This is a genomic window from Mesorhizobium sp. LSHC420B00 (assembly GCF_000503055.1).
Taxonomy (GTDB): domain Bacteria; phylum Pseudomonadota; class Alphaproteobacteria; order Rhizobiales; family Rhizobiaceae; genus Mesorhizobium.
In genome coordinates, this window is record NZ_AYVY01000033.1 from 1 (window position 1) to 56,423 (window position 56,423).

Annotated in this window: 49 protein-coding genes and 11 pseudogenes (1 of these 60 running past the window's edge); 20 read left to right on the forward strand and 40 right to left on the reverse strand. The window is 61.1% G+C overall.

Annotated features, from left to right (window positions below; translation table 11 throughout):
- Window positions 1-197: 197 nt before the first annotated feature.
- From qatA to X760_RS68325, 3 genes are all read right to left on the reverse strand, one after another.
- Window positions 198-2,087, reverse strand: a complete 1,890-nt coding sequence (gene qatA, locus X760_RS68315; protein ID WP_023721994.1) for a Qat anti-phage system ATPase QatA — start codon at window positions 2,085-2,087, stop codon at window positions 198-200.
- A gap of 690 nt (window positions 2,088-2,777) precedes the next feature.
- Window positions 2,778-3,470 (reverse strand): SMC-Scp complex subunit ScpB, encoded by a 693-nt coding sequence (locus tag X760_RS68320; RefSeq protein WP_023721995.1) that lies wholly within the window; start codon window positions 3,468-3,470, stop codon window positions 2,778-2,780.
- Between the two features lie 5 nt (window positions 3,471-3,475).
- Complete coding sequence (locus tag X760_RS68325; protein WP_031194944.1) at window positions 3,476-4,492, reverse strand: DUF1403 family protein; 1,017 nt, start codon at window positions 4,490-4,492, stop codon at window positions 3,476-3,478.
- A 300-nt stretch (window positions 4,493-4,792) separates the two neighbouring features.
- Here X760_RS68325 and X760_RS68330 point away from each other — a divergent pair, with 300 nt between their 5' ends.
- From X760_RS68330 to X760_RS68350, 5 genes and pseudogenes are all read left to right on the forward strand, one after another.
- On the forward strand, window positions 4,793-5,842 hold the full coding sequence (locus X760_RS68330) for a site-specific integrase (protein WP_245278725.1): 1,050 nt from the start codon (window positions 4,793-4,795) through the stop codon (window positions 5,840-5,842).
- Window positions 5,843-5,923: 81 nt separating this feature from the next.
- Window positions 5,924-6,190, forward strand: coding sequence for a type II toxin-antitoxin system prevent-host-death family antitoxin (locus X760_RS68335; protein WP_031194946.1), 267 nt, complete (start codon window positions 5,924-5,926; stop codon window positions 6,188-6,190).
- Window positions 6,187-6,598, forward strand: a pseudogene (locus tag X760_RS68340) (type II toxin-antitoxin system VapC family toxin); the annotation flags it as partial. The gene X760_RS68335 and the pseudogene X760_RS68340, both read left to right, overlap by 4 nt.
- 1,045 nt (window positions 6,599-7,643) lie before the next feature.
- Window positions 7,644-9,911, forward strand: coding sequence for a carbamoyltransferase (locus X760_RS68345; protein WP_023722000.1), 2,268 nt, complete (start codon window positions 7,644-7,646; stop codon window positions 9,909-9,911).
- Window positions 9,912-9,994: 83 nt separating this feature from the next.
- Window positions 9,995-10,351, forward strand: coding sequence for a hypothetical protein (locus X760_RS68350; protein ID WP_023722001.1), 357 nt, complete (start codon window positions 9,995-9,997; stop codon window positions 10,349-10,351).
- Window positions 10,352-10,488: 137 nt separating this feature from the next.
- Here X760_RS68350 and X760_RS68355 read toward each other — a convergent pair whose 3' ends face one another.
- Together X760_RS68355 and X760_RS68360 are read right to left on the reverse strand one after the other, a co-directional pair.
- Entirely contained in the window at window positions 10,489-11,457 is a 969-nt protein-coding gene (locus X760_RS68355; protein WP_198030557.1) for a glycosyltransferase family 10, read from the reverse strand.
- Between the two features lie 278 nt (window positions 11,458-11,735).
- Window positions 11,736-11,973: pseudogene (locus tag X760_RS68360) on the reverse strand (transposase); the annotation flags it as partial.
- A 371-nt stretch (window positions 11,974-12,344) separates the two neighbouring features.
- Between X760_RS68360 and X760_RS68365 the strand changes: the two are divergent.
- Complete coding sequence (locus X760_RS68365) at window positions 12,345-12,713, forward strand: hypothetical protein (RefSeq protein WP_156948247.1); 369 nt, start codon at window positions 12,345-12,347, stop codon at window positions 12,711-12,713.
- 585 nt (window positions 12,714-13,298) lie between these two features.
- Here the strand turns inward: X760_RS68365 and X760_RS78315 are convergent.
- Both X760_RS78315 and X760_RS78320 read right to left on the reverse strand, forming a co-directional pair.
- Complete coding sequence (locus X760_RS78315; RefSeq protein ID WP_023722005.1) at window positions 13,299-13,484, reverse strand: hypothetical protein; 186 nt, start codon at window positions 13,482-13,484, stop codon at window positions 13,299-13,301.
- Window positions 13,481-13,600, reverse strand: coding sequence for a hypothetical protein (locus X760_RS78320; protein WP_245278726.1), 120 nt, complete (start codon window positions 13,598-13,600; stop codon window positions 13,481-13,483). Before X760_RS78320 ends, X760_RS78315 begins: the two co-directional genes overlap by 4 nt.
- 47 nt (window positions 13,601-13,647) lie before the next feature.
- Between X760_RS78320 and X760_RS78325 the strand changes: the two genes are divergently transcribed.
- On the forward strand, window positions 13,648-13,887 hold the full coding sequence (locus tag X760_RS78325; protein ID WP_245278723.1) for a hypothetical protein: 240 nt from the start codon (window positions 13,648-13,650) through the stop codon (window positions 13,885-13,887).
- An 82-nt stretch (window positions 13,888-13,969) separates the two neighbouring features.
- Here the strand turns inward: X760_RS78325 and X760_RS68375 are convergent, their stop codons facing one another.
- The gene (locus X760_RS68375) at window positions 13,970-14,632 is read right to left on the reverse strand and encodes a helix-turn-helix transcriptional regulator (protein WP_023722008.1); all 663 of its coding nucleotides are present in this window, start codon (window positions 14,630-14,632) and stop codon (window positions 13,970-13,972) included.
- 89 nt (window positions 14,633-14,721) lie between these two features.
- Between X760_RS68375 and X760_RS68380 the strand changes: the two genes are divergently transcribed.
- A complete protein-coding gene (locus tag X760_RS68380) occupies window positions 14,722-15,867 on the forward strand; it encodes a PLP-dependent aspartate aminotransferase family protein (protein WP_023722009.1) in 1,146 nt (381 codons plus the stop codon).
- A gap of 198 nt (window positions 15,868-16,065) precedes the next feature.
- Here X760_RS68380 and X760_RS68385 read toward each other — a convergent pair.
- Window positions 16,066-17,032 (reverse strand): annotated as a pseudogene (locus tag X760_RS68385) (class I tRNA ligase family protein); the annotation flags it as partial.
- Window positions 17,033-17,517: 485 nt separating this feature from the next.
- Here X760_RS68385 and X760_RS0139585 point away from each other — a divergent pair.
- Complete coding sequence (locus X760_RS0139585; protein ID WP_031194952.1) at window positions 17,518-19,164, forward strand: MFS transporter; 1,647 nt, start codon at window positions 17,518-17,520, stop codon at window positions 19,162-19,164.
- A 367-nt stretch (window positions 19,165-19,531) separates the two neighbouring features.
- Here the strand turns inward: X760_RS0139585 and X760_RS78945 are convergent, their stop codons facing one another.
- Window positions 19,532-19,666, reverse strand: coding sequence for a hypothetical protein (locus X760_RS78945; RefSeq protein WP_280940433.1), 135 nt, complete (start codon window positions 19,664-19,666; stop codon window positions 19,532-19,534).
- 52 nt (window positions 19,667-19,718) lie between these two features.
- Here X760_RS78945 and X760_RS78330 point away from each other — a divergent pair.
- Window positions 19,719-19,955 (forward strand): annotated as a pseudogene (locus X760_RS78330) (hypothetical protein); the annotation flags it as partial.
- Between the two features lie 9 nt (window positions 19,956-19,964).
- Here the strand turns inward: X760_RS78330 and nolL are convergent.
- The 9 genes and pseudogenes from nolL to X760_RS75455 all read right to left on the reverse strand — a co-directional run.
- Window positions 19,965-20,949: pseudogene (gene nolL, locus X760_RS68390) on the reverse strand (nodulation factor fucose acetyltransferase NolL); the annotation flags it as partial.
- Between the two features lie 138 nt (window positions 20,950-21,087).
- Window positions 21,088-21,210 (reverse strand): hypothetical protein, encoded by a 123-nt coding sequence (locus tag X760_RS78950; RefSeq protein ID WP_280940434.1) that lies wholly within the window; start codon window positions 21,208-21,210, stop codon window positions 21,088-21,090.
- Window positions 21,211-21,641: 431 nt separating this feature from the next.
- Window positions 21,642-21,755: pseudogene (locus X760_RS76705) on the reverse strand (SMC-Scp complex subunit ScpB); the annotation flags it as partial.
- Window positions 21,756-22,746: 991 nt separating this feature from the next.
- Window positions 22,747-24,717, reverse strand: coding sequence for a relaxase/mobilization nuclease RlxS (gene rlxS / locus X760_RS68400; protein WP_023722022.1), 1,971 nt, complete (start codon window positions 24,715-24,717; stop codon window positions 22,747-22,749).
- A 188-nt stretch (window positions 24,718-24,905) separates the two neighbouring features.
- Window positions 24,906-25,592 (reverse strand): lytic transglycosylase domain-containing protein, encoded by a 687-nt coding sequence (locus X760_RS68405; protein WP_031194955.1) that lies wholly within the window; start codon window positions 25,590-25,592, stop codon window positions 24,906-24,908.
- Window positions 25,580-26,128, reverse strand: coding sequence for a signal peptidase I (lepB, locus tag X760_RS68410; RefSeq protein WP_023722024.1), 549 nt, complete (start codon window positions 26,126-26,128; stop codon window positions 25,580-25,582). The genes X760_RS68405 and lepB overlap by 13 nt, the downstream gene beginning before the upstream one ends.
- Window positions 26,125-26,394, reverse strand: coding sequence for a helix-turn-helix domain-containing protein (locus tag X760_RS68415; protein ID WP_023722025.1), 270 nt, complete (start codon window positions 26,392-26,394; stop codon window positions 26,125-26,127). The genes lepB and X760_RS68415 overlap by 4 nt, the downstream gene beginning before the upstream one ends.
- Before the next feature lie 153 nt (window positions 26,395-26,547).
- The gene (locus tag X760_RS68420; protein ID WP_023672372.1) at window positions 26,548-26,871 is read right to left on the reverse strand and encodes a DUF736 domain-containing protein; all 324 of its coding nucleotides are present in this window, start codon (window positions 26,869-26,871) and stop codon (window positions 26,548-26,550) included.
- Between the two features lie 545 nt (window positions 26,872-27,416).
- A complete protein-coding gene (locus tag X760_RS75455; protein ID WP_023722026.1) occupies window positions 27,417-27,803 on the reverse strand; it encodes a hypothetical protein in 387 nt (128 codons plus the stop codon).
- A gap of 379 nt (window positions 27,804-28,182) precedes the next feature.
- On the opposite strand from X760_RS75455, the gene X760_RS77430 reads away from it, so the two are divergent.
- Both X760_RS77430 and X760_RS77435 read left to right on the forward strand, forming a co-directional pair.
- Window positions 28,183-28,362: a hypothetical protein gene (locus tag X760_RS77430; protein WP_023722028.1), complete on the forward strand. Its 180-nt coding sequence runs from the start codon at window positions 28,183-28,185 to the stop codon at window positions 28,360-28,362.
- A 411-nt stretch (window positions 28,363-28,773) separates the two neighbouring features.
- Window positions 28,774-29,211 (forward strand): hypothetical protein, encoded by a 438-nt coding sequence (locus tag X760_RS77435; RefSeq protein ID WP_198030559.1) that lies wholly within the window; start codon window positions 28,774-28,776, stop codon window positions 29,209-29,211.
- Window positions 29,212-29,344: 133 nt separating this feature from the next.
- On the opposite strand, the gene X760_RS68430 is transcribed toward X760_RS77435, so the two are convergent.
- The 5 genes from X760_RS68430 to X760_RS68450 all read right to left on the reverse strand — a co-directional run bounded on the left by X760_RS68430 (window position 29,345) and on the right by X760_RS68450 (window position 32,279).
- The gene (locus X760_RS68430; RefSeq protein WP_023722030.1) at window positions 29,345-29,764 is read right to left on the reverse strand and encodes a DUF2958 domain-containing protein; all 420 of its coding nucleotides are present in this window, start codon (window positions 29,762-29,764) and stop codon (window positions 29,345-29,347) included.
- 14 nt (window positions 29,765-29,778) lie between these two features.
- On the reverse strand, window positions 29,779-29,925 hold the full coding sequence (locus X760_RS76710; protein ID WP_023722031.1) for a hypothetical protein: 147 nt from the start codon (window positions 29,923-29,925) through the stop codon (window positions 29,779-29,781).
- A gap of 51 nt (window positions 29,926-29,976) precedes the next feature.
- Window positions 29,977-30,939: a zincin-like metallopeptidase domain-containing protein gene (locus tag X760_RS68435; RefSeq protein WP_023722032.1), complete on the reverse strand. Its 963-nt coding sequence runs from the start codon at window positions 30,937-30,939 to the stop codon at window positions 29,977-29,979.
- A 725-nt stretch (window positions 30,940-31,664) separates the two neighbouring features.
- Window positions 31,665-31,892, reverse strand: a complete 228-nt coding sequence (locus tag X760_RS68445) for a hypothetical protein (protein ID WP_023722034.1) — start codon at window positions 31,890-31,892, stop codon at window positions 31,665-31,667.
- Window positions 31,893-32,027: 135 nt separating this feature from the next.
- Window positions 32,028-32,279 carry a helix-turn-helix transcriptional regulator gene (locus X760_RS68450; RefSeq protein WP_023722035.1) on the reverse strand — a complete coding sequence of 84 codons (252 nt, stop codon included), beginning with the start codon at window positions 32,277-32,279 and terminating at the stop codon, window positions 32,028-32,030.
- Between the two features lie 117 nt (window positions 32,280-32,396).
- On the opposite strand from X760_RS68450, the gene X760_RS68455 reads away from it, so the two are divergent.
- Complete coding sequence (locus X760_RS68455) at window positions 32,397-32,666, forward strand: DUF2285 domain-containing protein (protein ID WP_023722036.1); 270 nt, start codon at window positions 32,397-32,399, stop codon at window positions 32,664-32,666.
- A gap of 95 nt (window positions 32,667-32,761) precedes the next feature.
- Here the strand turns inward: X760_RS68455 and X760_RS68460 are convergent, their stop codons facing one another.
- From X760_RS68460 to X760_RS68510, 11 genes and pseudogenes are all read right to left on the reverse strand, one after another.
- Window positions 32,762-34,669, reverse strand: a complete 1,908-nt coding sequence (locus tag X760_RS68460) for a bifunctional diguanylate cyclase/phosphodiesterase (RefSeq protein WP_023722037.1) — start codon at window positions 34,667-34,669, stop codon at window positions 32,762-32,764.
- Between the two features lie 302 nt (window positions 34,670-34,971).
- Window positions 34,972-36,153, reverse strand: coding sequence for a 5-demethoxyubiquinol-8 5-hydroxylase UbiM (gene ubiM, locus X760_RS68465; RefSeq protein WP_023722039.1), 1,182 nt, complete (start codon window positions 36,151-36,153; stop codon window positions 34,972-34,974).
- Window positions 36,154-36,588: 435 nt separating this feature from the next.
- A complete protein-coding gene (ccoS, locus tag X760_RS68470; protein WP_023722040.1) occupies window positions 36,589-36,741 on the reverse strand; it encodes a cbb3-type cytochrome oxidase assembly protein CcoS in 153 nt (50 codons plus the stop codon).
- Entirely contained in the window at window positions 36,738-39,026 is a 2,289-nt protein-coding gene (locus X760_RS68475; protein ID WP_023722041.1) for a cation-translocating P-type ATPase, read from the reverse strand. Before X760_RS68475 ends, ccoS begins: the two co-directional genes overlap by 4 nt.
- On the reverse strand, window positions 39,023-39,520 hold the full coding sequence (locus tag X760_RS68480) for a FixH family protein (RefSeq protein ID WP_023722042.1): 498 nt from the start codon (window positions 39,518-39,520) through the stop codon (window positions 39,023-39,025). Before X760_RS68480 ends, X760_RS68475 begins: the two co-directional genes overlap by 4 nt.
- Window positions 39,517-41,152, reverse strand: a pseudogene (gene ccoG / locus X760_RS68485) (cytochrome c oxidase accessory protein CcoG). Before ccoG ends, X760_RS68480 begins: the two are co-directional and overlap by 4 nt.
- Before the next feature lie 241 nt (window positions 41,153-41,393).
- Window positions 41,394-42,257: a cytochrome-c oxidase, cbb3-type subunit III gene (ccoP, locus tag X760_RS68490; RefSeq protein ID WP_023722045.1), complete on the reverse strand. Its 864-nt coding sequence runs from the start codon at window positions 42,255-42,257 to the stop codon at window positions 41,394-41,396.
- Between the two features lie 2 nt (window positions 42,258-42,259).
- A complete protein-coding gene (locus tag X760_RS68495; protein ID WP_031194958.1) occupies window positions 42,260-42,409 on the reverse strand; it encodes a cbb3-type cytochrome c oxidase subunit 3 in 150 nt (49 codons plus the stop codon).
- A gap of 11 nt (window positions 42,410-42,420) precedes the next feature.
- Window positions 42,421-43,152, reverse strand: a complete 732-nt coding sequence (gene ccoO, locus X760_RS68500; RefSeq protein ID WP_023722047.1) for a cytochrome-c oxidase, cbb3-type subunit II — start codon at window positions 43,150-43,152, stop codon at window positions 42,421-42,423.
- Window positions 43,143-44,774, reverse strand: a complete 1,632-nt coding sequence (ccoN, locus tag X760_RS68505; protein ID WP_023722048.1) for a cytochrome-c oxidase, cbb3-type subunit I — start codon at window positions 44,772-44,774, stop codon at window positions 43,143-43,145. Before ccoN ends, ccoO begins: the two co-directional genes overlap by 10 nt.
- Window positions 44,775-45,379: 605 nt before the next feature.
- Window positions 45,380-46,126, reverse strand: coding sequence for a Crp/Fnr family transcriptional regulator (locus X760_RS68510; RefSeq protein WP_031194961.1), 747 nt, complete (start codon window positions 46,124-46,126; stop codon window positions 45,380-45,382).
- 154 nt (window positions 46,127-46,280) lie between these two features.
- Between X760_RS68510 and hemN the strand changes: the two genes are divergently transcribed.
- Window positions 46,281-47,630 carry an oxygen-independent coproporphyrinogen III oxidase gene (hemN, locus tag X760_RS68515; RefSeq protein ID WP_023722051.1) on the forward strand — a complete coding sequence of 450 codons (1,350 nt, stop codon included), beginning with the start codon at window positions 46,281-46,283 and terminating at the stop codon, window positions 47,628-47,630.
- Between the two features lie 559 nt (window positions 47,631-48,189).
- Here the strand turns inward: hemN and queE are convergent.
- Genes queE through queC form a run of 3 tightly spaced genes read right to left on the reverse strand, consistent with a single transcriptional unit; the run spans window position 48,190 to window position 49,975 of the window.
- Window positions 48,190-48,924, reverse strand: coding sequence for a 7-carboxy-7-deazaguanine synthase QueE (gene queE, locus X760_RS68520; protein WP_023722052.1), 735 nt, complete (start codon window positions 48,922-48,924; stop codon window positions 48,190-48,192).
- Complete coding sequence (queD, locus tag X760_RS68525) at window positions 48,921-49,277, reverse strand: 6-carboxytetrahydropterin synthase QueD (protein WP_023722053.1); 357 nt, start codon at window positions 49,275-49,277, stop codon at window positions 48,921-48,923. Before queD ends, queE begins: the two co-directional genes overlap by 4 nt.
- Window positions 49,277-49,975, reverse strand: coding sequence for a 7-cyano-7-deazaguanine synthase QueC (gene queC / locus X760_RS68530; protein ID WP_031194962.1), 699 nt, complete (start codon window positions 49,973-49,975; stop codon window positions 49,277-49,279). Before queC ends, queD begins: the two co-directional genes overlap by 1 nt.
- 686 nt (window positions 49,976-50,661) lie before the next feature.
- On the opposite strand from queC, the gene X760_RS68535 reads away from it, so the two are divergent.
- The 4 genes and pseudogenes from X760_RS68535 to X760_RS76715 form a co-directional block, all read left to right on the forward strand.
- A complete protein-coding gene (locus X760_RS68535) occupies window positions 50,662-51,051 on the forward strand; it encodes a hypothetical protein (protein WP_023722055.1) in 390 nt (129 codons plus the stop codon).
- Window positions 51,052-51,083: 32 nt separating this feature from the next.
- Window positions 51,084-51,212 carry a hypothetical protein gene (locus X760_RS78955; RefSeq protein ID WP_023722056.1) on the forward strand — a complete coding sequence of 43 codons (129 nt, stop codon included), beginning with the start codon at window positions 51,084-51,086 and terminating at the stop codon, window positions 51,210-51,212.
- 589 nt (window positions 51,213-51,801) lie between these two features.
- Window positions 51,802-52,685 (forward strand): annotated as a pseudogene (locus tag X760_RS0139615) (IS1380 family transposase); the annotation flags it as partial.
- A 165-nt stretch (window positions 52,686-52,850) separates the two neighbouring features.
- A pseudogene (locus X760_RS76715) lies at window positions 52,851-53,018 on the forward strand (LysR family transcriptional regulator); the annotation flags it as partial.
- Here the strand turns inward: X760_RS76715 and X760_RS68545 are convergent.
- Window positions 53,005-54,210: a beta-ketoacyl-[acyl-carrier-protein] synthase family protein gene (locus X760_RS68545; protein ID WP_031194966.1), complete on the reverse strand. Its 1,206-nt coding sequence runs from the start codon at window positions 54,208-54,210 to the stop codon at window positions 53,005-53,007. The pseudogene X760_RS76715 and the gene X760_RS68545 overlap by 14 nt on opposite strands.
- A complete protein-coding gene (locus X760_RS68550) occupies window positions 54,211-54,486 on the reverse strand; it encodes an acyl carrier protein (RefSeq protein WP_023679611.1) in 276 nt (91 codons plus the stop codon).
- 574 nt (window positions 54,487-55,060) lie between these two features.
- Between X760_RS68550 and X760_RS76720 the strand changes: the two are divergent.
- Both X760_RS76720 and X760_RS78335 read left to right on the forward strand, forming a co-directional pair.
- Window positions 55,061-55,162: pseudogene (locus X760_RS76720) on the forward strand (LysR family transcriptional regulator); the annotation flags it as partial.
- Window positions 55,163-55,259: 97 nt separating this feature from the next.
- Window positions 55,260-56,423, forward strand: a pseudogene (locus X760_RS78335) (transposase) (its annotated part continues 19 nt past the right edge of the window); the annotation flags it as partial.

A 56,423-nucleotide genomic window follows, 5' to 3' on the forward strand; every position in this document is an offset into this window, starting at 1 on the left:
GCTGTGGGACGGCAACCGGGTTTGGCGGCGCGCCGGGAGGGGGCGGTACCGGAGTTGCTCCCGGCTGCCCCGGCGGGGCGGGCACCGGAAGCGGTGTGGGAGGGGGCGGGGCCGACGGGGTCGGCGCGGCGACGTCGTCCACCCAGGTTGGGAGCAGCGCCCGGGGGGAACTGGGCTTGGTGCCGGAGGTTCCCATGTTACTTTCTCTTCGACTTCGGGTTCATCTGCAGGGACGCGACGACGCTCAGTGGCTTGTTCGAGGTCTGCGTCGCCCACTCTCCCACGAGCTCGGCGAACTCTTGCGCCTGCGGACCTTCAACCGCGACACCCCAGCCGCTGACCACCCAGCCGCCGATCTTGCTCACCGGCAGTCGTCCGAGGAATGCAACCAGCGGTTCGCGCAGTTCCGGCCGGTCTCCGCAGAGGCGCGCCAGCCCCTCGGCCGCCGGCGGCCGTTTGCCGAGATCTTCGGTCTGATCAATCTTCGTCACGAGGCCCTGGAACACCCGGTTGGCATCTTCGGGGGTGAGCGCAGCCACCTCGGCCTTCGTCACCTGCGTGATGCCGAGAGTCGACGTCGCCAGCCGCTCGATCATGGCTTCCACGGGACCGCCGGCGAGACCGATGCCGGCGGACGTCCTGCGGTCGCGGCTGACAAACACGTAGGGCCGCAGGTCGATGCCGTTCAGCGGCGGGGTGATCGCCGCCCAGCGCTTGACCCACTCGATGTTGGGCCAGTCGGCCATGGGATCATCATCGGCGTCCTTGCCACCCTTGGAGGTCACTTTCCGCTCGAGGATCGAGATGGTCTTGGAGCCGTCAGCGGACGCGTCGCGGGCAATCGCGTTGAACAGTTCCGGGGCGAATCGCTCCGCCAACATCAGCTTGGCCAAGACGGATTGCTTGATATCGTCCTGGAAGCCGCGCTCGCTGGCGATCTCGACGCGCAGGGCCATGGTGTTGACGAAGCGTTTGATCTGCCGGGGATTGCCGTGGGCGCCCTCGGTCAGGATCGGCGTAATCTCCGCCGCAAGCTGCAGGGCGGCATCCAGATCGGAGGGTATGGACCCCAGCTTCGCTTTGATTTTGTCCCGGTCGAAGCCGGCGCCCAGCCAAGGCCGCTGCAAGGCCTTGCGCGCCACCTCGAGCAGGCTCTTGAACTCCACCGAACTGTCGCTGACGCCGGAGGCCAGATAGAGCAGCAAGGTGAGATAGACCAAGGTCTCCGACGCGCCAAGGGCCGGCATGCGGAACGGAACCTGGATTAGTTTTTCCAAGTAGTTGCGCGCGTAGCTTGTCGGCCCCGCCGCCGCCGGGAGATCGGGAAAGTGGTTGCGCACGGCGTATTCAATCATGCCCTCGTCAGCGGCGATGACGAAGGCCGCGTTCGGCACGAACAGGAACAGGCGGATAGCCTCCAGCGTGGCGATCGCCGTCTGCGGGAGGCATCGATCGAGGTCGTCGATCAAGACGATCAGCCGGTCGACCTTGGCGCGCTCCAGCAGCTCCTCGAAGTCTTCGCGAAAGGCGTGCATCCGCTGCGGCGTCGTCTCGGAAGGTGCGGCCTCCTTAAAATGCTCCGCCGCACCGTCCATGACCTTGTTGAACACGTCGCCGGTCAGGTAGGCCTTGGGATCGCTGATCACCTTGCTCGCGATCGAACCAATCCCCTGGATCAGGTCCGGACCCGGGATCCCGGTCGCCATGGTGAACGCCAGGCTGCCCGCGGTGCGGGCGGCCTTCATCCAGTTGACGGCCTTCAGGACGTCCCAGGCCTTGTCCGCCACCTTGGCGATCCCGGACCTCTCCTTGAGGAGGGCTGCGACGATCGTCTCGATCAGCACCGCCTTCGCGTCGTCGTATCCCTCAAACAGCCAGCCGTTGAACCGGACACACAGGGTGTCTGTCTGTCCCTTGAATGCCGCCTCGATCATCAGCAGCGTGCTGGATTTGCCCGCTCCCCAGTCGCCGTGCAACCCGATCGTCAACGGTTCCTTCGACCTCTGCCTGATCAGCTTGACGACCGTTTTGGCGACCGTCTCGTAATACAGGTAGTCGATGGCGGTTTCATTATCCGCGATAATCACGAAATCCCCCCCAAACCCCGGGGTATCCTTACCGCTATAAAAGAGGCCAGAATTGCAATCTGTCTCTCGCAATAACCCCCGAAGCACTGCGAGACATGCGCCAACCGCTATTTCGGTCGGCTCAGCAATTAGAAACGCCGGCCAATGATTTGTCTAGGAGTTTTCTTGGGTTGATTTGCTTATCCGTCTCCGTCCGAAGACTTTTAAATAGCACTCTCGATGGATACAACTTCACACTAGGCAGCGCGCCTGACCCATCCTGCATCGCCACCGGCGTTTTGGTTCTCCAGACCGGCTCGCGCCAATCAGCGGAGCAAAACCCCATCGATGTGGATGTTTCGTACAATCTTGACCCACCCGGGGTTCATGCGAACACCGCTGCCGAGATGCGAACGTAGGAAATCCGCCACCTCATCCAAACTGGAAAGGTGGGCTGGATGCATGTTAGATCCAAAGAGATGGCAGGCAAAGTAGCCATCAGAACCGGGCTCGGCCCACGCGGTTACCATACCGCCAATGACACGCTCAATACGAGCTACAGGCATATTTCTCCCACCATTTTCTAAGCAACGCCCCACGCCCGACAGCGTGTCCTCATATCATCTCACGAACCCCGGGTTGTAGATCCCGTTGAGGACGCCGCGAACTGCGGCCACCGGCCAGGCAGCGTGTTACTCATCAGTGCCGACGCTAAGCATGCTCTTCCTCGTCGTCGGACAATGCTTGCATGATATCACCCGCGAGGAGCTTCTCCTTCGACAGCAGTCCGGCATCCTCGAGTGCTTCGAAATCCGGCAGGTCGCGCAGCGTGTCGAGACCGAACTCCAGCAGGAATTCTTTGGTCGTGACGTAGGTGTAGGGCGCGCCGGGCGTCGGGCTGCGCGGACCGGACGCAATCAGCTTGGCGCCGCGCAGATGACCGATGAGATCGCGGCTGATCTCCTTGCCGAAGAAGGAAGAAAGCTCGGCGCGGGTGATCGGCTGGAAGTACGCCACACACATCAGCACCAGCACTTCAGATTGTGTCAGATCCACGGCTCGCTCGTTTCCGCCGACCGCGGCACGGATGGCATCGGCATAGGCCGGCCGCGTCAGATGCTTCCAGCCGCCGGCGACGGCGACGAGGTCATAGGGCCGACCGCGCAGTTCTTCGCGGATGTCGTCGATGAGGAGATCAATGCTGCAGCTTTTGCCTACGATGCGGGCGAGCGTTTCGCGGTTGACCGGCTCGCTGGCCGCAAAAATGGTCGCCTCGACGCGGTGCATCCATTCGCGCCAGCGTGCCTCCGGCGGTAGGTGATCCAGTTCCTTATCAAACAGGCGGTCGCCTGATCGACCGTCATCTGGCCGGCCCTTCCCTCGTCTGCGCGCCGCTTCCACCATGGTCTTCAGAGTCCGTAGATGCGGAAGGTCGGACGGCCGGATAGCTCTCGGACGGCACCGAGCTCGCCCAGCCGGTCGAACAGGCGGCGCAATCCGCGATCGCTCATGCCGGCAATGTTTTCCGAGGCTACGATGGCGTCGTCGGACAGGAGCTTTTCGACGACGATGTCCGCCGCCTTGGCCCTGAGCTTTGGCGCAACGGCAAGCAGCCGGTCCGCCCGGCGCCCAAGTTCGGCGGAAAGATCAATCGCGCGCAGCGCAGCGCGCGCTTGCGCGGCAAGCAGGCCTTTCGCACGCTCAGGATTTGTCCCAATGCTTGTCGCCACAGAGTTGGCTGCCGATCGACGCGGGCGGGCGCTTGTGCCCAAGACCGCATCGGCGCCCAGCAGCGGCACCGCGTGGACCCAACCCATCCGTTGCGCCAGCAGGGCGTCGGCGAGCCAGGCTCCAAGGGTGCGCCCAAAGCCGTGGCGTTCGGCGATCGCGATGGCGCCGGTCATTATTCCCACCGTTCCGTCACTGGCGGCGAGCTGCCGAAGATCGTCCGTCAGGTCGCTCATGCCTTCGTCACTAGGCGCGAGACCGAGGTCATCCAGCACCGCGCTGATGCTCGCCTCGGTCAGCAGTTTGTCCGCAGGTGTTCCAGCCAGCCTGCGCCAGGCCACAAGCATCCTGCCGGCGGGCCCGACATTGTCGCCCGGCCACGTGAGCAGCACGGCATCGCGCAGTGCGCTTTCGTCCTCGATGCGGCCGGCCTGCTTTGCTGTTACGGCGGCCGCAGCAAGCGCCAGCCGCTGCCGCCAGACGCCGCCCCATCGCTCCTGCCGGCGGACCACCGCATCGAGCGCGCCGATGGTGGCGCCTGCGGCGAGCGCCACGTCCTCAACATCGTTTCCCGCAAGGCTTTGCGCATCGGGAACCGCCCGGCGCAGCCAGGCCGGCACCGTTGCCATCGGCGCGGTCGAAGGAGCACCGCCAAGCATTGCGTAGTGGCGTAGAGAGGGTTTGGGACGCAGAATCATCGAAAGCACGATGAATCATGGCGGCGCTTTTGACAACAAAAATGGATAGAAAGCGCTGTGCTTGTCGTGTGCTTGAAACGAATGATAATGTTGCCTTATCATTCGTTTCGCTGTTTCTAGAGGACTGACCGTTTCGTCGAGCAGGAGCCGAAAAATCGCGCCCGGCGAGCCTCCGGACCGTCCCACAGCAGGAGGCCGGAAGAGGAGGTTTCGTCCACGCAGCCGTCGACTGGGCTTGCTGTGCCTAACACCGACGATATGCCTGACATAGTCGACGTCGTCGACATCATCAGCACCGAGATGGGCCGCGGCGAAGCGTCGGACGAGGCGCCTTTCCATGCCCTTCGGCCCGCACCCGGCCTGCCGGCCCACTTGGAGCGTCTTGCCGATCGCGCGCGTGATTATGTGGACGCGGCGAGCTCGGCCAACACGCGGCGCGCCTACGCATCCGACTGGAAGCATTTTTGCGCCTGGGCGCGCCGGCAGCATCTCGAGGTGTTGCCACCTGATCCGCAGACCGTCGGCCTCTACATCACCGCCTGTGCATCCGGAAAGGTCACAGGAGACAAGAAACCAAACTCTGTGGCGACGATCGAGCGCCGTCTCTCCTCCCTGGCCTGGAATTATACGCAGCGTGGCGAGCCGCTCGATCGAAAGGACCGCCATATCGCCACCGTGCTCGCCGGCATCCGTAAGAGCCACGCAAAACCGTCTGTGCAGAAGGAGGCCATACTTCCCGAAGACCTGATCGCCATGCTGCAGACGCTCGACCGGGGCACCCTGCGCGGCTTGCGCGACCGCGCCATGCTGCTTCTCGGCTTTGCGGGCGGCCTGCGTCGCTCCGAAATTGTCGGCCTCGACGTCGGCAGGGATCAGACGGATGACGGCCGTGGCTGGGTCGAGATTCTCGACAAAGGCGCTCTGGTAACCTTACGTGGCAAGACGGGCTGGCGCGAGGTCGAAATCGGCCGCGGCTCCGCCGACGCCACCTGCCCCGTGGTTGCGCTGCAGACCTGGCTCAAGCTGGCCCGCATTGCCCACGGGCCGCTGTTTCGGCGTGTCACAGGACAGGGCAAAGCAGTCGGCGCGGAGCGATTGAACGATCAGGAGGTGGCCCGCTTGGTCAAGCGTGCCGCGCTGGCCACCGGCGTCCGCGGCGACTTGTCGGAAGGCGAACGACAGCAAAAGTTCGCGGGCCATTCGTTGCGCGCAGGCCTGGCCTCCTCAGCCGAAGTCGATGAGCGCTATGTGCAAAAGCAGCTCGGCCATGCCTCAGCGGAAATGACGCGTAAATACCAGCGTCGGCGCGATCGCTTTCGCGTCAATCTCACTAAGGCGTCCGGGCTCTAGAAAAAAGTCCCCCCTCCCCTGTCACGGTCACTAAGTCATTTTTATGTAGTCACGATAGTCACAATGGTCACGGAGGCCAGAATGCAGTCTGCTCCAAAAGAGGATGCCAACTGGACCGTCGCTCGGGCCAAGGCGCGGCTGTGGGAAGTCATCGAGCGTGCGCAGGCGGCGCCGCAAACGATTACGCGCAACGGTAGGCCAAGCCTCGTTGTCGTCTCCGCCGAGGAATGGCAACGCAAGACGGTGCGCAAGGGTACGCTTGAGGAGTTTCTGCTGGAGTCGCCACTACGCGGCGCGGAACTCGACCTTGAGCCTCAACGCGATGAACCGCGTGATCTGCCGCTGTGAGGCTACTGCTGGACACGAATATCCTGTCCGAGGTGACAAGGCCGGCGCCGGACGCACGCGTTCTGGAATGGCTGGACAAGCTCGACGAGGATCGCTCGTTCATCAGCGTGGTCTCGATCGCCGAAATCCGGCGCGGCGTTGCTCTCATGGGCGAGGTCGGAAGCGTGAGGCGCTGGCCGAATGGCTTGCCCGAGACCTGCCTTAGCGTTTTAGAGCAGAGAGTCCTCCCCGTCGACGAGCCGGTTGCCCTGGCCTGCGCGATCTGATTGGTCTTGCGAAGCGCCGCGGCCGCGTGCTGACGTCAATGGACGGATTGATCGCAGCCACAGCCATTGCCCAGGGCTCACTCTGGTAACGCGTAATCCGAAGGATTTCGAAGGCTTCGGAATAGAGCTCTTCGATTCGTGGATGCGTGAATCGCCCAGCACCACATCCCGAATGCGCGAAGCGACTTTCGAACAAGAAGTGTGGGTTTGCTCTCATACCCCTTTGCTGAAAAATGTTGTGACAGAGCGCATGGAATGCCACGCGCTTCAAATCGGAGTAGCCATCCGGGAAGCCTGAAGCCCTTCGAAGCGCATGTCCGGCAGCTATTCATAGCGTGGATGACTTTGATCGAAACAAACGATTTCATAACTCTTCGGAAATCTTGCATGGACAGAAGCACATCCCGCACCGATCACCCATCCAAAGGAGAAAATCTTCCATGCGCCCTGACGTGCAGTGGAGGTCGTGCCGAGAAATGAGTTGCAACTGGCCGACCATGTCGGCGGTTCGACGCTAGTCGTCCCTCAATGTTCCTGAGCTGCGAAGTCTTGCAGGGAGCCAGCTGCCCAGCGCGTTTCTGCTTGTGACAGGCTTATTGCCGCAGGCAGATGGTCGGCTCGTCTGGGCAGCGGATTGGAGACCCGGCCGGCAGCGCTACCATACAACATCAGCGCACTTTACATCTACGCGGTATTGCCGTGCTTCCAGTCGGTGCCATGTTTGGCCGACGCATGACGCGATGCGGCCTCCTGCACAAGCGAAGGCGTTATCGGATGTGCGACCGGGAAGCAGGCGGACAGTGCAGCACGTGTCACTCGCCTGTGCGACGGTCTTTCGGGGAATGAAATCGGGCCAGTTCACGGCGCGGTATTATTCGTCAACAGCCGCCCCTTCGCAGGATACAGGCACTCCGCGTCACACGTTCGTGCTGCAGATGAAAACGGCATCGCCGGCATGCAAGTCAGCAGCCGCTCAAGATTCGGATCCAGCCAAACTCTCGGCGTCATGGAACGGCAGGCGCCACGATCGAAGCATCTCATGTTGATTCAGGCGGACCCCTTATGAGGCGTTCTTTGATGCCGGTGATGCCTGACAGGCGGTTGCAGCTGCAAGCGACAATGCGGCCTATTTAGTTGGAAACGGAGGCAGGCCAATTTGGCTTGCCCGTCACTATGTGGAGAAAGAAATGCTGTGTCTAGGAATTAGCGGCGGACTTGACCAAGTCCATGAAAACCGATTCGAGCTTCGGAACGCCTTTATGCACGATGGCGCCGCGGTGCTCGTCCGAGACGGACGGGTGATAGCAGCCGTCGAAGAGGAACGCCTCAATCGGATGAAACACTCCAACAAGCTCCCAATTCGTTCGATTCAATACTGTCTGTCAGCGGCGGGGGTTCAGCTCAACGACATTGATCGTGTCGCGCTCTACGCCAGCGAGCCCTATGCCAACGCCATGCTTGAAGGTATGTCCGCATCCCACCCGGACATTCTCTCCATTCCGTTGGGTGCTAAAACGTTGGTGCAGGATCTGTTAACGCGTGAGTTCGGCACTAAGTTGGACAGTTCGCGTATTTCATTCGTAAGTCATCATCAGGCGCACGCCGTGAGCGCCTTTGCAATGTCGGGCTTCGAACAAAGTCTCATTCTAGCGATTGATGGCTCTGGTGATTTCCTATCGGGCCTCGTGGCGGTAGGGTCTGGCACAGAAATTACGCAACTCGAGGCTTTTCCCGAGAACAATTCTCTTGGGCTGTTTTATCTCGAGACGATCCGCTATCTCGGCTACGGCTTGTTCGACGAGTATAAGGTAATGGGACTCGCGCCCTACGGCGACCCCGCTCCCTATCGCGAGCTCTTCGAGCAGTTCTACGAGCTCTCCGCCAACGGCGGTGGCTACCGTGTTCACCTCGACCGCATCGGTCCGGCGTTGCTCCGCAATATCGAGGTCAGGCGAAAGGGAATGCCCTTCACCCAGCAGCATCGAGATGTGAGTGCGTCACTGCAGGAAGCGCTTGAGCGGATCGTGTTCCACATTCTCCGGCATCACCGTGAGGCCACCGGCATGAAGCGGTTGTGCCTGGCGGGGGGGGTGGCCCACAACTGCACGATGAACGGTAAGCTGCTGTATTCAGGGCTTTTCGAAGACATCTTCGTGCAACCCGCGTCTCACGACGCTGGCTGCGCATTGGGAGCTGCGCTGATAGTCTCTAACGAGATGGGCCGCCCCGCGCCGTGTGAGCGACTGCAGGAGGTCTATTGGGGTCCTGATCTCGGGAGCGAGCGCGCCGTGCAACAGGAACTGAATGCATGGGCCGGACATCTCGAGGTTGAACGCTCTGATGACGTGGCAAGCAGTGCAGCCGACTGGATCGCCAACGGCGCCGTGATCGGCTGGGTGCAGGGTCGTTCGGAGTTTGGGCCACGTGCGCTGGGCAACCGCAGCATTCTTGCCGACCCTCGGCCCGCCGCAAACAAGGACCGGATCAATGCGATGGTCAAGAAGCGCGAAGGCTATCGGCCCTTCGCGCCATCTGTGCTGGAGGAGGATGCGAGCGAATTTTTCGACCTCCCGGACGGTAGGCACGAATTTCCATTCATGAATTTCGTCGTTCGCGTGCGTGACTCAAAGCGCGCCTTGCTCGGTGCCATCACGCACGTCGACGGTACCGCTCGCCTGCAAACAGTATCGCGCAACGCCAATCCCGCGTACTGGGAGGTCATCAATGCGTTCAAGAAGCGCACAGGCACTCCAATTCTGCTCAATACCTCCTTTAACAACAATGCCGAACCGATCGTGGATTCGGTTGCAGACGCGATTGCCACCTTTCTGACGACAGAGCTGGATGGACTTGTGGTCGGGCCCTTCCTGGTAAAAAAGCGGGCTGCAACGCTGCAGGATTNCCCAGCTTACTGGGAGGTCATCAATGCCTTCAAGAAGCGGACAGGCACTCCAATTCTGCTCAATACGTCCTTTAACAACAATGCTGAACCGATCGTGGATACGGTTGCAGACGCGATTGCCACATTTTTGACGACAGAGCTGGATGGACTTGTGGTCGGGCCCTTCCTGGTAAAAAAGCGGGCTGCAACGCTGCAGGATTGGACTGCGCTTGCGGTTTCGTTGCCGCCCTATGTGTCCCTCCATCAAACCCGCGCTTACAAAGCGCCAGATCGTCGGGAGACTCACTGCGAGATCAGCACGACCCACTTCAGCAGTGACAGTGTGCGAATTTCACACGACTTGTTTAATCTGCTGATGCGGATTGAGGGCGAAGCCATGTTGGGAGATCTCCTCAATACAATTGCGCCGGATCAGGCTAAGCGTGACGCTTTGATGGAGGGCCTGCGACGACTGTGGGAGCAGCGCCTCGTTCGGTTGCATCCCTCACAAGCTGCTCGCATGGATCAAGACTGCGATCAAACGCTGGACCAGCATAACGGGCTCTCAGCGTGATAGCGATGCCGCTATCCAAGCTCGGCGCTTTGGGCGCCGGACCGGCCCCGTGTAAACCTCATTAAAGAGAGAGGAACCCTGCCATGGAAGAATTCTTATCGCGCATCGCCACTGGTGCCGGCATCGGCCCGGCTCTCGCAGAGAAGGCCGTTGGGTTAATGCTGGGTTTCCTGCAACGCCACGCGGCCGACGGTCCCGTTGCGCGCATGATCGAGGCCATTCCCGGAGCTTCGGAATTAGTGGCGAAGTATCATGGCGACGACCCAGACGACGGAGGCGGCCTCATTGGGCTCGGCCAGCAATTGATGAGTGAGGGTCTCAGCATTCTAAACATCGCCGCCCTCGCCAACGAGACGATCGCCTTCGCCAAGGAACATGCCGGCGACGAACTCGTGGACGAGGTCCTCAATTCCGTTCCTGGCCTTCCCCAGTTCGTCTGATCAGCGGCGGCCGGGGGCGCATGACCTCGTGCGCCCTGCCGGCCCGTCTGCGCAGGTAGGCATTCTCCGCCGAGCGTTCCGTACCGATCTCGCCAGACCACCAACCGCCGGGCACGCGAAGCGAGCGTTGGAGTACTTCATGCGTCTCTCCCAAAATCGACCGCAGGCGAACCGATGTGTATAACTTCCGGCGGTAACGGTTTATCCTGAACGCTTTCGATGAAGCCCGCGAGATAAGCAAACGTATTGTATTTCTCGAGAACCAACCGCTTCGCCTCTAGTATTGCGCCGCGACGCTCCTTCCACAGGTCCGAGTTGATGATTCCTTGAATTTTTTGGATTACGTTCTTGTCCTCTGGGTCAATCAGAACCATTGAGTCCGAAGGGAAGAACCTCGTGATTGCCGGGCTGCCGTAATAGATCGGCATTGTTTCAGCAACGAAGCAGTCCATAAGCTTCTCTGTAAAATAGTAATCAGCACGAGTATTCTCGAAAGCTATACTGTAACGGTAAGGTGCGAGTGCGTTCCATTTATCTCCAATCAGCCGAAAACCTCGGCCGAACAGGTCAAAATCGAGCTCCTCTCTCAGCCGTTCCAGAAACGCCAGCCGATATCGATGCCCTTTAAGCAGGGCGATGTTACTGGTAATCCATGAGAGCCGAAGCGGCTTGTCCACGACTTCGCTGACCAGAAGTTGGTCATATGTCTTGTTTACAGACCAAGACCGAGTGATAGGTGGAGACAATACGAATCGGCGCCCTGCATTCTGCCGAGCAGCCAGCTCTGCGTCAGACGTCAGGATGATAGTATTTTTCCCCTGCCCTTCATGAAATGCGCGATGAGCTTTCGTCGGCGGTTCGCCGATTGCAAAAATTATCCTGTTTGGGCTCGCCTCGATATCAACAGGGAGCCCAAAAAGAGAAGCAGAGTTAAAGACAATATGCCAATCGGGCGCGAAGGATGTCGTGCGTACAAAAGCGACATTGTTCCAGATTCCACTCCCCTTTGGAGTGAGATGGTGGATTGCATCATCCAAATTGCCCCAAGAATCCAGACATGTAGCAACAATGGGCGCCGGACGTTCCGTCAACAATTTGGCCGACAAAGCAGTTCCACCCCATTCACTTCCGTTGGACCGGGAGCAACTTGTGCATCGGGCGCAAGACCTCTCTGCGCCTGAAATAGCTCGCGATCCTGATCGATATCAAACACACGATTCTGTGCGACTTCGCGCCATTCGACAACTCATCTCTAAGACCGCGGGAATCCCTTCACTCGTGAAGGTACTCATCGCCATTCCGGATTGCGGTAACACTGGGCAGCATAAACCTTCCGGGACCCGCTGTCGAGGCAATGTCGCTTTGCACTTAACGAGGTTCTTCCTCACTTTGTGTGGTGATCGTTGATCGTCTTCAGGCGGTTGATCTGCCTTTCCGCCTGGCCGTTGCTCCACGGAAATTCAATGGCATTGCGAACGGCGTCAATGTCACGGCGTAGGACCCGAGCGAAACGCGTGATGGCGACGAGCCCGGCGTTGACGGCATCGTCGATCCAGGTGGTCGAGCTTGTCCAATTCACGGCCCCGCAAAATGCAGCGGAAGCGCATGGCAAGCCTGTGCATCATGGCAATCGTGACCGGTCTTTCATTGCGTGAGGCCGAACGTGCGATTGCAGCTCCTGCCGCCGCGCAAAGAGAGGTTCAAGATTTGTGCAAACTGCGCTTGGCCGGCAGGTGGCATAGAGCGGCGCCTGAGAATGAAAGTGCCGCCGCCCAGCCTCCATAGCAGTTCCTCCTTTGTGGCGTGACGGCTCGAAAGTCGCCATCGCGTCAGATGTTCATCAGGGTTCGGCATAGCCGGGGCTTCCGGCGACAGTCATGGCAGCGACTTCGCTTCTGGAGCCGCTCATCCGGCCGCTAAAAAACACATGCGCGTCCTAAGCCGTATTGATCCGCCGGAGCTGACCAAAGCCACCTTGCTCTGGATTGCGGCAATGGCGATTGCGGGCGAGAAGCCGAGAAGTACCGATGCGCGAGAAGTCCTGAGGCCATCCGTCCACGAGACGTCACCAGGCCGCTACGACGACTATCCCGCATCCGAATTAAGCGAACCTACCGTCGTCTTCACCGAAGACGGCATCAACAACCTTCGGCATATCGTCGACGAGCGCAGGGCTGCGGGCCACGCACCGCCCAAACCTACCGCAGAAACCATCGCCCGAAATCATAGCCACCGCGGCCTTGGCCGAACGGTTACGAACAAGCCGTGCGTCATTTGCGATCTGGCCAGGGGCAGCATGGGGTGCGCCATGCTCCGCGATGCCGGTCCAGACATTCGGCGCGCCAAGCCGAAGCCCGCATGACGCCGGACGAGCGCCTGGCGTTGCCAGGATGATGTACGCGCTGTCCCGGCGGGTCCGACCCGATAGGCTTGACCCGGCCCCGCGCCCCCAACTCCACTTGTATGAACGGCCGGGGCCGGCCCTTTTCGGAACCGGCCCACCGCCGCGTGACGTTGTGCAGGATGATCGTCTGACCCGTCTCGCATCTGAAGCGGGTGCAAGCCTGCTGAACATCCCGGCTGCTTGGTCATCCAACATGGCTGCGAGGCATCGCCACCGTGGGGCGTGGCGTTCGCTGCCAGTCGGCTCCGATCTCGAAACCGCTATGCCGCCATACCGAACACGCAACTCGGTTTAAGCGCCAGGCTGCTGTTCGAGGTATTGACGACGCAGGCGACGTGACCGGAAAGGCTGGCGGGGTAAGCAGCTTCCATTGATCCGGCGGCATTGCGGATCTGGCTGGCGATGGCGGCCTGAGTTCTTGTCCATCTGCCCGCATAGCGGGTGGTCAGGTGCTGGTCGCGTTTCCGGCGAGCCGAAGCATTTGTCTCTCAAGGTCACCCCTTGGAAATCCAGCACCAGCGGCTTGTCGGGACAAGATAGATGCTATTGGGATTTGGCCGCCGCAGCCACGAGCATCGCTTCTCCCATCCCATTGACGCCTCGGGCATTCAGCATTTCACCAGCGTTCTGAATGTCGCGCACCTCTTTGTTCTGGCTGAGTTTTGATTTACCAACCAGGCCGGTGATCTCGATTTCCAGGGCGACGATCGCGTTTAACCATCGTGTCAATGAAGTCCTTCGGCGCGTCGCCCATCTTCCACGGGGCCAGGCTGCGAGGCTTCATGCATGTGAGTGAGCTTCGCCACGTTGCGGCGCACATGGCGCTCATCATCCCGGACAGTGATGCGTCCGTGGGCGTGGACGACGAGATAGTTCCAGTCGGCACCTGCTTATGGAATTCATGCTTGCTTGGATACCAGTTCGGCGAGATGTAAGCGTCGGCCGCACGGAAGATAACGAGGACTTCATCGCCATTGGCAACTTCCTCCCAGACTCGATTTTTGCGTGCAACATGGCAATTGAGGACGCCTTTGTCTCCCTTCGAGCGGTCAAGCTCGAAGGGAATGTGGTTCGCGTCGAGTGTGCCTTTGCTGTGGGTGACCAGGATACCGAGCGGATGTCTCTCGATTAGGTCAAGCAGGGTGTTGCGATCGGGGACGGCAAAATGGGGCGGAACGTACAATGGTGGATCTCCTGTCGCGAATGGGCGGTCGTTAGCGAGCGGCGGTGTCTTGCGGAACGGGCCCGGGCATCTTCGTTGCCGGCGAAGAGGGCCCCGGATCTCGCTGTCCACCACGCTCAAGGACTGCCATCGAGAAGTGGGCAGGCAGATCAGATGCCGCCGCGTATGAGTGCGGTTGGTCAGTGACAAGCCGCACACTCTCGCCTTGGCTCAAAATTACTGCGTGGGTACCCACCACGACACTTAGGGACCCCTGAGTCACCGAGATCAGCTCGCGCGTATCCGGACTATGAGCATCTGCGGAAAACACGTCGCCCGGCATAATGGCCCAGCTCCACAGTTCGAACATCGTTCGTCCCGAGATCGATGAATGAAGTTGTGCAAAGCTTCCTTTAGCGCTTGTCCAAAGCGTCCTCGTCTCTGTCCGCTCAATAGGAAGGCGAACTGTGGAAGGATGGTCGTTCAACAAATCGGCCACCGAAAGCGAAAACGCCGCCGCCAGTCGGCAAAGTATGCCGATGCTGGGGTTCGCCTTGCCTTGCTCCAGCGTGACGACGGTTCCCTTGGATAAGCCGCTCAGTTTTGCCAGTCGATCCAGGGTCAGGTTTTGGTCGCGCCTCAATTGTCGGATCCGAACCGCTATCGCTTGGCCAAGCACCCGCTCGGGGTCTAACGCTGTCGTAACATCGGTCATTATATTGACTTAGTGCCTCGGCTCACTTATTACGGTCAATATAATGACCGGCCTGAAATTGTGCAACTGCCCCAGCGAGGAAATGACCGATGCGTTTTGAAACAAAGGCGATCCATTCCGGCCGAGCTGTCGACGCTTCCACGGGGGCGGTGTCCCTGCCGCTGAACACCAGCACGACGTTCCAACGTAGCGTCGACGGCTCGTTTCCTTCCGGATTCGAATACACCCGGGATGGAAATCCGACACGCAACGCGTTCGAAATGGCCATGGCCGCGCTCGAGGGCGGAGAAGATGGCATTGCCTTCGCGTCGGGCATGGCTGCAATCGCTGCAGTCTTTGAGAGCCATCCGTCGACGGGTCGGATCGTTCTGCCGGATGACATGTATTTCGGCATTCGTTCGCTGATTGACGAGACCGACATTGGGTCTCGCTTCGACTTTGCGGCCGTCGACATGCGCGATCTGGATGCCGTGCGCGCCGCGGTCACATCGAAGCGGACTGGCCTCGTCTGGGTTGAGACGCCGTCAAACCCGATGATCCGCGTTGTCGACATTTCGGCCATCTGCAAAATCGCGCACGAGGCTGGCGCCTTGGCAGTAGTGGACAACACGTGGGCAACTCCAGTGCTTCAACGGCCCCTCGAAGTTGGGGCGGACGCGGTCATGCACTCGGCGACAAAGTACATCGGCGGCCACTCGGACTTGATGGCGGGCGTCGTCATTGTCCCGCACTCGTCACCCCTCGGTCGCCCACTGCGGATGGTCCAGAGACACAAGGGCAGCGTCGCAGCGCCATTCGACTGTTGGCTGGCATTGCGGGGCCTGCAGACATTGTCGGTACGCATGCGCGCGCATTGCGAAGGCGCGCAGAAGGTTGCTGAGGCTTTGGCGTCTCATCCGCGTGTCGAAAAAGTACTTTTTCCGGGCCTGCAAAATGATCCGGGACACGATCTCGCTAAGCGGCAAATGAGCCATTACGGAGCGATGCTATCCTTTATCGTCAAAGGCGGAGCCGATGCTGCGATGGCCGTGGCCGGCCGCCTCGAGGTTGTTGCCCGGGCGACAAGCCTTGGCGGGACGCACTCTCTGATTGAGCATCGCGCATCCGTCGAGGGTGCCAAGTCCAAGGCGCCAGGCGGATTACTGCGAATGTCAGTGGGACTTGAGCATCCTCAGGACATTGTCGATGATCTGATGCAGGCCCTAGGCGGAACCTTCAAAGCGGCAGCCGAATGACGCGGGTGCAAGAACTCTGGCAGCGCTTTACGTGGCGGCTGGCGCAGCAATGCGGCCTGCTACGGTTGGGCGCCTAGATCAGGCAAAGCATCTTCGACCATGCTTAGATTTCGGTCGAAAATCTCCGTGTCGGATGCGTTGGCGCGGAGAGACCGCACCTTGTTCAGGATCGCCGTAACCGCCGCTTCAGGTCTGGCGATGCGGCTCGACCTTTTCGAGGAAACCGCCGGTCTGCATCAGCTCGGCGATCTTCTTGCGCGCGACGAAACGGTCGAGACCGTCGAGCTCGTCCCGGACCGCATGGCGCCACGGCGTCACCTCCAGTCCGGCCAGAAAGTCCTCATTGTCCTTGAGGCTCACCGCCGCATTGACGGTGAGGATGTTGACCGCCGGCAGCCGGTGGCGCTTGCCGACCTCGAANCGGGATCGGAATACTCGTCCGCCACCACCGGGATCTTGCGGCCGACGATCGGCAGGATGAGGTTCTTGCCGACCAGATGCCGAAAACGCTCGTCGTCGGGATGCACCGCCACCGCCGTATCGCCCAGCATCGTCTCGGGGCGTGTCGTCGCCATGGTGATGAACGTTTTAGGATTTTCCGGATCGAAAACCTCGCCCTCGACGGGGTAGCGGAAATGCCAGAGGTTGCCGTTGACCTCCTGCTGTTCCACCTCCAGGTCGGAAATCGCGGTCAAGAGCTTCGGGTCCCAGTTGACAAGCGCTTGTCCTTGTAGATCAGGCCTTCCTTGTAGAGCGTCACGAACACTTCGAGCACCGCCTTAGATAGGCCCTCGTCCATGGTGAAACGTTCTCCGCTCCAGTCGGCCGAGGCCCCGAGCCGCTTCAGCTGGTTGAGGATGGCGCCGCCGGATTCTGCCTTCCATTCCCACACGCTGTCGATGAACTCATCGCGCGTCAGGTCGCGGCGGTGAATCTGCTTTTCTATAAGCTGGCGCTCGACCACCATCTGCGTGGCGATGCCGGCATGGTCCATGCCTGGTTGCCAAAGAACGTTCTTGCCGCGCATGCGCTCGAAGCGCACCAGAATGTCCTGCAGCGTGTTGTTGAGCGCGTGGCCCATATGCAGCGAGCCGGTGACGTTCGGCGGCGGGATGACGATGGTGAAGGCTTCAGCCCCTTCCTCGGCCCCGGCACCGGCCCGAAACGTCTTTTCAAGCGTATTATGTTTTTTTGTGCATAGACCAACGAGTTGAACGGCGGCCCCATAAATCGCCGATGAGATAGGTCGGGCAAAGGCGTCCACCAGCTCGTGCTTGTCAAGACGATGCCACCCTTGATCTTGCACCCGCCTCCGATACCAGCGATGCGCTGCGTCGTATGCTCATGCCTGTCAGGATGGGATGGGCGCTGCTAGCACCGTGGCAGTTTGACAACCCGGCCATCGGGGCGGTAGCACCGTACAAGGCCAAGAGTCGCAGGGCAGACCGCACCCCATCGGGCTGCGCGACCCAGACCAGCTGACGCCCAACTGGCACACTCATCGCGCATCAGCACCGTGGATGCGACATCTACTTTGTTTACTTTGTTGCGAGCGCGATATCGGAACTTGGTTGTGACGCAGCTGTGCGTAAGCGCACCGCTGTCAGCAAGTGAGTGAGCGAAAGAACTACGTGGTGGAGGTGAGAAGTCATGCGGCGTCAAGATTCCCCGCCCTTTGCAGCAAACACACTGATTCCTCTTCAGAATCCGGTCTTTCGTTCGATCTGGACAGCCACGCAGATATCCAGCCTTGGCTGGCTGGTGCAGAGCGTGGCTATAAGCTGGCTTATGGCAACGATTTCAGCCTCCGATCTGATGGTTGCGCTCGTGCAGGCTGCATCGACACTGCCCGCCTTCTTCTTGTCGATCCTTGCTGGAGCGATTGCAGACAGCTTCAGCCGCCGCGGCGTGATGCTTGCCGGACATTGCCTGATCGCACTGGCATCCACGGCGCTGGCTCTCTCTGTTGGACTGGGCTTTGTCAGTCCATGGCTGATCTTGGGACTGAGTTTCTTGGCGGGATGCGGCTTTGCCTTGAATGATCCAGCCTGGCACGCCTCGGTCGGCGACATCCTGGAAAAGCGCGACATACCCGCTGCAGTGACGCTGATGTCGGTGGGGTACAACGTGGTTCGGAGCATAGGACCGGCGCTGGGCGGTGTAATTTTGGCTTTGCTGGGCCCCCTTACGGCTTTCGCCTTCGCTGCGCTGACCGACCTGGTCCCGTTGAGCGCTGTGCTGCGCTCCAAGTGGCAAGTTCGCTCTTCGCCTCTTCCGCGCGAGCGGATGACGACGGCCATTCATGATGGCATGCGCTTCACGGCAATCTCCTCGGAGATCAGAGTGGCGATCGTGCGTGCAACCCTGTTCGGGCTGTCAAGCATCTCGATCCTTGCTCTGCTCCCCCTCCTAGTTCGCGACCAACTGGCGGGGGGGCCAATTGTTTACGGCGTCCTGTTGGCCGGCTTCGGCACAGGCGCCTTCATCGCGGGCATTGGCAATAGCTACTTGAGACGCATCACGTCCCAAAATCGATTGATCACGCTCGCGTCCGTTGCTTGCGCAACGTGTTGCCTTTTACTGGCTCTCACATCATCGGTGGCTGTAGCAGCGATCGCGCTTGCAATCGCTGGCGCAGGCTGGGTTGTCACCTGGACCGGAACCGACGTGTGTGTGCAGTTGGCAAGCCCAAGGTGGGTCGTTGGTCGCACCCTGTCGATCTATTACGCCCTGACCTACGGCGGCATGGCAGCGGGCAGCTGGATCTGGGGTGCTGTCGCGCAGTACTATTCCCTGACGTGGGCTTTGGAAGGTGCTGCAGCGGCGCTGTTGCTGGTTGCAGCTGTGGGAAAGCTATTGCCGGTACGGCTATGGGAGGAATCGGATCAAGGGGCCTTCGACTTCAGGCCACCAGAACTGGCCCTCGATTTGAAGCCCAGGAGCGGCCCGATCGTGATCAAGGTGGAGTACTCGATACCCGAGGAGAATATCGAGGAATTTCTGAGCTGCATGCGCGAAAGGCGGCGCGTACAGAGCCGTGCCGGTGCGCGGGACTGGACCCTCCAGCGCGATCTTCAGAACTCGACTCTTTGGACCGAGACATTCCGCACGCCGACATGGACGGACTATCTTCGTCTAAACCATCGGCTAACGGTGACTGACAGGGAGGTAGGCGAGCGCCTTGCCGCTCTGCAGGTCGGTGATTCTCCTCCTCGTCTCTCACTTTCGATCGAGCGGTCGACAAGCCCCGCCCCCGGCAGCCAAGTCCAGCCTGTCCCCTTTGTATCGCGCCCGTAAGGAAACCAGTAACTTTTCTGGGTTCGGGTTCGGACACGGGAATGGCCGAGACCTACTCCTTCTTTCGTCGGGTCTGCCCGGATCGCCATACGTTGCGGCCGGTTAGGCGAGCATGAGGGTTTGTGTGGCACGTATGTCCACCACGGGCCCATGTCCAGCCCCACCGCCTCTGCCATCAGATCGGCTTGGGCAGGGGTTCAGGTCGCCTGTCCCCCTGCATCGCGGCGAGCGGTTCGGTGCTGGAGAAAGCGGTTCAACAGGGCGGCCGTAGGGGCACCAGCATAGCGCCGCCGTCAGGCGCGATGCGGACCGACAGCCCCGACGAAGGGCGCTGATTGATCGACTGAAATTGGATCGGGTCATTTTATCAGCTGACATAATCCATGAATTTTTCACGATGCTTCAGCACGCGCCTGAATTTTCTGCGTTTAGCTGCAGCGAAGGTCCCGGTGGTGCGGTGGAAGCGCACCCGGGGCATCTTGGACTTATTTGATGCAGCCATCCAGGACTGCTGCATTGCCACAGCAGTGGTCACAACCTGCTAGGCGGGCTTCCTGGAGATGAACGCGACGATTGGTCAGAAGCGCTTCTATTGGCTGCGCTCGGCGCCAGACGGTCGCGGAGCTTCAAATCTGATCGGGCTCCCGAGCGAATTGCCGTCCTACGAGCATTCGGGACCGATCCCGGCCTACAGGCACGCCTTACTTCGGGCGGCGGATCAAGTGATCCGTGAGGGGAACGCCACGCCGGCATGGCTCGCCAATGATTTCAATGCCAACTGTCGGCAGTCACATCATAAATTATGCATAGCTCCGCGACACATATCCAAGGTGGCGCACAATCCTGCGAATTGTCATCGCTGTGACAACAATCGCCGCACCAAGCAAAGTGGCGAACTCGATTCTGCTCGTGAGATCCCAAAGCTCTCCGAACGGTATTAGATCCATGAAGCGAAACACGGCACCCTGAAGCAGGTAAAGCAGCAGTGTGCTCTGACCAAGCTCCACCGCGACAAAGCGAGCTACGCGAGTTGAATAACCAACTCTCCAGCATAGGAATATAAGCTGCATCGCCACTGCAGAAGTTGCTACCGAGCCAGCGAACATCAGCAACACTTGTTTTGCAACTGTGCATCGCAGATCAAAACGAGATTGTTGTAGACGTACGTCTCCTTTCCCCAAGCAAGAAAGCACATGAACGCAGCCATAGAAAGTAACACCACAAAAATAGCCTTGTAGCGCCTGATGCTAGCTGCTGCCATCCGATCGGCTGCGCAAACAAGAACCCCAAACAAAAGAATGGGTATGTGTATCGTACCAACGGGGTTATTGACCACGGGACGGGCGCGAATGCGATCGCAATTGCAGATGCGCCTATGATCCACACCGACGAGCCATTGAAAGTCGTGAGCAACTTAATAAGGACGAAGGACGCGAAAGCTGCCCAGATGAACCAGTATGTGCCAATGAACTCCCTAAAAAAATCCAACATTCCACTGGTTAAACTGTTCGCCGAAGACATTACGGCGGCCTTCGATATCCAAATCAACGCACACCAAAAAAGCATGGGCAATACTAGTTGCATTGCTCGATCACTGACGCCTTGATGGAACGATTTGCGCAGAATCGCTCCCGAAGAAAGATATCCACTTATCGCCATAAAGAGAGGCATATGAAACATGTAGATTGACTTAAAATATGGCGACAGCCAAAAGGCGTCAGTGCCTCGATAGACAACATATTGCAATAGATGCCCAACTATCACCAAGATAATGAGTACGCCTTTGCAGTGCATGGATGAGGCGGCAATTCCCGCGGCGCAGCACCTTTCGAGCGCGTGCCACAAAATCGCTGGGTTCGACCTGCGCGGCGACTGGGTGGAGATCCGCCTGATCTAAAGCGTCACCATCCGACGGGCAACATCTCACGACGCGCCGGTCAGCTTGGCCAGCATCCGCCCTTGCGCTGCGTGCGATCGCCTCCTGATGGCATCGAGCAACACCTTCTTGAAATCGGCCTGTGCCGGCAATTTTGTCGTAAAGTTCATGGTGGCGACTCCCGCACGCGCGCAGGACAGCCGGCAGATCGCGCATCTTGGCGATCAATCCTGCCATTCGGCCCGTCGTCTTCTTTATTCCAATCGAGATCGCAATCAGGTCCGGCCGGTCACGCAGTGAACTGTTCTCCCTCGAGCAGCCACGTCGGCGCCGCTCAGAATCTTCGACGAGCGCGCCAGGACAGCATCGATCTCCGCAAATTCTTGCCAGCAGATCGTCCTCACATCATCATGCCCTTGGCTTCAACCGGGCTGGTGCCCTCCCCTTCCCGGCTTTTTGTCCCGACGCTCGGGTCGCGCCGCCCGGCCCGGTCAAGGCCAAAAAAATCGTCGCGGCTGAGCGCCCACTCCGGCTTCTGCCAAATATTCGTCGGCGGGTTCGCAGCACCGCGGGCGCACGGGTGAGCTCGTGGGTAGGAGTGCGGATGGAAGTAGGCGATGCACATCGTCACCAGCACCTCAGATTGTGTGAGGCCCACGGCTCGCTCGTTTCCGCCGACGGCGGCGCGGCGGGCGTCGGTATACGCAGGGCGGGTCCGTCGCCTTGGCCTCAGTTTCGGGGCAATGGCAAGCCCCGGTCCGCGCGGCGCCGAGTTGGGCGGAAAGATCGACGGCGCGCAACGCGGGGGCTCCTACGCGACGAGCAGTTTTTTCCCCCGGTCTGACCCGGCCTCGACTCCAGATGCCGCAATGACCGTCGCGGCCCGGCGCGATTGATCGGGTCTCATGCCCAAAGCTGCCTCGGTGCCCAGTAGCGGCACCGCATGGCCCCACCCAGGCGCTGCGCCAGTAAAGCGTCGGCGAGCCAGCATCCGACGGTGCGTTCGAAGCGATCTCATTCGGCGGCCATGATCGCGCACGTCAACATGCCGCAGCCGAAAGCTGCCGAAGCTCGTCTGGCCAGGTCGCTGACCGCCTCGTCGTCGCGGCCGACGACCGAAATCTTCCGCACCGCAGCGAGGTTTCTCCCGTTAGAAGATCCTCAGCGGGATGGGCTGCCAGTTCACGCACGGTCAACAGCATCCGGCCCGCGGGTCGACCTTGTCTCCCGGTCGTGTGAGCAGAAGAACATTGCGAAGTGCGGCTTCATCCTCGACGCCGCGAGCCTGCTTCGCCGTACCACGGCCGCCGAAAGCCCTAGGCGCTGTCACCAGGCGCCAGCCCACCTCTCTAGCTGGCGGACCATCTCATCGAGCGCGCCGATGGCCGCACCGTCAGTGATTGCAATGTCCTCAATGCGCCGCAACTGTTTGGGTCGGGGGCAGCCCTGCGCAACCAGGCCGGCACCGCCGCGTCGGCGCGGCTTCCGTGGCACCGGGAAGAGTGCCGTGGTGGCGCAGGAGGGTTTTGGCTCAGAATCATGGAATACGATGAATCATCGCGGCGCTTTTTGTAGAGCGAACGATAAGTCTTGCACGACCAGCCATTTATCCCTCGCGAGATCAAATGCCGCGGGCAATTAGCAGGCGAACTCCGTCCGGACTGAGTACCTGTTTCAACGCGGGCAAAAGAAGTTGTGTAGCCATGTCACGAAATGCTTGGTCCGCTTCTCTGCCGGCCGATGGTCCATGAAATCCCCTCTGCACGCACGACGCCGGAAACCTCCTTGCCGATATGATGCTCAAGCACCGGCCGCCATGGCACCAGCGTGAACTCGCGCGATTTCTCGATGACAGCGTATTTTCCGCCGGCGAGCTCGACGGAGCGGCGGAGCGTGCCTTCTATTCGATCTCCACTCTGGGCTTCAGAATAGGGCAGACCGAGTTCGTTCGACAACTGGCCGGCCACGCGGTTCAACTCGCGTTGGCGCAGCATCGAAAGCATGTTGGCGCGATAGACGATCCGGTCCTGCTCTTCCCGAGCAAGACCTTGCGCAATCAGCCACTGCCGTCGGCGGCCTTGCGCCTCTCGGACATCGCGGCCGAAACCAGAGCTGTGCAAGGCCTCCGGTATGTCGGAAACCAGCTCTCGATCGAGCCAGGTGGCGCCGTCGAAGCTGACTTGTTGTTCCAGCGGCGTCGATGAGAGCTTGTCAACCGTGACAGGCTCGGCCCCGGCCCGCTGACGCTCGTAGTCAGACACACGGTCGAGATGATCCGGTGCGACGATCCAGGTGCCGTCCGGCTCGCGTTCGACACGACCGGTCGCCCGGCGGATCGCCTCCAGTCGCCGCACGTGCGTTTCGGCAAAGCGTTCGGTGGCCGACGGGTCATGCTTGAGATGGATATCGATGCTGTAGCGCCCGTCATGGGCCGTGGCGATCTCGGCAATTGTGCGGTCGACTTGCCTTGGCCCGGTGTCCCTCGGCGTGACCCGCACTATGCAGCCCTCTGGCGTCGGTTGGGTGGCCTCGCCTTTGCCGATATCAACATAGTGGCTTTTGCCGTCCACGCCGTCGACGACGAGGTAATGGCGGTCAGTGATCTCGTCGGCCAGGCCGCGCGCAACGATGCGGCCGACGACAGGCTGCATCTGCTCTGCAGATCGATCATGGACAACATAGTCGGCGGCACTGCGGGCGAGCCCCTTGCCGGTCAGTTCGCGGTGCATGGTCTTGATGATGTCGCCCCGCTCGCCTGTGCGGCGCAGCGTCGCTTCAAGCTCGCCATCAAGGCGCCAGCGGCCCGAGCCGACTTCCTCAGCCAGACCCATCCGCTCGAGCTTGCGCAGGCGGCCCTGGTGCAGCGTCTGGCGAAACGTGTTTCGGCGGGCCGGTGAGACATGCCCCTCATCGTCGCGCATGCGGAGCAGCTGCCGATCGATGCTGGTGAAGCGTTCCCGCTCCATTTCCTGGCGCAGGCGTTGCTCGATCTCGCGGTCCGTTCTCGGGCCAAGGTCGAGGCTGACCAGCTCGGCCGCCCGTTCACGGATGCCAGACGAGATGTAGTCTCGCGCGATGACAAGATTTTCGCCGCGGTCATCCTTGCCGCGGACGATAATATGGGTATGCGGATGACCAGTGTTGAAATGATCGACGGCCACCCAGTCGAGCCTGGTGCCGAGGTCTTCTTCCATCTGCGCCATGAGGCGCCGCGTGAGCGGCTTCAGGTCATCATACTCGATGCCGTCTTCAGGGGCGACGATGAAGCGGAACTGATGCCGGTCGCCATCGGCACGATCGATGAAGGCCTTGCCATCGACGCGGTCGCTGTCGGCGCTATAGAGCTCGCCAGGCTCGCCTTCGCGGGTGACGCCGTCGCGCTGGAGGTAGCGAAGGTGTGCACGTGCCCCGTCAACACCCTTGCCGGCCAGCTTGACGATACGGGCCTTGACGACGGCGCGCCGCTGCCGAAACGCCGCGTGGGGGTCGCGCGCTCTGAGAACGGCGGCAGCAGCCCCGCCGCGCCCCGCCCGGCTTCCGATGAAGCGGCCACGGCGACCGCTGCCGCCGCCGGCTCGGTTGATCGCGGCGCGGATCTGGCCGGCGAAACGCTTGCCTGCCTTCGAGCCGCGCGATCCGATTTTGCCCAGGCTCGGCTTGAACTCTTCATCCTGCATTGAGCCTCCTAGTAGTCTTTAGCAAAATCAAAGCTTTGCCGGCAGCAGCTCTCCTGACGCTGAAGGCAGCCTCCGTGAAAAAGGATGTGCAGACAAAGACTTCGCCGGCTCCAGGAGGCGATGCCTTTATCTTGCCTTCCGCGGACCTGCCTCCCTGCCCCCCGCCCGAACCGCGGTAGCCGCTGCCCTCACCTGCGATCCGGCCGGCCTGACCTTGCTCGCTCCGATCCGAGCGGCACCACAATTTGGCCATTCGGATCGGTCGCGGAAACACCGTTTCGCAGGAAAAACAGCGACTGCCCGGACGGGATTTCCGGCGCTTTTCCGGAACGGGATTTGCCGGTGAACGCGTCCATGTCGGCGGCCGAAATCCCGGCAGCCTTGAGCTGTTCCAAATACGAAACCGTCTCGCTGGGCAGCGGTCGCCCACGCTGCAAATGCTGTTCGTAGCGGTCCGGCCCAGCGTTATAGGCGGCAAACAGGCCGGGAAAGCCGAAGCGGTCATACATGGCGCGCAGATAGGCAGTGCCTGCCAGAATGTTGTCGCGAGGGTCGTGCGGATCGGCCCCCAGGCCAAGCTCTGCGCGCATCTCCTCGTAGGTGCCGGGCATCACCTGCATGAGGCCAATGGCGCCGGCGTGTGAGGCGATCGGCCGTCCGTCCAGCATTGTCTGCCCCCGGCTTTCGGCATCCATGACGGCATAAATCCAGGGCTGTGGAATGCTGAAACGCCGGCTTGCTTCGGCTACCAAGGGCTGCCATCTTGCCAGCTGCGGACCACGGGAGATGGCGGCCGGCTGAGCGTCGGTCGCGGCGGAACAGGCGCATGGCGCTATCGCGACCATGCCCAGCATCAGGAGGGTTACTCGGTCCATAGCGGCACGAGCCTCCCGGCAATATTTTCGGCCGGCACCGGCCCGAAATAGCGGCTGTCGAAGGAGCGGTTTCTATCGTTGCCGAGCAGGAAAACCTCGGCGGCGGCGAGCTTGCGGCAGGCATTCCACCAAGGCAGCGGACGGTGCTGCGTGTCGGTTGCCAGCCGGCGCGCGACAATCTTGCCGCCGATGATGATGGCGTCGCCGAAGGCGCAGACATGCTCGCCAGGCAGCGCGGCAAGGCGCTTGACCAGCGGCACGTTGCTGGGCAGGAAGAAGCGTTCGGCGGCGAGATCGGCGACCGGTTTTGGCGGGCGGACGAGCACGAGATCGCCACGAGCCGGCGATCCGGACGCGACGCGATAGAGGCCGACCGGCGCACTGGCCGAGGCGTTCCAGACCAGCCAGGGCGATGGGTTGTCGAAAGCGGCGAAGCCGATCAGGCCGAGGCCTATTGTGGCCACGGCGATCGTCTTGCGCGCCCGAACGCGCCGCAGATGGCTGCCGATCAGACGGATAGTGGGACGCCGGCTCATGAGCGGCCTCCCTCACCGGCCGAGCCGGAATCATGCCCGGCATCCTCGGGCCTGGTCTCCTGCGCGCGTCCCCTCGACCAGTCGTCGAGCTCGTCGATGTGATAGCGGACATAGCGGCCGTGCTTGCGAAATTGCGGGCCGCCGCCTTTGAGCCGCATCTTCTCCAGCGTGCGCTGGGACAGCCCGATATAGAAGGCGGCCTGCGCGGTGTTGAGAAACGGACTGCCCTTCTTGGCGCGGGCCGCGCGTTCGTTTTCGTCATCCATGATGGTCCTCGTTTCGTTACGGACAAGCGAAGGCGAGGATCGGCGAGCGAGATCGTTTCGGGGACGGGCGAAGAGTGGGGGGCGAGTTTTCGCCGCCCCTTCTTGAGAAGAGCCCCGCGCCGTTTGCGGCGCGGGGCTTTCCGGATCGGCCGGTCAGTCGACCGGGTTCCAGATGATGGCGTATGTGTCGTCGTCATCCTGGCCGGCGGCGCGGCCGAGATTGGCGTAGAGCTTGCGCGGGCCGAACTCCGGGGCGGCAATCGACAGGCTCACATAGTCCTTGCCGGAGGTCTCGCCGGTGCGGATCCAGCCGGCCCCTACTTCGACCCCTTGCGTCAGCACCCGGAAGTCGGGATGGGTGTCGGCGCTCTTTGCCTGATTGGGCACGATGTCGATGTCGGCGCGGACGCTGAGCGTCTTGAGCTGGCCCTTGTAGCCGCCGTTTTCCTGTTTGGTGACGTATCCGATCGCGGTCATTTTCAGTCTCCTTTTGGTGCTCGCCGGGGACCATTCCCCTGCGATGGCGGACCGTGATGGGCGCGTCCGGACCGCCGGAACCGGGACGGCCGCAGCGATAGCGGAGGACCCGAGCGGACAGCTTTTTTGAAGCGAAGCGGCGCGAGGAAGCCGCCGCAGGCGGCGGGGAAAAAAGCTGCTGGCGAGGGTTTCGGGCGGGCCGGATCCGCCCATACGTCGTCAAGCCAGCCGCAGGGGAATGGTCCTGAGACACCATGGAGACAGGTGGCGCGATCGGTGACACAAGGAGCCGGCGGCAATGCAGGGCGCCGGCTGCGCGGGCTCTGTCGGCAACCGGATCGGACAATTGGCCCCATGCGCCTGGCGCCTCAGCAAGCAACCCGGCGCGGTGCAGGGCTGCCGAAACGGGCGCGAATTGGCGTCGGGATTTCTCGCGCGCGGCACTGGCTCGACAAGACGCCCAATCGGCAGCCGGCGCGACCCGGAGCGGCGCGCGCGACCTGAGTGGCGGTAATCGAGAGAACCGCCGCTCGGGCCCTGATCGACTATTTGCGGACGAACAGCGGCTGCACTTGTGCCCACTGATCGGCGGTGCCGAAGCCGCCGCGGCTGGTGTAGCTTTCGGCCGGGAATTTCATCCAGCGCGGCAGCCAGGTCTCGATCTTCTGGCGGCCATTCTCGCCCGCCAGGAAGTCGCGGATGATCTTCTTTTGCGTCTTGACCTTCTCGGCGACATTGCCGTCCGCGACCAGCTTGCCGCCGACCTCGGCCAGCATCGAATTGGCGATTTCCTTGTCGCGCAAGAGGTCGAAGAAGGCATCGTCCGGTTGCCACCATGTGCCCATATCGACGTTCAGATGGTTGCCGAGCGCCTCGATGACGGTGCTGCCGGCTGCAAGCGTCTCGGCCATGACAAGGGTGAGAACGCGCATGACATCGTCGTCGCAGAGAGCCAAGAGGCGCGCGAACACGCCGGCGATAGCAAAGGCGTCGCCATTGCCGCCGGCGACNCTCGATGACGGTGCTGCCGGCTGCAAGCGTCTCGGCCATGACAAGGGTGAGAACGCGCATGACATCGTCGTCGCACAGCGCCAAGAGGCGCGCGAACACGCCGGCGATAGCAAAGGCGTCGCCATTGCCGCCGGCGACCACGCCATCCTCATCCGGTGATCCGAGCAGGGCCAACACTTCGCGCCGCTTTTTGCCGAATGCGGCTTCAGCCTTGCAGCCGGCAAGGCTGGCAGTCACCGTCTCGTTGGCTGCGCGCTGTGGCTCACGGCGCACCTGCCACAGGCCGGAACCGGTGATGGCGTGCGCCACCACGAGGCGCAGCGCCACGGCGGGATGGTCGAGCATGGCCGCGCGCACGGCAGCATGGCGATGCAGATCGACATAGTTCTGCATCGGGCCGGTGAGTTCGGGGCGCGGCGGCTTGGCGGCTGTTTCTTCTTGCTCGCCGCCCTCGCGGGCGCGGCGCGCTTCCTTGCGTGACAGCCAGCCCTCGTGACACTCGACCTCGCCGCGATACGTGACCGCGATGACGACCTTGCCGCCCTTCTTCTTCGGGGTCTTCTCGTGGTCCCATGCGTGGAAATATTGGCCCGGTTCCAGCAGCACCACCTCGCTCCAGCCGTCGTTGAGATATGTGTCGCGTCTGGTGGCAATCGCTTCGTTCTGCTTTTGCCAGAACAGGTCGGCATCGGCGAAATAGCTGTCCTCGCCGAACAGGTCCGAGGTGATCAGGCCGGGATACTCCTCGATGGCAAACAGCGCCACCTTGGTGGAAATCGACTGGCCGCCGAACAGCCATTGCTTCAATTGAAAGCCACGCGGCGCGTATTGATCGGGATCGGCACAGAGTGCCAGCCAGTCCTTCTGCTGCGCCTTGGACGCCATGGTGAGATGGCGCACCGTCTCGGCGTCGATCTCCTCGCGGCGATAGGCTTCGCGGATTTTGGGCAAGAGGTCGCCAAGCGCCAGAATGCGTTTGACCTTCAGGTCAGTGATGCCGAAGGTCGCAGCGATGTCTGGAACGGTGCGGCCTTGCCTGACGAGCCGCGAATACGTCTCCCATTGCGAGACTTCGTCAGGATCGAGGCGGGCGAGGTTTTCGATCAGCGAAGCTTCCAGCGCATCGGCGTCATCACCGTCCTCCATGATGGCGCAGGGCAAGGGATCGCCTTCGCCGCGCTCGTCGGCAAGCGATTTGGCGGCGAAATAGCGCCGCCTGCCGGCAACGATCTCGAAGGTTTCCGGCTGGCCGTTCGGAGAGGCACCAGCACGCCGCGCGCACGCACGGATGGCAGGATATCGGACATGTCGGGCGCGCGTTTTCCATAGCGCATGTTGAGCGCGGAAATCTTGAGCTGATCCAAGGGGATGTGGCCAACCTGCATGGTTATTCTCCTTCGCTTTGGTTGAGGTTGTCCCGCCGCAGAGGCCGAAGGCCGGCGCGGCGGGACGGTTTTTGCGCCTATCGGCGCTGCTGTTCCGCCGTGTCGGACGGAAGCTCGGAATGGGGCTTTGAAAGGGCGTCTGCTGCATGCCGCAGAAGTCGCTCGGCCTCGGTGATGTGGCCGCAAATGCGGGCGGCTTCGGCATAGGCGGAGAGCGGATAGCGCGCCTGGAAATGCAGGTCGCGCTCTATGCCGAGGCCAAGCGGACCTTTTACGGATGCAAGCTCGGCCAGACTGACGCTGCCGAGTTCGGGGAAGCCGAAGCCGAGATCGCAAAGGCCGAACAGCGTGTCGCCATCGGCGTCGAGTTCGCTCAGAAGCCACGTCGCGGCACCTGTCGGATTAAACAGTTTCACAACGGGAAAATGGTCGATGTCGGCGTCGGCGGCGCCATTGGCGAGCAGTCGTGCGCGCAGTGGATCGGTGATCAGGATCATGGAAAGACTCCTAGTCAGAACAGGTCGAGTTGATTTCTGCTGGCTTCATCGAAGAGACCGATATCGAGCGGCTTTTGCGCCGCGCGCGGACACATCGGCGCGTCCATCAGGAGGGTGAGCCAATCGCGCGTGGTGATCGGCCGGACACCGGGAATGAGCATCTGCTCGCCTTGGCGTCGGCTCGGTCGCGGTCAGTCGAGGATCGCGCATCGTCATGCCGCAATCCCTTCCTGCGCCTCGCTTTTGGCATCGTCCTTAAAGCCAAACAGGAAATCGGCGGCCTTGGAGGCAAGACTGGCGGCACGGAAGATCGCGCGGTTGTCCTCGCGCAGCACCTTCAGCCATGAGCCGATGTAATCGGCATGACGCACGGTCGGCTCGATACCGAGATTGCTGCAAACGAAGGCGGCAGTGATTTCGGCGACCAATTCTTCACGCGCGTAAGCCTTGGAGCCGAACGAGCCGGAGAGGTCGCGAGCAAGCCGCGTCGGGTGGCCGGTCCAGTGGCCAAGCTCGTGAAAGCAGGTCCGGTAATAGTCGATCTGGTGATGGAACGCCGGCTGCGGCGGCACCTGAATGTGGTCGCTGCCCGGCATGTAGAAAGCGCGATCGCCGCCGACCCTGAAATCCGCACCGCTGGCGCGAATGAGCGTCTCGGCCTGCGGCACGATCTCGCACTGAGGCAGCGGCTCGGCGGCGGCGTGGAGGTGTTCCGGAAGATTATCGCACTGCGCGACATTGAAGACAGTGAAGCGCTTTAAAAAAGGCACGGCCTGTGGTTCATCGCCCTCGTGGCGTGCGCGCTCCTTCTCGTCCTTGGGGACAAAGCGGTCGGCATGCACGATGGTCGTGCCGCGCTCGCCCTTCCTGACATTGCCGCCAAGGACGAGCGCCTGCCGGAAGGTGAGCCAGTTCTGGCTGGGATAGCTGCGCTCGATGACCGCGCCCCACAGGATGAGGATATTGATGCCGGAATAGGTGCGCCCAGAGGATGCATTCCTCGGCAGCCCAAGGCCTGCCTTTGCGCTTCCCCATGGCTTGACCCATGGCACGGTGCCGCGCTCCAGCTCGGCAATGATGCGGTCGGTGATCTCCTGATAAAGGCTGGCGCCGGGGCGCCCGCCCTTGCCTGCGCCAGCCTCTCCGCTGGCGGTACGCTTGCTGTTTGCATGCATCGTCTCATCCTCCGCTCGCCAATCGCCGGCCTTTCCCCGGAAGCGGGGTGGGCGGCGAGTCGCGACCGGAAAGGCCCGCCGTGGTAGGCGGACCGCATCCGAAGGACCGGAACGAAGAGGAGGACCCTGAGCGGCACGCGAAGGGTTGCGGGCTGCCGCGGCGGGCCTAGAAGGGAGTGCCGCCCACCCCGCGCCACCGGGAAAGGCCAACAGACAAACCGCGCCGCCCGCAAGGGCGGCGGCCGTCTCAGCCCGAAGGGCTGCCCACGCCAAGGGGCGAAGCCGAATGGCCGAGACCGCCTGAGCTTGCCGAAGAAAAGCGGGCTCGGTTCACGAGCACCTGGCGCGCGACGTCAGGCGCGCGGGCGCCCGCCAGGACGGCAGGCTGGACAGATTTTTCGCACGGATCATCGTCAAGCGCCGCAGTTACGCCGAGAAACTCGACGACATCGCCGCCGTGCGCGCGGCTTGCTCCGAACAAAACCAGCGCTCGCCTTTCAACAGGTTGAGGCGCGTGTCCCAGTAATATTCCTGTCCGGGATCATGATAGACGCGCTCGCCCGTTTTGTAGCTTATATTGGCTTTGATGTTGCAGCCGACAGCGGCAGGGTCGATTCGAAGGCAAGAAAGCCAGCCAGGAGTTGTCTTGAAAGCGATGGTTGCCCACGCCCCTTCCCTCCGAAGAGAGAATGGGACGTTTGCAGCGTGGAGTCTACAAGTCGGGTCTAATTCACCGGTCCTGTTCCGAACCATTGAATGAACGGCGCATCCTTACCCGTGATATCCTTCACCGTCTTTAACAGCGCTTCATGGGTGCGTTGGAGAGCCCGGTAATGGTTGCTGCTAGGTGATAGAAGCGGCTGGACGATGCTCTTGTGCAGCCGTTCCGCCTCCGCCAGAAAGCGCTCGATTTCAGCCTGTGAAAGCTGCTTGGAAAGTTTGGTCCTAGCCATTGCGATCTCCGTTGAGGAATCGCCCCACCTAGGATTATCATCCTATATCGGCATGGCTTGGTAAAGACCCACCCGTAGCGGAATGGCAGCTTGCCGAAGAAAAGCACGCTCGGTTCACGGTACCGGCGCGAGCCGTTAGACGCGCAGGCGCCCGTTAGCCCGCAGGCTGGACAGAATCTCGCACGGATCAGCGTCAAGCGCCGCAGTTAAGTCGAGAAACTCGATGACGTCGAGACGCCGCTCTCCACCCTCGTACTTGGCCACGAAGGATTGGGGACGATCAAGCTTCTCGGCCACCTGCGCCTGAGTCAGGCCTTTGGCCTTGCGCAGGGAAACCAACTGGGCCAGAAACCGCTGGTGGCGGGGCGATCGAAGAGATTTGGGCATTTAGGCGAACCGGTCGGGTAAAGACCGGATCAGCGACTAATCCCGGTTTCGGATTATCCCATTTTGGGATATGCTGCGGGCGCTTAACAGGCGAGGTTCGCAGGCATGAATCGATCAATGGGAACAGATGAGACTCGAAACTCAACTCTGTGCGACGAAGTCCCCTGGTCGGAGAACCTCACGAGCTACGACAGGGAGCATTTCACGATCTACCTGCGGATCCTGGATGCCTGCGCCGACAATGCCAGCGAAGAGGAGATGGCTGATCTCATTCTCGGCATCGACCCGGCCCTTGAGCCGGTCCGCGCCCGCAAGGCTCTTCGCAGCCATATCGACCGGGCGAACTGGATGGTGACGACTGGCTACAAGGAACTGTTCGCCGGCTGACGCACAGCACGGACTGTCATGCTCTTCAAACAAGGAAGTTCAGATACCCGCCATTCATGAGCGCACGGCCGCGAGACACAGCGCGGCTGGAGCGGTCACAACTGGTTCGCGTGCTGTTTGACTGCCATTTCCAGTGCTTGGCTCAGAGGCACCGCCTTCGAGAACAGGAAGCCCTGAGCGGTCCTGCAGCCAAGCTTGTGCAGGGTTTGCCGATCCGCCTCTGTTTCGACGCCCTCGGCCATGACCTCGATCCCGAGCATGTTACCGAGATCGATGACCGATTTGACAAGCAGTCGGTCCTCTCGGGACTTGGCCAAGCCGCGAATGAAGCCCTGGTCTATTTTCACCTTGCGTATCCGACTGTCCTTGAGAGATGCCAACGTGGAAAAGCCGGTGCCGAAGTCATCGAGCGCGATGGAAATGCCGGCATGTGAAAGCCGTCCGAGCTTTTCATCCACTCTGTCCGGGTCTACCGGGGATTCTTCGGTAATCTCGATTTCGAACATCGTTGCAGGGAGGCCTTTTGCCGCCAGAGCGTCCAGAACCATGTCGTCGATATCGCCGGCTTCCAGTTCGCGCGGTGAAACATTCATCGCCACACGGAGATCACGACAGTCAGCTTTCACCAAGCCGTCGATAAAAGCACAACAGTCGGCGAATACGGTTTGCGTCAGCAGCTGAAGCATTCCGGTTTCGCGTGCAGCTGTGATGATTTCGGGTGGAGAGATGGCGCCATGAGTCGGATGGGACCACCTCAGCAAGGCTTCAAAACCGACCACGGCCTCGGTGTCGAGTTTCACGATCGGCTGGAACCAAGGTTGCAAGCTTCTCGTCTTTATCGCCGAATGAAGGTCCCGTTCGACGGACTGGCGGCGTTGCAGTTCCCTGTCGAGTTCGGCATCGAACAGGCAAAATTCGTTCCTGCCACGACGCTTGGCCGTATAAAGGGCGATATCCGCCCGCAACAACATTTCCGTCAGGCCCGGCGTCTGCGCCAAGTATATTCCTATCGATGCCCCGACACGGACGGACGCGACCTCGATATAGGGTCGGGCAATTTTGGCTATGATATTGGAGGCGAGATCACTGGCAGAAAGCGAAACCCTCGTTGAGGGAAAAAACAGCACGAATTCATCGCCGCCGATACGAGCGAGCGTTGAGCCTTCCGGTGCTTCCTCCTCTATGCGGCGGGCGATCCTTACAAGCAGTTCATCACCGGTCCTGTGACCGTAGGTATCGTTGACGGATTTGAACCCGTCCAGATCAACCAGCATTGCCACGAAGGGGCCATCCGCGGTCTCGAAACGTCCGATTGCGTCTTCGAGGCCACGCCTGTTGAGAAGGGCCGTCAGGTGGTCCTGCCTGGAACTGGCCTTCATCTCCGCCGCAAGCCGCTCGGCCTCATGCCTCAGGCGGCTCGCTTCGCGGAACCGTGCTTGCCCAACACACGAAGCTCGAACCAAGCCGCCCATGAAAAGCAGAACGGTAAAAGCCAGAATGTAGTCTTCAAAATTGCCTTTCGCCAAAAGGCATCCCACCGTGATAAGGAGCGGAGGTGTGATGAAGTTGATCGCCGCCGCGGCATACGAACTGCCGTATGTAACCGCACCAGCGGAAATGCCCGCCAGAATGACCAGATGCAGCGGTGCTTGAGGTGTCGTGTATCCAACAGTCAGGACGGCCAGGAAGGACCAGGCAAACCCTGCCAGAAGAGCAAGGATGCCAAACCAGCGAAGCCGCGGCAAAACCCCCACGAAATTGTCATGGCGCCCTGTTTCCTTTAGCTGATAACGCGCGAGTGCAAGGCGGGCGGCATTTATTGCATTGACGACCAGGAACCAGATTGCAGCGGCAAAGCCGCTGCCAGAAAGGGCGTGCACCGCCCAAATCAGGCCTGACAGGATAGCGCTTATCGGCATCGACACGAAGAGGCCGGTCCTCAGGTCAGCAAGCTGATCCTGACGGATTTTGGCCTCCAGCGTGTCTTCATTTTTCGGGGCCATGGACGGACCGGCTTGCTCCCATCGTTGTTCGCGACGACAAGCTTACGCAAGCCCACTGAAGGACGGGTTAACTATCCAGCGGGGGTAACCAGTGCGCTCACCATGGCTCCGGGTCGCACGTCTGCTGTTAGGATTGCCGGCTGACCATCGAGATCTTGACGGTGCTATGCCTTGATCCGAACCATCCCAGGATCGGCATCGTCACCATGGAAGCAGCCTTACGAACGGCATCAAACGCGCCCGGCGAGACAAAAGGAAGCCGGGCCGAGATAGCGTTCCAGAGCGGCAGCGCTGCCTGCGATTCACCGCCTGAGCATGGCCGAAATGCCATGGCGGATAAAGGGAAGATATTGGGCAAAGCGAAGCCCCGCATGTCTTGCAAGCCGTGCCGCCGGGTGCTCGCCTGAGTAGAGAGCGACAAGTACATTCGTAGCATGATAGAGCGGTGCCGCCGACAGACGCAGCCGGCTTTCGTATCTGCCGAGCATGTCGGGATCAGCAATGTCGCGGCGCTCGCGACATGCCGCCAGGATTCTATCGGCGAGTTGCTTCTGGCCACTGAGGCCGATGTTGAAGCCATGCGCGGTCACCGGGTGCATGCCGAGGGCAGCATCGCCGATCAGTGCCGCACTCGGAGCCCAGAACTTGTGCGCCCAGGTCGTGACCAGCGGATAGGCATGGCGGGTGCTTGCCAAGGTCATCTCTCCGAGGCGTCCTCGACACCGGCTCGTCAAATCCATGAGGAACAAGTCGTCGTCGAGAGCAAGCAGTCTGTCGGCCTCGTTTGAGCGCAACGTGAGAAGCAGCGACGACACGCCTTCCATGAGCGGCAACATCGCTATCGTCTGATGGTGATCGAACCATTCGACCGCGATCTGGTGATGGGCGCGCTCGTGCCTCACCCGGCAAATCAGCATGGAGTTGCCAAGCCGATTGATGTCGGCCCCAATGCCGAGCAGGTCGCGCGTCGCGGACAGACGCGAATCCGCTGCAACGAGCAGCCGAGCGGCCAATTGCCTGCCGTCACAGAGCCTTATGACTGCTTCTTTGTGGCTGGTTGTTGCATTGACGACCGAGTGGCCGCACAGCAGCTGGGCATGACCCTGGAAGTGGACAATCTTGAACAGGGCGTCGCGGATCCGACAATTTGGGACCAGAATTCCGAGTGGTTCCCCAGATCCGCTGGGAGAATCGAAGCACAGGGCGAAAGGGCTCGATCCGTTGAGCACACGCGCGCCTTGAAGTGGTGATTTGTCCGAAGCGGGGATGATATCCCAGGCGCCGAGCTCGCGAAGGATTTCAACCGATGCGTGGGTCAGCGCGATCTCGCGACCGTCGAAAGCCGGATTCGCCAGGCTTTCGAGCGACTGCCGTTCAACCACTGCCACCTTGAGTCGGCTCTGGGCAAGCGATGCGGCGAAGGAAAGTCCGACCGGCCCGGCTCCGACGACAATGACGTCGAATCTATCGACGGAGCCGGCCATCAGCGTGCCGTCATTGCGTCGGCTATCTGCGACGAAGGGCACTGGAACGCATCGCAATCGATCCACGGTTTGCGGCTTATCGCGCGACCTAACCGTCCGTTGGACATGCGCGCCCCTTCAAAGGTCCCAATGAAACCACGCCGATGAAGAGATAACCCTGATCTGGATCAACCAGGCTCGACAAACCCAGCAATGGCGGTTCACGGTGATGGGTCGATCGCCACGAAAATGTTGGCCATGGTCTGGTCATCATGGAACGTGCGGCTTCCCCTTCGGTGCGGCCTTTCCCAGCCGAAAGTTCGGCAACGCATTCTGGCTCATCCGTTCTTCGCACCCGTCGCGCGCCGAATCGACATGACGCCAAAGCAATCGCGACCAGACGGTCTCGGTCGGCGACGACCGGCATCCGCGCAGTCGTCGGCAAAGCGATCTGGTTCAGCTGCGCGGTTCGTCGCGGTCGATCAGGATTCGCTCGGCGGCGCCATCGAGATCTTCGTATTGACCGCTCCTCAAGGCCCACAGAAAGCCGCAGAGGCCAAGAGCGCCAAGAAGCAAGGCCACGGGTATGAGGTAGGCGAGCGTCGTCATTGGAGTTGTTCCAATTGGGTGGCGCCGTCTTGAATGTCATGCCGGGCATCTTGCGCCGATGCGCTTGACACGAAGCCTTGCAGGCGCAGCGCATTGCCGATGACCAGGAGGGACGAGGCGGACATCGCGACCGCCGCGATCAGTGGCGTAACGTGTCCCAGAATGGCGATCGGTACGGCGACGGCATTGTAAGCGATCGCGATGGCGATGTTCTGCCGGATCAGCCGTCCAGCCTTCCGCGAAACGTCTACAGCAAGCGGGACCGCCAGAAGACTTTCACGCAGGAACACGAAATCCGCGGCGTTGCGACCGATATCCGCCGCCGTGGCCGGAGCGATCGAAACGTGTGCGGCGCCCAACGCAGGCGTGTCATTGAGCCCATCGCCGACCATCAGCACCTTGTGGCCGGTTCGCGTCAATGCTTCGATCTGTTCTACCTTGCCGGAGGGAAGCAACGCGGGAACAAAGCGCTCGATGCCCAGTGCTTCCGCGACTTCGCCGCAGGCCGCTTCTGTGTCGCCCGACAGCATCTCCACCGATACGCCGGCGCTGTTCAAGAGTTCGAGGGCCGCCCTGGCGTCGGCGCGCAACGCATCCTCGAAAACGAAGGACGCGACAATGGTCCCGTCTTTCGCCAGAACCGTTCCGCCATGGCCATGTTCGCCTTCGCCGCCGGTCCGGGTTTTCCACTCAGCCCATCCGCGGCGACCCAGCCGCCAGGTGCTGCCTTGGGCGGTGGCTTCGATGCCGAAGCCCGGATGCTCGCTGACGGACGCGAGTTTCGGCTGGCCGGCAAAGGCTGCAAGGCCAGCGATTGCCTTCGAAAAAGGATGGCGGGAATGCGCTGCCATGTCGGCCGTCAAGGCCAGCATTATCGGGTCGATCGACGGCGCATTGATCAGCCGGGGCAGTCCGAGCGTAAGCGTGCCGGTTTTGTCGAACAATGCCGTGTCGATCCCCGCCAGGCGCTCCATGGCGGAGCCGTCCTTGACCATGACGCCGCTTTCGAACAGCCGGCGCGCAGCGACCACCTGCACGATCGGCACGGCGAGACCGAGCGCGCACGGGCATGTGATGATCAAGACGGCGATGGCGATGGTCATTGCCCCGTGCCAGTCGCCGGTCGCCGCCATCCAGCCGAGAAACGTCACAAAAGCGGTCAGGTGGACCACAGGGGCATAAAGCACTGAAACGCGGTCGGCGATCCGGCGATAATGCGCGCGGCCGCCCTCGGCGGCCTCCATCAGCCGAACCATTTCGGCCAGGAAGGAATCCTTCGCGGCGGCCGTCGCCTCGACGGTCAGCGAACCGGTAAGGTTGAGTACGCCGGCCTGTACGGGTTCGCCTGGCGCCACGTTTCTGGGCGTGCTCTCGCCCGAGACTAGAGAGCAGTCGAGATCGGACGCCCCGCCAATGATCCGGCCGTCGACGGGAACCCTCTCGCCGGCCGCGATCAAGAGCTGCATGCCTGGTTCGATCTCGCCAACCGGCAAGTAGTCGCGCGAACCATCCTCGCGCAGCACCATGGTGCTGCGCGCCGCCAGCCGAGCCAGTCCGTTCACGGCCGTCCGTGCCCGTTCCCGCATGACGTGATCCAGCGTGCGGCCGATCAGCAGAAAGAACAGCAGCGACACCGACGCGTCGAAATAGGCGTGGTCGCCATGGTTGATCGACTCGTAGAGGCTCATGGCGTAAGCGAGCGATACCCCGACCGCGATCGGCACGTCCATGTTCATGCGGCCATGGCGCAGCGCATTCCAGGCCGAGCGGAAATAGATGCCGCCTGAGAAGGCGAGCGCGGGAATGGCGATCAGCGCCGAGACCCAATGGAAAAGATCGCGGGTCGCGCCTTCTGCGCCGGACCAGACCGAAACTGAAAGCAGCATGATGTTGCCCGCCGCAAAGCCGGCGACCGAAACGGCGCGGATCAGTTCAGAAAGCGTCTTGTCCCTACCGTCCGCCTCGGGATCGAACAGGTGCGCCTCATAACCCATCCGTCCCAGCGAGGCGACGAATGGCGGAACCTCGTCGCCGCGCCACCGGACCGAAACACGTTTCGTCGAAAGATTGACACGAGCGCCTTCGACGCGATCCAGCTTGCCGATCGCCGTCTCAATCGTCTGGATGCAGGCCGCACAATGCACGGCCGGCACGGAAAGGTCGGTCTGGCGAAGATCATCGCCAATCGAGCGGCTCGCCAGTCTGATTTCCTGGCTAGAAGGCAGGGCCAGTACGACCTTGTCCAGGTCCAGCGCCTTTTCGGCGCCCGCCGCACAGCAGCTCATTGCAGCGCTCCCTGGGAAATCATGATCCTGCGGACGTCGCGATACGGTCTTGCCAGACCGGCATCGGCGTCGATTTCGACAATCCAGACACCATCCCTTGGCATGTGCTGCACTGCAAACTCCTGACCCGAGGCGAGGGCGAGCGTGACGGCCTCATCCTCTTTCTCGTAAGCGGGATGGCGAAACAACACGTTCACGCCATGCAAGGGAACCGACTTGCCGCCGGCATTAGCGAGGCTGTAGCGGACTTCGCCGCCAGCAATCGTCAGCTTGCCGGTCCAGCCAAGCGCTGCCTGCGCGCGCCCTTCCTCGGCTTTTTCGTTGAATTGCTGGCTCGCCACATAGGTATTTTCGACGACAAGGCCGGTCCAACTCGTATTGGCGAGTGTTGCCATGGTCACGTTGACGCCAATGACCGCGCCGAAGAAGCCAAGGATGGTGAACAGCATGTGCCTTCCGGTGAATTCGCGGGATTTCTGCGAATGAGCACTCATCTGGCGATCTCCGGTGCATTGAACGTGGCCGTGTATTCGGCGGACTCGAAGCCTGCTTCATCCTCGATCCGGAACTTGAAGCTCTGTGTCACTCCCTTGATCTGATCCGCCGGTTGGCGCACGAAAACCTTCAGCGACTTCAACCGGTCGGGATCGGCCAGTGTGGTGAAGGAGCGTGCAGGAGAACGATCGACACCGACCGCGCTCATCTCGGCACCCGGCAGATCCTGCAAGGTGACAATGATCGCCCGGGGCTCGGGAATCATGTTGAGCAGCTTGACGGTGTAGCCGTTGCGGATCGAACCGTCGGAGAGCGTCACGAATTGCGGGTTGCGATCGTGCAGGACATTCAGCTCGAGCCGCTCGCGGGTCAGCAGCGAATAAAGCAGCGCGAACCCGACCGCCGACCAGGCGCCAAGATAGAAGAAGGTGCGCGGGCGGAAGATCTTGCGGATGTGGAAATGCGCCAGCCTGTCAGAGAAGGAGTCATCGNAGATAGAAGAAGGTGCGCGGGCGGAAGATCTTGCGGATGTGGAAATGCGCCAGCCTGTCAGAGAAGGAGTCATCGGCGGTTCGCACCAGCGAGGGGTCCACCGCGCGCGAGCCGCCCGCTGTGGCGATAGCCATGTTGGCGTTGTAGTCGGACAATGTCGCATAGGAGACCAGCCCATGTTTCCTGCCCAGTTTGTCCATGACGCTGTCGCAGGCATCGATGCAGAGCGCGCAGGTGATGCATTCGAGCTGCTGGCCGTCGCGAATGTCGATCCCCATCGGGCAGACCGCCACGCAGGAATTGCAATCGACGCAGTCCCCGACCGGTTGCCCCGCGGCCAGCACCTTCTTGGCATGACGCGAACGCGGTTCGCCGCGCCAGCCGTTGTAAGTCACCGTGAGCGAGTTTTCGTCGAGCATGGCTGCCTGGATGCGCGGCCAGGGGCACATATAGGTGCAGACCTGCTCGCGCATCAGTCCGCCGAACGTGTAGGTGGTCGCCGTCAGCACGGCGATGGTGACATAGGCCACGGGCGCGGCGGAGCCCTTGATGACCTCGACGACCAGCGTCGGCGCATCGGCGAAATAGAAGATCCAGGCGCCGCCGCTCGCCGCGCCTGTGACCAGCCAAATGGCGTGTCTCGATGTTCGCAGCACGAGTTTGCGCGCAGTCCAGGGCCCGGCATCGAGCTTCATGCGCGCGTTGCGGTCGCCCTCGATGGCTCGCTCGACGACCAGAAACAGATCGACCCATACGGTCTGCGGGCACGTATAGCCGCACCAGGCCCGGCCGACGGTGGATGTGATCAGGAAAAGGCCGATACCGGCCATGACCAGCAGGCCGGCCACATAGTAGAATTCCTGCGGCCAGATCTCGATGACGAAGAAGTAGAAGCGGCGATTGGCAAGATCGACCAGCACGGCCTGGTCCGGGGCAAATGGCCCGCGATCCCACCGCAGCCAGGGCGTCAGGTAGTAGATCCCCAGCGTGATTGCCATCACCGACCACTTGAAGCGGCGGAAGCTGCCAGAGGCCCGCTTAGGGAATATCTTCTTGCGTGCGGCATAGAGCGGCTGACGGGTGTTGGCGGAGTTGACCGCATCGGCTTCGAGCCGTTCTATTTGCGTGTTATCAAGCACGAGAAGCTCCAGTCACCAGCGACGATTTCGCCGGAAGCCCGACGCATCCGATGTCGAGGCCCGGCTTGCGCCGGGCCTCGTCGCTTGGCGAGGGGGGAGGAGAATAGGCTTCCGTTCCTATTCGCCACCGCCAAGCGAATGCACTTAGACTGCTCGTTCCTTGGCCTTTGATGTCGAGGCCCGGCTCGCGCCGGGCCTCGTCGCATGGCGGTGGGGGGAGGACGAGAATAGGCTTGCCTTCCTATTCTCCGCCGCCAAGCGAATGGACATAGACCGCGAGTTCCTTGACCTTGATCTCGCCGAGACGCCCGATCCATGCCGGCATGACGCCGTGCTTCGGCGCGCGAACCTGCGCAGCAATAGCCGTCTCGCCCGGTCCATAGAGCCAGATCGCGTCAGTCAAGTCGGGTGCGCCGAACTCCTTGTTGCCCTTTGCATTCTCACCATGACAGCCGGCACAATTCTCGGCGAAAACATTAGCGCCGGGTTCGATCAGGCTTGTGTCTTGAACAGGACCGGAGAGGCTGGCGACATAGGCGCCGACCTGCTTGATCTGATCCGTCGTGATGATGTCCCCAAAAGCAGGCATTTCCGACACGCGCGTATCCGGGTCTGATGCGAAGCGGATGCCGTGCGCAATAGTCTGCTGGATCTGTTCGGCCTTGCCACCCCACAGCCAATCGTCGTCGTTGAGATTGGGAAAACCCTTGGACCCTTGAGCGCCCGAGCCATGGCACTGCACGCAATTGACCTTGAACGTGGCTGCGCCAGCCGCAACGGCGAATTCGCGCAATGCGTCGTCGGCAGTAATCTCGGAGACGGGCTTCGCCTGAATGGCAGCGACATAGTTGCCCTTGGCCGCTTCGGCGGCCGCCAGTTCATCCTTGACGTCGTTGCGGCTCGAATACCCCAGCACACCCTTGGTCGCGGAAGTCAGCACTGGCCATGCCGGATAGGCGACGGTGTAGCCGATCGCCCAGGCAATGGTGATGTGGAAGGTGATGACCCACCAGCGCGGAAGCGGGTTGTTGAGTTCCTTGATGCCGTCCCACTCATGGCCGGTCGTCGGGATGCCCGAAACCTTGTCGATATGCTCGCGGCTCATGATCAGTCGTCCTTGAGAGGAATTTGAGCGGCTTTGTCGGCGTGCCTGCGGCTGCCGGGACGAAGTGCAAAGGCAACGCATCCGACGAAGAGAAGCGCCATGGCAAGCAGGCCCCAGCTGTCGGCAAACTCCCGCATGAAATTGTACGTCATCGCCATTCTCCTCAGCGGTAGCCGGCGGCCTCATCGTAGTTCTTGAAATCGACCAGCGTGCCGAGCATCTGGAGATAGGCGACCAGGGCATCCATTTCGGTGACCTGCTGCGGATCGCCGTCGGAATCTCCGGTCTTGGCCTTCGGATAGCGAGCCTCGAGGCCCGAACTATCGGCATTCGGGTCGGCCTGCGCCATCAGATCGGCATTGGCATGAGCGATCATCTCGTCTGAATAGGGAACGCCGACCCGCCTGTTCGCGACGAGGTGCGTCGAGAAGTCCTTCACCTCGATCGGCGTGTCCTTGAGGAAGCCGTAGCTCGGCATGATCGATTCCGGCACCACGGAGCGCGGGTCGGACAAATGCTGCACATGCCAGGTGTTCGAGTAACGGTCGCCGACGCGGGCCAGATCCGGTCCGGTTCGCTTCGATCCCCATTGGAACGGGTGATCGTACATCGACTCGGCCGCCAGGCTGTAGTGGCCGTAGCGCTCGACCTCATCGCGGAACGGCCTGATCATCTGGCTGTGGCAGAGGTAGCAGCCCTCACGCACATAGATGTTGCGTCCGGCGAGCTCAAGCGGCGAGTAGGGCCGCATGCCTTCGACCTTCTCGATGGTGTTGTCGAGATAGAAGAGCGGCGCGATCTCGACGATGCCGCCGATTGTTACGACCAGCAGGGACCCGAGGAGAAGAAGTGTAGCGTTCTTCTCGATAACCTTGTGTTTGTCCATCAGGCCCATTTGCTGGCTCCTGATCGTACAGACCGGAGGGCGGGGATGGAGCGCGGCATCGGATCCTCCTCGCGCTGGTAGCCCAGGATGGTCATGGCGATGTTCCAGGCCATGATGAGGGCGCCCGACAGATACATCGCGCCGCCGATGGCACGCATGATGTAGTAAGGGTGCATGGCGGCGACGGTCTCGGCGAAGGAATAGACGAGGAAGCTCTGCTCGTCGTACTCGCGCCACATCAGGCCCTGCATGATGCCGGACACCCACATGACAGCGGCGTAGACGACGATGCCGAGTGTCGCCAGCCAGAAGTGCCAGGTCACCAGCCGCATAGAATAAAGCCGTTCACGGTTCCAAAGCTTCGGCACCATGTAATAGATCGCGCCGAACGATATCATGCCGACCCAGCCGAGTGCGCCGGAATGGACGTGGCCAATGGTCCAGTCAGTGTAGTGCGAGAGCGAGTTGACCGTCTTGATCGCCATCATCGGGCCTTCGAAGGTCGACATGCCGTAGAAGGCGACGGCCATCACCATCATGCGGATGATGGGATCGGTGCGAAGCTTGTCCCAGGCGCCGGACAGCGTCATCAGGCCGTTGATCATGCCGCCCCATGACGGCATCCAGAGCATGATCGAGAACACCATTCCGAGCGTCTGCGCCCAATCGGGCAGGGCCGTGTAGTGGAGATGGTGGGGACCAGCCCAGATGTAGAGAAAGATCAGCGCCCAGAAGTGGATGATAGAGAGGCGGTAGGAATAGACCGGCCGGTTCGCCTGCTTGGGCACGAAATAATACATCATGCCGAGGAAGCCGGCGGTGAGGAAGAAGCCGACGGCATTGTGGCCATACCACCATTGCGTCAGGGCATCCTGTACGCCGGAGAAGGCTGAATAGCTCTTGGCGCCCAGCAAGGAGACCGGCATCGACAGGTTGTTGATCACATGCAGCATCGCGATGGTCACGATGAAGGAGAGGTAAAACCAGTTGGCGACGTAGATGTGCGGTTCCTTCCGCTTCAGGATGGTGCCGAGGAACAGCAGAAGATAAGCGACCCAGACGATGGTTAGCCACAAGTCCACATACCATTCGGGTTCGGCGTATTCACGGCTCTCAGTGATGCCAAGCAGGTAGCCGGTCGCGGCCATGACGATGAAGAGCTGATAGCCCCAGAACACGAACCAGGCGAGATCGCCGCCGAACAGCCGCGCGCGGCAGGTTCGCTGTACGACATACAAGGATGTGCAAAGCAGCGCATTGCCGCCGAAGGCAAAAACGACGCCCGACGTGTGCAGGGGCCGCAGGCGGCCGAAATTGAACCAGGGCTCGACGTTGAGATCCGGATAGGCAAGCTGCAGGGCGATGACCACCCCGACCAGCATGCCGACGACGCCCCAGAATACGGTGGCGATGGCACCGTAGCGGATCGGCCCATCCATGTAAGCGGCGGGGTCGATCGGAACTGCCGGCTTGAACTCCGTGTTGCGCAACAGAATCGCAGTGAAGCCAGCCACGGCGAAGAACAAAACCCACATATGCTGGCGAAAAGGTTCATCTACGCCGAAGCCGGCGGCCACCAAAGCCGCGAATGCGAACAGGCTTAGAAGGACGATCTCTTTGCCGAATTTCATCGCAAGTCCCGATTTCCAATTCCGGCGGACACCAAACCGCGGTGCCTTAATTGCGCAGCCGTGGCCTGCTCGCCCTGATCCATGTCAGAGCCGCACGATTTTGTTTCGAGCAGCATCGAGTTCGGTGCGATCAGACTGTGGCGATCGACGAGGAAACGCAGCACCGGCCGCCACGCTTATGGACAGGTCCGGCGTCCCCGGGCCGGGCCGGAGTGGAGGCGATTGCGGACGGGTGAGGAAGCGCGCGTCTGCGACGCTGGAGAGTATGGCCGATGCCTTGCCGAACGTCGATCGTTCCAATGCCTTGGGACAGCCAACGCCAGCGTTGCGCTGCCTTCGTGACATTCATGGTTCGGGCAGACGGCGATTTTCCCCTGCGTATGAGGCGTATTGACTTCGGCCGAATGCAATCCTGCCTGGAACAGCCGGTTGCACGTCGAGCACCTCGAGGATGGATACTTCGCCGACGAGTTGGCCGAAACGCACCTGGCTCAGGCGATCGGATGGAGAGCGGGCTGTCGCTATGCGACTTCTTCTAAGCGCAACGCGAGCATGCCCTGCCCCGAACGAAGTAAGTGACGTAGGCCATGCAGCTTCGGTGTCATTCAAACGGCGGTTGCGCCTCGGCCGCCGCAGCGCCGTTCCAGCCGGCTCATGCTGTCCACGGTGACACGGCGGTTGTTCTCGATCCGGATGACGCCGTCCATTCTCAGGCTGGTCAGCTGACGGCTCACGGTCTCGTTTGTAATTCCAAGGAAGTCAGAGATGTCGGCACGCGTCATCGGCAGCTCGAAGCACGCCGACCTGGCCGCTGGGTCAACACTGGAACCGATGTTCCGGGCGATCATGAGGAGAAAGCTCGCCACCTTCTCCGGTGCGGTCTTGCGCCCCAGAGTCACCATCCATTCGCGTGCCTCGTCGAGTTCGTTCAGCGCCTGCTTGAGCAGGCGATGCACAAATTCCGGTGATTCCTTCATCATCCGTTCGATGGCCGCTCTCGGAAACGAGCATAGCGAGACAGCTGTTGCCGCTTCCGCATTGATCGCGCTTTTCATCTTGAAGGGCCGTCCCAGAAAATCCGGCGCGAACTGGAGACCGACGATCTGCTGGCGGCCGTCCGAAAGGCTCTTCGTGAGCTTCACCACGCCTGAAAGCACGTTTGAATAACAGTCGACCGCCTCGGCGTCGCCGATCAGTTCGACCCCCGGCTCGATATTGTGCCGCGACGACGTCTTGGCGAGCTGAGCCAAATGGTCTGGTTCGAGCGCACCACAGACACCGCGGTGCCGTGCCTCGCAAGACAGGCAAAGAACGGGAATGCCGGAACTGTGAATGTCCTGCCGTAATGTCATTCGATCGCTCTACCGGTCCAGTGCGGGCAGGATAGCAATCGACGGTAGAAAAATCCTTGCGGCAGTTTGTCCGTGCTGAAGGTTGATCGAAATCAGGGCTTAGGCTCATCCAAGCATCCACAGTTCCGGCGACGCAAACACGGTGGACCACGACATGCGACTGGAGCTAGCTGCCAGACTTGGCGAGAACGTCCCGCGCTATACCAGTTATCCGACCGCGCCGCATTTCCATGCGGGGGTCGATGCCGTCGTTTACCGAGGCTGGTTGGAGGCGCTCCAAGGTGGTGACGAGATATCGCTTTACCTGCATATTCCCTATTGCGACAAGCTTTGCTGGTTCTGTGCCTGCCATACCAAGCAGACACGCCACTACGAACCGGTGAGCACGTATCTTCGCTCACTGCATGCCGAGATCGCCACCGTCGCCAGTCTTGTCGCAGGCAAGGGCCGCGTGCGTGCCGTCCATTTCGGCGGCGGTTCGCCAACGATGCTCAAACCGGAGGATCTGGTGGCGCTGGGAACCGTCCTGCGCAACAGCTTCACATTTTTCCCCGGTGCAAAGATCAGCGTCGAGATCGAACCCAACGATATGGACGACGCCCGCCTCGATGCACTTACCGAAATCGGCATGACAAGGGCGAGCCTCGGCGTCCAGGATTTCGACCCGAAGGTGCAGAAAGCGATCAACCGCGAGCAGAGCTTTTTGCAGACCAAGACGGTTGTTGATGGCGTTCGTTCGCGCGGCGTCGAATCGGTCAATCTGGACCTGCTCTATGGCTTGCCGCACCAGACCAGGGAGAGTGTCTCCTCCACCGTCGCGCAGGCACTGACCCTGGAACCGGATCGGATCGCGCTTTTTGGCTACGCCCATGTGCCGTGGTTCAAGAAACATCAGACGATGATCGACAAGGCCTGGTTGCCGGGTCCGGCGGAGCGGTTTGCCCAATCGCAATTGGCAGCGCGGGCGATCATGGACCAGGGATACGAAGCAATCGGGCTCGATCATTTCGCCAAGCCGGGCGATGCGCTGGCGCTTGCGGCACGCGCCGGGACTTTGCACCGGAACTTCCAAGGCTACACCGAGGACTGCTACGAGACCTTGATCGGCCTTGGCCCATCGTCCATCAGCCAGTTTCGCCAGGGCTATGCACAGAATATGCCTTCGACCGCCGAGTATGGACGCATGGTTGCTGATGGCGGGCTGGCCGCTGTTCGGGGTATCGCGCTTTCCGACGACGACCGTGTTCGCGGCTGGATCATCGAGCGATTGATGTGTGACTTCGCCTTCTCGGCGATTGAGCTGGTGGAGCGCTTTGGCGAAGCCGGCCAAAGACTTCTCCTCAAGGCGAGTTCCACGGCCCTCCAAGATCCTGCGCGGTTGCTTGAACTTGATGGTGACCGCTTCGTCGTGCCTGCGGAAAGCCGGCCCTTTGTCAGGAGCATCGCGGCAAAGTTCGACAAATATTTCGAAAGTGGAACGGCCAGGCACTCAGCGGCAGTCTGAGCACCGCAGAGGAACGGTCATGGTTCTCAGTCGATCGTGAACCGATTGCGCTACATTTTTCACTGTTGATCGGCGACCGTCGTGTCGAGACAGGATTCGGAGCGGACCAGACGCGTCTTGGTATAGCGACGATATCGTCCGGTCGTGCCTTCCGGCGCCGTATTCCATTTCGCAGTCCCTGAAGCGCCACGTCGAGTCCGGCCTCTTTTCTGTATCGGAAGCAGTCGACAATCGTCCTGGCCAGATCATGGTTGTCGGCCGACAGCTCCCTTCGGCCTTGCAACAAGAATCCGCAAGGACCGTGCCAGCTGCAGCAGGCGCCGCCGCATCGCACCACCACACTATCCACCCGTGGCTCGCGCTAACCTTTGATTGGTTCGCGCCAGGCCGACGCCCGTCGAAACCGAGCCTCGGCAACATTCCGAGTCGTAAGCGGCTGGCCACGCTCTTGGTGCCGGTGGCAGAAAGTCCGCAAGCACCCCGGCAGCGCCGTCAAGCGTGGGACAACCCGTCCACCCGAATATCCGCCGGCGCAGTTTCAGTGAAAAGCGGGCCTAGGCTAGACGGCTCTCTTGTTACCCCAGAGCATAACGTGCAGCTGCGGCAGCACACGGGCTTCGAACCACCTGTCGCGGGTCACGGCATCAACCAGCCACTCCATGCGCTTCAATATTCCGTCAAGGTCGACAGGAGCGTCTTCATTTGCGGGGCGTGGCGGCGTGTGATTGCCGGGTTGCAGATAGATCGGAAGTCGCGGAAATCTCGCAGCGGCGTCTTTCGCGTAGGCGTAGTCCCTTTCGTCGAAAACAATGAGCTTGAGCACGACTTGCGGCCTGCCTTGTGCCGCCTGGAGGCACGCCTCGAAAGCGGCCCAATCGGTCGTCATTTGGCTTGACGGCGGCTTTGGGCTGAGGACTAGCACGTCAAGGTCGGCAAACCAGTCCCTGGCCACCGAACCTTGGGTTTCCAGCGCAAAGCGGTAACCTTCACCATGGCCTCGCTCGATGAGCGCGCCGAGCGGCTGGATGGCCGGATTGCCGCCTGACAGCGATACCATCAGCGGGCGGCCACCGGAAAGCGCAAGCACGTTTTGCCACACCGCGCCAATGGACATCATCTCCCATTCATGCCGGAATTGATTGTCCACCGCATGCAGGCTGTCGCACCAGGAACAGCGATAGTCACACCCGCCGGTTCTGACGAAGACCGTGGGCAAACCGATGAGCACGCCCTCGCCCTGGATCGTCGGCCCGAAAATCTCACTCACGCGGATTGCGGGATGCGTATCGGTCATGGCCGGTATTCCGCCCAGGTTTTCGGCGTTTCGCTCACCCGCACGGCCGAGGTTTCGCGCAGGCGTGCCTTGCACCATTCATAAAAATGTCTGGCCAGATATTCCGCCGTGACTTGCTCATGTCCCAGCACGTCGTTGAGATGTCGGTGGTCGAAGCTCTCGTCGATGTAGCGTTTGAATGGCGCCAAATCGTGATAGTCGCGCACGAAGCCGTTGTCGTTCAGTCCATTCGCTGAAAGCTCCACTTCAACGATGTAGTTATGCCCGTGCAGGCGCGCGCATTGGTGATCGGGTGGCAACGAGGTGAGCTGATGCGAGGCTGAGAAGTGGAATTCCTTGGTGATGCGGAACATTACGCGGTCCTCCTTCGCAGCGCATCGAGCCAGAAGTCGGAGTCCTCGTAGTCGGTGGGGTCCGGCTGCCCAGAGAGATGAAACGCCTCGCGCCGCTCGACGCAGGTCCCGCACCTCCCGCAGTGACGCTCGGCGCCCTTGTAGCAGGACCAGGTCTGCGCAAACGGCGTGCCGTATGCTGCTCCATTCCTAACAATGTCCGCCTTCGTGAGATTCACATAGGGTGCATAAATGCGAATCTCCGCGTAGCCGTCGAGCGCGTGGTCCTGCATCATCTGGAAAGCGTCGATGAAGGCCGGACGGCAGTCGGGATAAATGAAATGATCCCCACCATGCACGGCCGTCGCCACCGCCTCAGCGCCGTGCGCTGCGGCGAAGCCGAAGGCAATGGCCAACATGATGGCGTTCCGGTTCGGCACCACCGTGACCTTCATCGTGTCTTCGGCGTAGTGCCCGTCGGGCACGTCCACATTATCGGTCAGCGCGGAGCCGGAAAGGCCGCCGCCGATCTCGTGGATGTCGATGATGCGGTGCGGGACGCTCAGTCGCTCCGCGCAAAGGGCGGCGAAGCCCAATTCCTTCCTATGCCGTTGGCCGTAATCGAAAGATAGGAGGCCGGCGAGTTCGTGCTCCGCTGCCACCTTGTGAGCAAGGGTAACGGAGTCCAATCCGCCGGAGCAGACGACGAGAGTCTTCATTTTTGGGTCCTTGTTTTAACCGGGTAGGCTGCGACCGGAGATTTCTCTGCGCTCCCAGTACTTCAGGAAATCCATTTTGTGAAGTGAACGGGGGACGAGTTTCATGCGCTGACGTGCAGCTGTGTGCAAGGCGCCCTCGCGGTGAGCCTGCAAGGAACACTGACTAGCGAAACGTCACGCTTCAGCGGAATGCTCAAAGGCGAGCGCACCAGAATAAGCTCTGCAGGAGGTCCGGACCTTCGTAAACAAAGTTCTCGACGATCAAGCGCCCGGCGGTCCCGAGCTTCGAGGGACGCCACCGCGAGGGTTTCAGGTACTAGACGGCCCAAGGATGGGCTTGCCGCAAACAACGGACTTACCAGTGGGATGTTCAGCGACGCCGATGCAGATGTCTGGAATGATCACGACATCAATTGTCGCGGCAACTTTGGCTGGCCTGCTCCTCGGGTTCCGTAGATCCAGCGCATTCCGCTTCAGGATCGGTTCGAACCGGAGCACTCCCTCGGTCAATGGACGTCCGGCAACAACCTGAATGATCGGTCGTGAGCCGACNATCGGTTCGAACCGGAGCACTCCCTCGGTCAATGGACGTCCGGCAACAACCTGAATGATCGGTCGTGAGCCGACATCTGTGAACAAGCGGTGTGGTCGATTGCTATCACCCATGTGTTGCGCGCAGGTACCTTATGGCAGTGGATGAACTGGATTTGATGGTTTTACAGCTGGCGGTCGAAAGCGTCCGCTCGCTCTCCTTAAGCTTCGCTGAAAAGGCCGCCGAGGTAGCCACCAGGAGCCGCGGCATCCTGCTTTTCGACGTGCGGGTCGACGGTGATGCGGGGGTCCAGCGGGTCGCAGCCATCCGATATCAGGGCGACCAGATCGGCGTGCTGGCGTTGGACAGACAGGGCCTTGTTACCCACCATTGCATCGTCAACGGTACGTTCTCACATTTCATTGCGCCCTTGGAGAACTGGCACAGCATGCCCCTGTCGATGCAGGCCAAGATCGATGCCAACGGCCATGCCAGTCTCTTCCTAGGGGCCTTGCGAAATGCCGGACATTTGCTGGGCAGCTAGCATTTGGCCAGAATGCATCTGTGAATTTTTGCATGCGCATCGCTGCCGACAGCGCCGGCATGATTGTCGTGCTCGAAAACGGCTGCGGCGATCGCGGCAAAGCGATCGCCGCGATGATGGCGATCTACGCGTGGGCGTTGCATCGATGCGCGATCGTTTAGACAGAGGTCTCCGCCTGGCATCGAGCAACATGCACGGAGGTACGCAAAGCGCAAATGCATCAAGTATTTGAAGGGACGAGCCCCTCGCGCAAATGGAGCTTGCGCTGCCGTTGTCGTCCCATCGTGCCGCCGAACTCGGGGGCGTGACGATCGACCACGATGGCCTATTTTTTGCAAAGCCGAATGTCCCGATTCCGAAGCCAAGGAAAAAAACTCCGACCACAGCGAAGAATAGTAACAACACGGGCGACGCAAGCCGCCTTGCCCTCTAGCAGGGGAGGTGCTTGCGGTGCTCTCACCGACACAAGATCGCAAATGGCACGTGGGTGAGCACCAGAACTGGCGACACGCATGGTGATCGGCTTGATTCGCTGGAGGAAGCACAAGGCCTCAGTGGGCGGAGGCGCCAGCGACGGTCGAATACTGGCTGGCTGCTCGGGATCTGATCGTTGAAATGACGTAGGATTTGGTTGCTTAAGCCGATCCGAACCATTTCCCGGAGACCACACCCACCATGAACGNCGTTGAAATGACGTAGGATTTGGTTGCTTAAGCCGATCCGAACCATTTCCCGGAGACCACACCCACCATGAACGATCTTGCGCTGCCGCTGAGCGGTTTGTCATCAGTCGGCGGCAAGTCCGTCGTCGCCCGTTTCGACGGCGGCATGCTGTCGTCCAACAGCGGCGTTCTGGCCTTGGCCGAGGTGGAAAAGCGGTTGCGGGTGGCCGACCGTCTGGCGCGTTGCATCGACGATCCGCGCTGCCCGGACCAGGTCGTCCACAGCCTGGCGGACATGATCGGCTTTCGCATGAAGATGATCGCCGCCGGCTACGAGGACGGTAACGACGCCAACCGGCTGCGCCGCGATCCGGTCTTCAAGATGGCCCAGGATGCGCTGCCGTCGGGTCGGGATCTGGCGTCGCAATCGACGCTGTGCCGGCTGGAGAACCTACCCGGCGTGCGGGAGCTGGTCGCGATGGGACGGGCGATGGTCGATCTCTATTGCGCCTCGTTCCGGCAGGTGCCGAAGCGGATCGTACTCGACATTGACGACACCTTCGACGCTGTGCACGGAGGCCAACAGCTTCGCCTGTTCAATGCCCACCATGACGAGTACGGCTTCCAGCCGANCGTCGTGTTCGATGGTGCGGGACGGTTCGTCAGCGCGATCCTGCGACCGGCCAAGCGGCCGAGTGGGGCTGAGATCCGCCCCCACCTGCGCCGTCTGGTGCGGGCGATCCGGATCAACTGGCCGAACATTCGAATCCTGCTCCGCGGCGATAACCATTATTGCAACCCGCAGGTCATCGACTGGTGCCGCGCCAACGACGTCGACTTCATCTTTGGCCTCGCGCCCACCACGACCCTGCGCAAGCATGTCGCGGATCTGGAGGCCAGCACGACGGCGCGCTTCGAAGCGTTGGCCAAGACAGGCAAGGTCGCAGGTTCAAGGAGTTCGTTGACGGCGCCCGCGGCGCGGCCGCGCCGGCAGCACTCAGGCGACTATAACGGGCGCAGAGCCGAGCCTGCGGCTTCCAGACATTGTCGTGTACAGCTTCAGACCCTCAAGCCGAGCCCGCAGGGCCTCGCTTACCTTTTACGGGGCGGCGGTACGTCCAAGCCGCTTCAACAGTTAAGAATTTCGCAAAGACGATACCCCCGGATCGTCGAGCTTCCGCTGCCACTTCCCGCATTCGCCGAGGCGGTCAATGACCCGCCCTTCACAATAGTTATCCGGCAAGCATCTGGATGCGAGAGATAATGTTGCCGGAGGCATCTCTCATGGCTTCTACACCTGCCTGAACGCCAGAACCGCGTTCGTGCCGCCAAAGGCGAAGGAGTTGCTCAGTGCCACGCGCACCTTGCGCTCGCGTGCCACATTGGGCGTGACGTCGAGATCGCAATCGGGGTCCAGCTCACGATAATTGGCAGTCGGCGGCACGACGCTCTCGCGGATAGCCATCACGCAGGCGATCAACTCGAGCGCGCCGGACGCGCCGAGGCAATGCGCGTGCATGGACTTGGTAGAAGAAATGGACATTGAGAAGGCGTGCTGACCGAAGACGCGCTTGATCGCCGCCGTCTCGATCTGGTCGTTGGCCTTGGTGCCGGTGCCGTGCGCGTTGAGATAGTCGACATCCTCGGCGTCCAGCCTGGCATCGGCAAGGCAGGCCCGCATTGCTGCCTCCGGCCCCTCGACAGTCGGCGCGACGATGTCGGACGCATCGGCGGAAAGGCCGGCACCGGCAATTTCGGCAAGGATGGTGGCGCCCCGAGCCAGGGCATGCTCGTAGCTTTCCAGCACCGCCATGCCGGCGCCTTCACCAAGCGACAGGCCCTGGCGATCGGCCGAGAATGGCCGGCAAGTATCGGGCGAAAGCACGCGGATCGCTTCCCATGCCTTCAGCACACCCCATATGAGCGGCGCTTCGCTGCCGCCGGCAAGCATCACGTCGGCCCGGCCGAGCCTGATCTGGTCCACCGCGCAGGCAATCGCATGGTTTGCCGAGGAACAGGCGGACGTGACGCCGAAGACCGGCCCGCGCAGGCCGAGACTCATGCTGACCTGGCCGGCAGCGGCACCCGGCATCGCCTTGGGTACAGTCAAGAGAGCGGCACGCTTACCGCCCAGAAGGGTGGCGCGGTAGGTTTGCTCGATCGCATCCCACCCGCAGCCGCCAACGCCCACCGTCGCACCGAAGCGATAGCTATTTCCCTCTTTGGAGGAAAGTCCGGCCTGACGCATGGCTTCGCGCGCCGCAAGCACAGCGAGCAGGCTGAAGCGGTCCATGGAGATGAGTTGCTTGCCGTCGATGTCATGCTCCGGCAGCGCCTTGATCTCGGCACCGATCCTGACCCTCAATTCATGGAGCTCGGAGTTGACGATTGGGCCGATGGCGGAGCGGCCTTCTCGCATCTCTCTCCAAATGGCGGCGGCGTTGGTCCCAAGCCCGCAAATCCCGCCAATCCCAGTAATCACGACGCGCCTGTCCATTCACACCCCCTTAGCGAGCAAGCTGCGCACGGCTTCCACCATGTCCCCAACATTCTGGAGATCCGACCATGCCTCGGCCGTATTCATCTCGATCTCGATGCCGTAAGCCTGCTCCAGGTCCCAGAGAACGTCCGCCAATCCCAGTGAATCGATACCGAGCGAAGTCAGTCCCGTGGCAGCCGTTATCTCGCCGCCTGTGGCAGGCGCTATGCCGCCCTCCGACGCGGCGCGCTTCTTGATCATGGCGATTATTTCGTTGGCGAGTTGATCTGCCATCTTGTTCCTTTCCAGCTTGCGTTTTCGGCGTCGTTCAAAACCCGAGTCGCGTCGCGTTGCCAAAATTGCCCCTCATAGAGCCTGTGCGACCGACCAAGCCCAATGCCCATAGGAACCGGACGAGTTCCGGCTTCTGCGGCGTCAGCCCGATGACGAAGAAAAGTCGCCGGCCTCCCGCTTTTGCGCCAGCACATCAAGAATCTGCGTGTAAATGGATAGGAACCGTCGTCAAACGTCAGCTAAACGCTGCGACGGTGGGTGCTGTCAGCGTATTCACTCGGCACCTCATATGTAATCGAGATGTTTCATAGCTCCGGACCATTGCGATCAACTATTGTACCGGTCCGCCATTCGTCGGAGAGTTCGACATGATCGGAGCGCTGCCTCTCATTCCCAGTACAATCTCCACCGCACGCGACAGATTTCCTCTTTCGGGCTCTTCTCAAGGGACTCGCCACGCGATAGAGGCAGTGATCGGCGCACGTGAGGTCCTGCCAAGTCCATGCGACATTCCGGAAAATTGGTAAAATCGTTTGTTTCAATCAAATTCATCCACGCTATGGATAGCTAAGACATGCGTTTCAAAGGGCTCGATCTGAATCTTCTCGTCGTTCTCGACGCGCTGCTGAGCGAGCGCGGCCTCGCGGCGGCGGCACGCCGCATCAACCTAACCAAATTCATGGGGGTTGGTGGACGTGGCGCAAGCCGTTGAAATGACGTAGGATTTGGTTGCTTAAGCCGATCCGAACCATTTCCCGGAGACCACACCCACCATGAACGATCTTGCGCTGCCGCTGAGCGGTTTGTCATCAGTCGGCGGCAGGTCCGTCGTCGCCCGTTTCGACGGCGGCATGCTGTCGTCCAACAGCGGCGTTCTGGCCTTGGCCGAGGTGGAAAAGCGGTTGCGGGTGGCCGAGCGTCTGGCGCGTTGCATCGACGATCCGCGCTGCCCGGACCAGGTCGTCCACAGCCTGGCGGACATGATCGGCTTTCGCATGAAGATGATCGCCGCCGGCTACGAGGACGGCAACGACGCCAACCGGCTGCGCCGCGATCCGGTCTTCAAGATGGCCCAGGATGNCGGTTCGTCAGCGCGATCCTGCGACCGGCCAAGCGGCCGAGTGGGGCTGAGATCCGCCCCCACCTGCACCGTCTGGTGCGGGCGATCCGGATCAACTGGCCGAACATTCGAATCCTGCTCCGCGGCGATAGCCATTATTGCAACCCGCAGGTCATCGACTGGTGCCGCGCCAACGACGTCGACTTCATCTTTGGCCTCGCCCACCACGACCCTGCGCAAGCATGTCGCGGATCTGGAGGCCAGCACGACGGCGCGCTTCGAAGCGTCGGCCAAGACAGGCAAGCGTCCGCAGGTTCAAGGAGTTCGTTGACGGCGCCGCTAGTTGGAGCCGCGTCGAGCGCATCATCGCGCGGGTCGAGNACGACGGCGCGCTTCGAAGCGTTGGCCAAGACAGGCAAGGTCGCAGGTTCAAGGAGTTCGTTGACGGCGCCGCTAGTTGGAGCCGCGTCGAGCGCATCATCGCGCGGGTCGAGGTCGGCGCCCAAGGTGGCGATATCCGCTTCGTCGTCACCAACCTTGCCGGTGGGAAGGCCAAGGCGCTCTACGAGGATGTCTACTGCCGGCGCGGCGCGGCCGAGAACCACATCACGTGGAAGACGCATCTTGCCGCCGACCGCACATCCTGCACCAGAGCGACGGCCAACCAGTTCCGGCTATTCCTGCATGCCGGTGCTTACTGGTTGATGTGGGGCTTGCGGGCCGCGATGCCGAGGCGCTCGAGCTTTGCCGTCGCCCAATTCGACACGCTGCGATTGCGCCTCATCAAAATCGCTGCGCGGGTGGTCGAGATGAAATCGCAAATCCGCCTGCACCTGCCGACATCGTGCCCCGACCAGCGCATCCTGCGCATCGTCCT

What these genes read in the sequence shown, in the direction of transcription:
- X760_RS68445 (WP_023722034.1), bottom strand. Translation starts at nt 31,892, where the DNA reads ATGGCTAGGACCAAACTTTCCAAGCAGCTTTCACAGGCTGAAATCGAG.
- X760_RS68545 (WP_031194966.1), bottom strand. Translation starts at nt 54,210, where the DNA reads ATGGACAGGCGCGTCGTGATTACTGGGATTGGCGGGATTTGCGGGCTT.
- X760_RS68335 (WP_031194946.1), top strand. Translation starts at nt 5,924, where the DNA reads ATGCAGTCTGCTCCAAAAGAGGATGCCAACTGGACCGTCGCTCGGGCC.
- X760_RS68380 (WP_023722009.1), top strand. Translation starts at nt 14,722, where the DNA reads ATGCGTTTTGAAACAAAGGCGATCCATTCCGGCCGAGCTGTCGACGCT.
- X760_RS68450 (WP_023722035.1), bottom strand. Translation starts at nt 32,279, where the DNA reads ATGCCCAAATCTCTTCGATCGCCCCGCCACCAGCGGTTTCTGGCCCAG.
- X760_RS78950 (WP_280940434.1), bottom strand. Translation starts at nt 21,210, where the DNA reads ATGAACTTTACGACAAAATTGCCGGCACAGGCCGATTTCAAGAAGGTG.
- queE (WP_023722052.1), bottom strand. Translation starts at nt 48,924, where the DNA reads ATGACCGATACGCATCCCGCAATCCGCGTGAGTGAGATTTTCGGGCCG.
- ccoN (WP_023722048.1), bottom strand. Translation starts at nt 44,774, where the DNA reads ATGAAATTCGGCAAAGAGATCGTCCTTCTAAGCCTGTTCGCATTCGCG.
- X760_RS68365 (WP_156948247.1), top strand. Translation starts at nt 12,345, where the DNA reads ATGGCGATTGCGGGCGAGAAGCCGAGAAGTACCGATGCGCGAGAAGTC.
- lepB (WP_023722024.1), bottom strand. Translation starts at nt 26,128, where the DNA reads ATGAGCCGGCGTCCCACTATCCGTCTGATCGGCAGCCATCTGCGGCGC.
- X760_RS68460 (WP_023722037.1), bottom strand. Translation starts at nt 34,669, where the DNA reads ATGGCCCCGAAAAATGAAGACACGCTGGAGGCCAAAATCCGTCAGGAT.
- ccoS (WP_023722040.1), bottom strand. Translation starts at nt 36,741, where the DNA reads ATGACGACGCTCGCCTACCTCATACCCGTGGCCTTGCTTCTTGGCGCT.
- X760_RS68430 (WP_023722030.1), bottom strand. Translation starts at nt 29,764, where the DNA reads ATGATCCTGATCACCGATCCACTGCGCGCACGACTGCTCGCCAATGGC.
- X760_RS0139585 (WP_031194952.1), top strand. Translation starts at nt 17,518, where the DNA reads ATGCGGCGTCAAGATTCCCCGCCCTTTGCAGCAAACACACTGATTCCT.
- X760_RS68475 (WP_023722041.1), bottom strand. Translation starts at nt 39,026, where the DNA reads ATGAGCTGCTGTGCGGCGGGCGCCGAAAAGGCGCTGGACCTGGACAAG.
- X760_RS68455 (WP_023722036.1), top strand. Translation starts at nt 32,397, where the DNA reads ATGGGAACAGATGAGACTCGAAACTCAACTCTGTGCGACGAAGTCCCC.
- X760_RS78955 (WP_023722056.1), top strand. Translation starts at nt 51,084, where the DNA reads ATGCGCATCGCTGCCGACAGCGCCGGCATGATTGTCGTGCTCGAAAAC.
- ccoO (WP_023722047.1), bottom strand. Translation starts at nt 43,152, where the DNA reads ATGGGCCTGATGGACAAACACAAGGTTATCGAGAAGAACGCTACACTT.
- X760_RS68550 (WP_023679611.1), bottom strand. Translation starts at nt 54,486, where the DNA reads ATGGCAGATCAACTCGCCAACGAAATAATCGCCATGATCAAGAAGCGC.
- rlxS (WP_023722022.1), bottom strand. Translation starts at nt 24,717, where the DNA reads ATGCAGGATGAAGAGTTCAAGCCGAGCCTGGGCAAAATCGGATCGCGC.
- ubiM (WP_023722039.1), bottom strand. Translation starts at nt 36,153, where the DNA reads ATGGCCGGCTCCGTCGATAGATTCGACGTCATTGTCGTCGGAGCCGGG.
- X760_RS78325 (WP_245278723.1), top strand. Translation starts at nt 13,648, where the DNA reads ATGGAATTCATGCTTGCTTGGATACCAGTTCGGCGAGATGTAAGCGTC.
- X760_RS76710 (WP_023722031.1), bottom strand. Translation starts at nt 29,925, where the DNA reads ATGCTCATTCCCGGTGTCCGGCCGATCACCACGCGCGATTGGCTCACC.
- X760_RS77435 (WP_198030559.1), top strand. Translation starts at nt 28,774, where the DNA reads ATGGCGCACCGTCTCGGCGTCGATCTCCTCGCGGCGATAGGCTTCGCG.
- ccoP (WP_023722045.1), bottom strand. Translation starts at nt 42,257, where the DNA reads ATGAGCCGCGAGCATATCGACAAGGTTTCGGGCATCCCGACGACCGGC.
- queC (WP_031194962.1), bottom strand. Translation starts at nt 49,975, where the DNA reads ATGAAGACTCTCGTCGTCTGCTCCGGCGGATTGGACTCCGTTACCCTT.
- hemN (WP_023722051.1), top strand. Translation starts at nt 46,281, where the DNA reads ATGCGACTGGAGCTAGCTGCCAGACTTGGCGAGAACGTCCCGCGCTAT.
- X760_RS68350 (WP_023722001.1), top strand. Translation starts at nt 9,995, where the DNA reads ATGGAAGAATTCTTATCGCGCATCGCCACTGGTGCCGGCATCGGCCCG.
- X760_RS78945 (WP_280940433.1), bottom strand. Translation starts at nt 19,666, where the DNA reads ATGGCTGCATCAAATAAGTCCAAGATGCCCCGGGTGCGCTTCCACCGC.
- X760_RS68405 (WP_031194955.1), bottom strand. Translation starts at nt 25,592, where the DNA reads ATGGACCGAGTAACCCTCCTGATGCTGGGCATGGTCGCGATAGCGCCA.
- X760_RS75455 (WP_023722026.1), bottom strand. Translation starts at nt 27,803, where the DNA reads ATGCGCGTTCTCACCCTTGTCATGGCCGAGACGCTTGCAGCCGGCAGC.
- X760_RS68535 (WP_023722055.1), top strand. Translation starts at nt 50,662, where the DNA reads ATGGCAGTGGATGAACTGGATTTGATGGTTTTACAGCTGGCGGTCGAA.
- X760_RS68325 (WP_031194944.1), bottom strand. Translation starts at nt 4,492, where the DNA reads ATGATTCTGCGTCCCAAACCCTCTCTACGCCACTACGCAATGCTTGGC.
- X760_RS68495 (WP_031194958.1), bottom strand. Translation starts at nt 42,409, where the DNA reads ATGACGTACAATTTCATGCGGGAGTTTGCCGACAGCTGGGGCCTGCTT.
- X760_RS68435 (WP_023722032.1), bottom strand. Translation starts at nt 30,939, where the DNA reads ATGCATGCAAACAGCAAGCGTACCGCCAGCGGAGAGGCTGGCGCAGGC.
- X760_RS68415 (WP_023722025.1), bottom strand. Translation starts at nt 26,394, where the DNA reads ATGGATGACGAAAACGAACGCGCGGCCCGCGCCAAGAAGGGCAGTCCG.
- X760_RS68330 (WP_245278725.1), top strand. Translation starts at nt 4,793, where the DNA reads ATGGGCCGCGGCGAAGCGTCGGACGAGGCGCCTTTCCATGCCCTTCGG.
- X760_RS68420 (WP_023672372.1), bottom strand. Translation starts at nt 26,871, where the DNA reads ATGACCGCGATCGGATACGTCACCAAACAGGAAAACGGCGGCTACAAG.
- X760_RS68480 (WP_023722042.1), bottom strand. Translation starts at nt 39,520, where the DNA reads ATGAGTGCTCATTCGCAGAAATCCCGCGAATTCACCGGAAGGCACATG.
- X760_RS68510 (WP_031194961.1), bottom strand. Translation starts at nt 46,126, where the DNA reads ATGACATTACGGCAGGACATTCACAGTTCCGGCATTCCCGTTCTTTGC.
- X760_RS68375 (WP_023722008.1), bottom strand. Translation starts at nt 14,632, where the DNA reads ATGACCGATGTTACGACAGCGTTAGACCCCGAGCGGGTGCTTGGCCAA.
- queD (WP_023722053.1), bottom strand. Translation starts at nt 49,277, where the DNA reads ATGTTCCGCATCACCAAGGAATTCCACTTCTCAGCCTCGCATCAGCTC.
- X760_RS68320 (WP_023721995.1), bottom strand. Translation starts at nt 3,470, where the DNA reads ATGGTGGAAGCGGCGCGCAGACGAGGGAAGGGCCGGCCAGATGACGGT.